Annotated in this window: 47 protein-coding genes and 1 pseudogene (1 of these 48 cut by a window edge); 39 read left to right on the forward strand and 9 right to left on the reverse strand. The window is 45.8% G+C overall.

The features are described from left to right. From ACUYLD_RS18620 to ACUYLD_RS18665, 10 genes are all read left to right on the forward strand, one after another. Positions 1-1,541: the 3' portion of an IucA/IucC family protein gene (locus ACUYLD_RS18620; protein WP_446675700.1), read on the forward strand. Its footprint begins 244 nt before the window's first position; 1,541 of the gene's 1,785 nt are visible here — the last part of the coding sequence; its start codon lies off the left edge, out of view; the stop codon is at positions 1,539-1,541. Beyond that, positions 1,538-2,314 carry an HpcH/HpaI aldolase family protein gene (locus tag ACUYLD_RS18625; RefSeq protein WP_446675701.1) on the forward strand — a complete coding sequence of 259 codons (777 nt, stop codon included), beginning with the start codon at positions 1,538-1,540 and terminating at the stop codon, positions 2,312-2,314. Before ACUYLD_RS18620 ends, ACUYLD_RS18625 begins: the two co-directional genes overlap by 4 nt. Continuing rightward, entirely contained in the window at positions 2,311-3,564 is a 1,254-nt protein-coding gene (locus ACUYLD_RS18630) for a type III PLP-dependent enzyme (protein ID WP_446675702.1), read from the forward strand. The genes ACUYLD_RS18625 and ACUYLD_RS18630 overlap by 4 nt, the downstream gene beginning before the upstream one ends. After that, on the forward strand, positions 3,524-5,446 hold the full coding sequence (locus tag ACUYLD_RS18635; protein WP_446675703.1) for an IucA/IucC family protein: 1,923 nt from the start codon (positions 3,524-3,526) through the stop codon (positions 5,444-5,446). Before ACUYLD_RS18630 ends, ACUYLD_RS18635 begins: the two co-directional genes overlap by 41 nt. A 218-nt stretch (positions 5,447-5,664) precedes the next feature. After that, the gene (locus ACUYLD_RS18640; RefSeq protein WP_069291208.1) at positions 5,665-6,006 is read left to right on the forward strand and encodes an iron-sulfur cluster biosynthesis family protein; all 342 of its coding nucleotides are present in this window, start codon (positions 5,665-5,667) and stop codon (positions 6,004-6,006) included. A gap of 209 nt (positions 6,007-6,215) precedes the next feature. After that, complete coding sequence (locus tag ACUYLD_RS18645; protein WP_061830563.1) at positions 6,216-6,773, forward strand: DUF1273 domain-containing protein; 558 nt, start codon at positions 6,216-6,218, stop codon at positions 6,771-6,773. Between the two features lie 157 nt (positions 6,774-6,930). After that, positions 6,931-8,796 (forward strand): rhamnogalacturonan lyase, encoded by a 1,866-nt coding sequence (locus ACUYLD_RS18650; RefSeq protein WP_061830561.1) that lies wholly within the window; start codon positions 6,931-6,933, stop codon positions 8,794-8,796. A 175-nt stretch (positions 8,797-8,971) separates the two neighbouring features. Then, positions 8,972-9,205 (forward strand): hypothetical protein, encoded by a 234-nt coding sequence (locus tag ACUYLD_RS18655; protein WP_023987187.1) that lies wholly within the window; start codon positions 8,972-8,974, stop codon positions 9,203-9,205. A 111-nt stretch (positions 9,206-9,316) separates the two neighbouring features. Then, positions 9,317-10,186, forward strand: a complete 870-nt coding sequence (locus tag ACUYLD_RS18660; RefSeq protein WP_446675723.1) for a DL-endopeptidase inhibitor IseA family protein — start codon at positions 9,317-9,319, stop codon at positions 10,184-10,186. Positions 10,187-10,276: 90 nt separating this feature from the next. Beyond that, complete coding sequence (locus ACUYLD_RS18665; RefSeq protein WP_023987189.1) at positions 10,277-10,522, forward strand: HPr family phosphocarrier protein; 246 nt, start codon at positions 10,277-10,279, stop codon at positions 10,520-10,522. Between the two features lie 76 nt (positions 10,523-10,598). On the opposite strand, the gene ACUYLD_RS18670 is transcribed toward ACUYLD_RS18665, so the two are convergent. Then, the gene (locus ACUYLD_RS18670; protein WP_029517571.1) at positions 10,599-11,387 is read right to left on the reverse strand and encodes a formate/nitrite transporter family protein; all 789 of its coding nucleotides are present in this window, start codon (positions 11,385-11,387) and stop codon (positions 10,599-10,601) included. Between the two features lie 89 nt (positions 11,388-11,476). Then, positions 11,477-12,259: a Cof-type HAD-IIB family hydrolase gene (locus tag ACUYLD_RS18675; RefSeq protein ID WP_165179406.1), complete on the reverse strand. Its 783-nt coding sequence runs from the start codon at positions 12,257-12,259 to the stop codon at positions 11,477-11,479. A 198-nt stretch (positions 12,260-12,457) separates the two neighbouring features. Between ACUYLD_RS18675 and ACUYLD_RS18680 the strand changes: the two genes are divergently transcribed. From ACUYLD_RS18680 to ACUYLD_RS18765, 18 genes are all read left to right on the forward strand, one after another. Next, on the forward strand, positions 12,458-13,489 hold the full coding sequence (locus tag ACUYLD_RS18680; RefSeq protein ID WP_446675704.1) for a WXG100 family type VII secretion target: 1,032 nt from the start codon (positions 12,458-12,460) through the stop codon (positions 13,487-13,489). A gap of 324 nt (positions 13,490-13,813) precedes the next feature. After that, a complete protein-coding gene (locus ACUYLD_RS18685; RefSeq protein WP_446675705.1) occupies positions 13,814-14,851 on the forward strand; it encodes a restriction endonuclease in 1,038 nt (345 codons plus the stop codon). A 50-nt stretch (positions 14,852-14,901) separates the two neighbouring features. After that, positions 14,902-15,645 (forward strand): hypothetical protein, encoded by a 744-nt coding sequence (locus ACUYLD_RS18690; RefSeq protein WP_446675706.1) that lies wholly within the window; start codon positions 14,902-14,904, stop codon positions 15,643-15,645. 426 nt (positions 15,646-16,071) lie between these two features. Continuing rightward, positions 16,072-16,518: a tellurite resistance TerB family protein gene (locus ACUYLD_RS18695; RefSeq protein ID WP_446675707.1), complete on the forward strand. Its 447-nt coding sequence runs from the start codon at positions 16,072-16,074 to the stop codon at positions 16,516-16,518. Positions 16,519-16,546: 28 nt separating this feature from the next. Beyond that, positions 16,547-17,140, forward strand: coding sequence for a TerD family protein (locus ACUYLD_RS18700; protein WP_061831758.1), 594 nt, complete (start codon positions 16,547-16,549; stop codon positions 17,138-17,140). Positions 17,141-17,186: 46 nt separating this feature from the next. After that, positions 17,187-17,762 (forward strand): TerD family protein, encoded by a 576-nt coding sequence (locus ACUYLD_RS18705; protein WP_025720839.1) that lies wholly within the window; start codon positions 17,187-17,189, stop codon positions 17,760-17,762. A gap of 32 nt (positions 17,763-17,794) precedes the next feature. Beyond that, positions 17,795-18,376: a TerD family protein gene (locus ACUYLD_RS18710; protein WP_023987194.1), complete on the forward strand. Its 582-nt coding sequence runs from the start codon at positions 17,795-17,797 to the stop codon at positions 18,374-18,376. 102 nt (positions 18,377-18,478) lie between these two features. Next, positions 18,479-19,747, forward strand: a complete 1,269-nt coding sequence (locus ACUYLD_RS18715) for a TerD family protein (protein WP_322162514.1) — start codon at positions 18,479-18,481, stop codon at positions 19,745-19,747. 26 nt (positions 19,748-19,773) lie between these two features. Further along, on the forward strand, positions 19,774-20,508 hold the full coding sequence (locus tag ACUYLD_RS18720) for a TerC family protein (RefSeq protein WP_023987196.1): 735 nt from the start codon (positions 19,774-19,776) through the stop codon (positions 20,506-20,508). A 167-nt stretch (positions 20,509-20,675) separates the two neighbouring features. Beyond that, positions 20,676-21,860 carry an HpcH/HpaI aldolase/citrate lyase family protein gene (locus tag ACUYLD_RS18725; protein WP_446675708.1) on the forward strand — a complete coding sequence of 395 codons (1,185 nt, stop codon included), beginning with the start codon at positions 20,676-20,678 and terminating at the stop codon, positions 21,858-21,860. Positions 21,861-21,912: 52 nt separating this feature from the next. Then, positions 21,913-23,259 (forward strand): phosphoribosyltransferase family protein, encoded by a 1,347-nt coding sequence (locus tag ACUYLD_RS18730; RefSeq protein ID WP_069292075.1) that lies wholly within the window; start codon positions 21,913-21,915, stop codon positions 23,257-23,259. Then, entirely contained in the window at positions 23,256-24,407 is a 1,152-nt protein-coding gene (locus ACUYLD_RS18735) for a cysteine protease StiP family protein (RefSeq protein ID WP_446675709.1), read from the forward strand. The genes ACUYLD_RS18730 and ACUYLD_RS18735 overlap by 4 nt, the downstream gene beginning before the upstream one ends. After that, positions 24,404-25,240, forward strand: a complete 837-nt coding sequence (locus ACUYLD_RS18740; protein WP_446675710.1) for an HAD family hydrolase — start codon at positions 24,404-24,406, stop codon at positions 25,238-25,240. Before ACUYLD_RS18735 ends, ACUYLD_RS18740 begins: the two co-directional genes overlap by 4 nt. A 17-nt stretch (positions 25,241-25,257) precedes the next feature. Then, a complete protein-coding gene (locus ACUYLD_RS18745; RefSeq protein WP_446675711.1) occupies positions 25,258-26,289 on the forward strand; it encodes an ATP-grasp domain-containing protein in 1,032 nt (343 codons plus the stop codon). Between the two features lie 58 nt (positions 26,290-26,347). Beyond that, positions 26,348-27,028 carry a hypothetical protein gene (locus tag ACUYLD_RS18750; RefSeq protein WP_446675712.1) on the forward strand — a complete coding sequence of 227 codons (681 nt, stop codon included), beginning with the start codon at positions 26,348-26,350 and terminating at the stop codon, positions 27,026-27,028. 98 nt (positions 27,029-27,126) lie between these two features. Beyond that, positions 27,127-28,227 (forward strand): toxic anion resistance protein, encoded by a 1,101-nt coding sequence (locus tag ACUYLD_RS18755; protein ID WP_039272510.1) that lies wholly within the window; start codon positions 27,127-27,129, stop codon positions 28,225-28,227. A gap of 334 nt (positions 28,228-28,561) precedes the next feature. Next, entirely contained in the window at positions 28,562-29,107 is a 546-nt protein-coding gene (locus ACUYLD_RS18760; protein ID WP_061831749.1) for a hypothetical protein, read from the forward strand. Positions 29,108-29,150: 43 nt separating this feature from the next. Next, positions 29,151-29,828: a vWA domain-containing protein gene (locus tag ACUYLD_RS18765; protein ID WP_061831748.1), complete on the forward strand. Its 678-nt coding sequence runs from the start codon at positions 29,151-29,153 to the stop codon at positions 29,826-29,828. 245 nt (positions 29,829-30,073) lie between these two features. On the opposite strand, the gene ACUYLD_RS18770 is transcribed toward ACUYLD_RS18765, so the two are convergent. From ACUYLD_RS18770 to ACUYLD_RS18785, 4 genes are all read right to left on the reverse strand, one after another. Next, complete coding sequence (locus ACUYLD_RS18770; protein ID WP_446675713.1) at positions 30,074-30,454, reverse strand: DUF3899 domain-containing protein; 381 nt, start codon at positions 30,452-30,454, stop codon at positions 30,074-30,076. Further along, on the reverse strand, positions 30,454-32,097 hold the full coding sequence (locus ACUYLD_RS18775; protein WP_069291216.1) for a peptide ABC transporter substrate-binding protein: 1,644 nt from the start codon (positions 32,095-32,097) through the stop codon (positions 30,454-30,456). The genes ACUYLD_RS18770 and ACUYLD_RS18775 overlap by 1 nt, the downstream gene beginning before the upstream one ends. Before the next feature lie 196 nt (positions 32,098-32,293). After that, positions 32,294-33,244 carry an ABC transporter permease gene (locus ACUYLD_RS18780; RefSeq protein ID WP_446675714.1) on the reverse strand — a complete coding sequence of 317 codons (951 nt, stop codon included), beginning with the start codon at positions 33,242-33,244 and terminating at the stop codon, positions 32,294-32,296. 1 nt (position 33,245) lies between these two features. Continuing rightward, the gene (locus ACUYLD_RS18785; RefSeq protein WP_446675715.1) at positions 33,246-34,172 is read right to left on the reverse strand and encodes an ABC transporter permease; all 927 of its coding nucleotides are present in this window, start codon (positions 34,170-34,172) and stop codon (positions 33,246-33,248) included. A 317-nt stretch (positions 34,173-34,489) separates the two neighbouring features. Here ACUYLD_RS18785 and ACUYLD_RS18790 point away from each other — a divergent pair, with 317 nt between their 5' ends. From ACUYLD_RS18790 to ACUYLD_RS18810, 5 genes are all read left to right on the forward strand, one after another. Next, positions 34,490-35,257 (forward strand): amino acid ABC transporter substrate-binding protein, encoded by a 768-nt coding sequence (locus tag ACUYLD_RS18790; RefSeq protein ID WP_069291219.1) that lies wholly within the window; start codon positions 34,490-34,492, stop codon positions 35,255-35,257. A 40-nt stretch (positions 35,258-35,297) separates the two neighbouring features. Beyond that, positions 35,298-35,957 (forward strand): amino acid ABC transporter permease, encoded by a 660-nt coding sequence (locus ACUYLD_RS18795; RefSeq protein WP_023987212.1) that lies wholly within the window; start codon positions 35,298-35,300, stop codon positions 35,955-35,957. 15 nt (positions 35,958-35,972) lie between these two features. Next, positions 35,973-36,725: an amino acid ABC transporter ATP-binding protein gene (locus ACUYLD_RS18800; protein WP_023987213.1), complete on the forward strand. Its 753-nt coding sequence runs from the start codon at positions 35,973-35,975 to the stop codon at positions 36,723-36,725. Positions 36,726-36,995: 270 nt separating this feature from the next. Continuing rightward, positions 36,996-37,601 (forward strand): VC0807 family protein, encoded by a 606-nt coding sequence (locus ACUYLD_RS18805; RefSeq protein ID WP_446675716.1) that lies wholly within the window; start codon positions 36,996-36,998, stop codon positions 37,599-37,601. Positions 37,602-37,608: 7 nt separating this feature from the next. After that, on the forward strand, positions 37,609-38,214 hold the full coding sequence (locus tag ACUYLD_RS18810; RefSeq protein ID WP_069291221.1) for a TetR/AcrR family transcriptional regulator: 606 nt from the start codon (positions 37,609-37,611) through the stop codon (positions 38,212-38,214). A 155-nt stretch (positions 38,215-38,369) separates the two neighbouring features. Here ACUYLD_RS18810 and ACUYLD_RS18815 read toward each other — a convergent pair whose 3' ends face one another. Then, positions 38,370-38,588, reverse strand: coding sequence for a DUF6809 family protein (locus ACUYLD_RS18815; RefSeq protein WP_322176394.1), 219 nt, complete (start codon positions 38,586-38,588; stop codon positions 38,370-38,372). Positions 38,589-39,029: 441 nt separating this feature from the next. Here ACUYLD_RS18815 and ACUYLD_RS18820 point away from each other — a divergent pair, with 441 nt between their 5' ends. Both ACUYLD_RS18820 and ACUYLD_RS18825 read left to right on the forward strand, forming a co-directional pair. Further along, positions 39,030-39,668: a glycoside hydrolase family 11 protein gene (locus tag ACUYLD_RS18820; RefSeq protein WP_446675717.1), complete on the forward strand. Its 639-nt coding sequence runs from the start codon at positions 39,030-39,032 to the stop codon at positions 39,666-39,668. 279 nt (positions 39,669-39,947) lie between these two features. Further along, a pseudogene (locus ACUYLD_RS18825) lies at positions 39,948-40,385 on the forward strand (SUMF1/EgtB/PvdO family nonheme iron enzyme); the annotation flags it as partial. 125 nt (positions 40,386-40,510) lie between these two features. Here ACUYLD_RS18825 and ACUYLD_RS18830 read toward each other — a convergent pair. Next, on the reverse strand, positions 40,511-41,863 hold the full coding sequence (locus tag ACUYLD_RS18830) for an MATE family efflux transporter (RefSeq protein ID WP_446675718.1): 1,353 nt from the start codon (positions 41,861-41,863) through the stop codon (positions 40,511-40,513). Positions 41,864-42,001: 138 nt separating this feature from the next. Here ACUYLD_RS18830 and ACUYLD_RS18835 point away from each other — a divergent pair, with 138 nt between their 5' ends. From ACUYLD_RS18835 to ACUYLD_RS18845, 3 genes are all read left to right on the forward strand, one after another. Beyond that, complete coding sequence (locus tag ACUYLD_RS18835; protein ID WP_235307428.1) at positions 42,002-42,688, forward strand: TetR/AcrR family transcriptional regulator; 687 nt, start codon at positions 42,002-42,004, stop codon at positions 42,686-42,688. A gap of 577 nt (positions 42,689-43,265) precedes the next feature. Next, positions 43,266-44,027 (forward strand): alpha/beta fold hydrolase, encoded by a 762-nt coding sequence (locus tag ACUYLD_RS18840; protein WP_235307430.1) that lies wholly within the window; start codon positions 43,266-43,268, stop codon positions 44,025-44,027. 117 nt (positions 44,028-44,144) lie between these two features. Continuing rightward, complete coding sequence (locus tag ACUYLD_RS18845) at positions 44,145-44,456, forward strand: dihydrofolate reductase family protein (RefSeq protein WP_081112512.1); 312 nt, start codon at positions 44,145-44,147, stop codon at positions 44,454-44,456. 122 nt (positions 44,457-44,578) lie between these two features. Here ACUYLD_RS18845 and ACUYLD_RS18850 read toward each other — a convergent pair whose 3' ends face one another. Further along, on the reverse strand, positions 44,579-45,895 hold the full coding sequence (locus ACUYLD_RS18850; protein ID WP_446675719.1) for an erythromycin esterase family protein: 1,317 nt from the start codon (positions 45,893-45,895) through the stop codon (positions 44,579-44,581). Positions 45,896-46,434: 539 nt separating this feature from the next. Here ACUYLD_RS18850 and ACUYLD_RS18855 point away from each other — a divergent pair. Next, the gene (locus ACUYLD_RS18855; RefSeq protein ID WP_322162538.1) at positions 46,435-47,586 is read left to right on the forward strand and encodes an epoxide hydrolase family protein; all 1,152 of its coding nucleotides are present in this window, start codon (positions 46,435-46,437) and stop codon (positions 47,584-47,586) included. The last annotated feature ends 1,067 nt before the right edge of the window (positions 47,587-48,653 follow it).

Below are 48,653 nucleotides of genomic sequence, written 5' to 3' on the forward strand. Positions count from 1 at the left end.
GAAGAGAGGGCGTGCCCTGCACCGATCTGGATCTGTTTCTGGAGGAAATGGTACTGAACCTTCTGGAGGGTGCGAATGTGACGGCCTTCATTCAGGAATTGCTGGAGACGATGGCGAAGGACAGTCAGTGCCGGGCTTTGCTGCCTGAGAAGATTCCGGATAAAGACCGACACTATGATGCCCTCGAAAGCCATATGAGCGACGGTCATCTCTACCATCCAAGCTACAAGTCGAGGCTTGGCTTCACCCTAAAAGACAATCTTGCTTACGGTCCAGAGTTTAACTCGGATGTGACCGTATACTGGATTGCCGTGAAAGAAGGACTTGTGCAAACGGCTCTCTCCACAGGCTACACGTCAGAACAGTTGGTGAGACAACATCTCACAGAGGCGGATATCAGCCGATTTGATCGGGTGCTTCAGTCGGAAGACACTGAGGGGAATCGCTATATATTCATTCCTGTTCATCCATGGCAATGGGAACACCAGCTGGAATCGGTGTTTGCCCGACAACGAATGAACAGAGATATCGTTTTTCTCGGCCCTTCGGCATCAGCTTATCGCGCCCAGCAGTCCATTCGTTCCCTGTCGAACCGAATGAATCCAGAAGCGCCTTATCTCAAGCTGGCACTGAGTATTACCAATACGTCCAGTACACGTATTCTCGCACAACACACGACCCAGAACGCACCGCTGATCAGCGACTGGCTGGAAGCACTCATTCGGGAGGATGAGTTGCTGCAACGGGAACAGTTTGCCATTCTGAAAGAAATCATGGGACTCTCGCTCCGGTACGAGAACTTGCCTGCAATTCAGTATGGACGTGCGTATGGCACAATCGGGGCGATCTGGCGTGAAAATGTATCTGTTCACCTGCAAGAAGGCGAGACAGCTTGGCCCTTAAATGCACTTATGCTAGTACAGTCGAACGGGGTACCGTTTATCCAGGGTGCAGTTGAGCGTCATGGCATTCAGAAGTGGAGTGAAGCCCTCGTTCGAAAGGTATCGCTGCCCATTATTCATCTGCTCTATGCACACGGCATTGCGCTGGAATCGCATGCCCAGAATATCATCCTGGTGCTGGAAAATGAACTACCGAAACGGATCATCATCAAGGACCTTCACGATGGTGTTCGCTATGTACCCGAGAAGTTGCTGAACCCAGAACGAGCCCCGAAGCTGCACCCCGAACCGGAGACCCATCACAAGTTCAATCGGTATTCCTTTATCTACGCAAGTGATGTGTCGGAAGTCCGGGACTATACGTATGATGCGTTCTTTTTTATCTGCATGACGGATATTGCGCTGACGCTGGAGAAGTTCGGTCTGACGGAAGAAGCGTTCTGGCAACTGTGCGCGGCTACGATTGTGGACTACCAGCGGGAGCACCCGGAGTATGAGGAGCGGTTCGACTGGTTTGATCTTTTTGCCGAGGATGCGCTGATTGAAGAGATGACCAAGCGCCGCCTGTATGGGGACGGGGAGTTGTATTTCCGTAAGGTCAGCAATCCGTTGAAGTTGGCGAAGGACGTTTTCGGATGAGAACCAACACGCTGAAGGAGAAAATTGAACGTAAACAGCCAGTGTTCGGCCTTTTTGTCTCTATCCCGCATCCGGTCATCATCGAGATGATTGGACATGCGGAGTATGATTTTGTAATTATCGACCTGGAACATGCCGCAACGAATATGGAATCGGTGGAAGAGCTGGTTCGTGCTGCGGAACTGGCAGGGATGACCCCGCTGGTACGCATCTCGAAGGTAGAGCGAGTAGAGATTCTAAAGGTATTGGATTGCGGCGCACAAGGTATCGTCATACCTCATGTAGAACAGCGGGAGCAGGTGGAGGAAGCGGTTCGTCATGCGTATTATCATCCGCTTGGCATGCGGAGTCTGAACAGTGGGCGACCGGGGGTATTCGGCAAGTATCCACTCACTGGGTATATTCAGGAAGCGAATGAACAGGTGATGGTTGTACCGATGATCGAAAGTGTGGAGGGCGTCCGGCAAAGTGCGAGCATTCTATCTCATCCCCAGGTGAGCTGGGTACTAGAGGGGGCGGCAGACCTGTCGCAATCACTTGGCGTACCGTGGCAGACGGAACATCCAGACGTGCAACGTTCGCTAGGTGCATTACATGAAGCCGCGAAGCAGTGCCAGGTACCGTATGCAACGGTGGCCAGAAGCAAGGAAGACATGGCGCTGTGGGCGGAACGGGGGGTATACATATACGTGTTGGGCGATGACCGGAATACGGCTTTTCGGGCGTACGAACAGAAACGGAATGACTATGGAAATGCGGGTGGACTGATATGAAATCAAGCGTATGGAATATGATCCATGAACTGCAAAGAGATAGTGAAGACCCGGTGTGTGCTTATGTCTACGATCTGGCTGGTATTCAGGAGCAGGTCCGTCACATGCTGCACACGCTGCCTGGAGGCATACAGCTGTTCTATGCGATAAAGGCCAATCCGGATTCCCGAATTATTGAGGCTTTGCTGCCCTGGGTTCACGGGTTCGAGGTAGCTTCCATTGGCGAGTTGCTCAAGGTGAGGAGCGTAAGTAGCGAGGTTCCAATCCTGTTTGGCGGTCCGGGGAAAAAAGAGAATGAGTTGAAGCAGGCTATCGAGCATCAGGTGCGTTTTATTCATGTGGAGAGCCTGCTGGAACTGCGGCGTGTCATCGCCATTGCTACAAGGAGAGGAGAGGAAGTTCGCATTCTGCTGCGGATCAATCTGAGAAGTAGCACATTGCCACGGACCCGGATTGTAATGGGCGGTGGTCCGAGTCCATTCGGTATGGATGAGGAGAGCGTGGAGGAAGCAGTCCGGGTCATTCGTGAGGAAGGTGCAGGTTCGGTGCGTTTATGCGGATTTCATTTTCACTCGTTATCGAACAATGTGGACGCAAGACTGCATGCCGAGATGATCGAGCTGTATTTGCAAAAGGCGGAGATGTGGCAGCAGACATATGACCTGCATCTTGAAGTAATTAACGCTGGAGGCGGGTTTGGTGTCACATATGATGGTAGCCCCGGGTTCGACTGGTCCCTGTTCACATCCCTGATTGAGCGAAGTGAAGCTAGAGGACGCCTTGCTTCACGCGGCATACAGTTGTATTTCGAGCCGGGTCGCATGCTTGTCGCTGACCACGGTTATTATGCGGCAGAGGTTACGGATATCAAAACATCGCATGGTCAGCATTTTGCCGTGTTAAGAGGAGGTACACATCATAATCGTCTGCCCGCATCATGGGGACACAACCATCCATTTCACATTATGTCTACGGACCGTTGGGGGCATTCGTTTGCAAGACCAGAGGTACGGGACAACAAAGTTCACGTGGTCGGAGAACTATGCACACCCAAGGATCGTATGCATTCAGATGCGGAAGTAGAGCGGCTACGTGTAGGCGATATTGTTGTGTTCGAGAAGTCGGGAGCCTATTGCTGGACCATCTCGCATCATGATTTTCTGGGTCATCCGCACCCGGCATTCCATTATTTGACGGAGGACGACAACCATGTCAACAGTGATGAAGCGTGCCAGTCTACAAGACGCTGAGCGCCGGATTATGGAGGATCTGATCAATGCATTTCTAGCCGAGCAATTACTTCCGCTGGAAGGGCATTCGTTCATTAAACTCTCTACTTCACCAGAACCGTTCCGCCGAATGTTTCTGGGGGATGGTAATGGAGGTCCTCCGCAGAGCGGACGAGGAATAGCTGACGGACTCGACGGCAATGTCGCAGGCAAGGATAAGCAGGATGAGAATGGAACAGATAGGCATAGTGGACAGCTTATGCTGCATCTGAAAGGGATTTTGTTTCTGGTGGAAGCAGGAAAAAGGCAGGGATATCAATGGGTACAAGGTTCACCTGTCTATGGAGAGACACCGGATGGAGGCTGGAAGCTTCTTGAATCTCCAGCAGTCGTAGGACAGGCTGTGCTTCGGATGACGCTTTCCGATGAAGCATACGCGCATCCCGGGGTTGCGGAATTCTTGGCAGGCGTGGAAATAGCCACCGAGCAATTGGCACTGGGACTCCAGCAGGTGCAGGGGCTGGGAGAACAAGTTCCGTTCAATGCCTACGATTGGTTTATCAAGGGAGAGCAGGTTGCAGCGCTGCGAGATCGTCCATTTCACCCCACCTCTAAGGCCAAGGTGGGATTCACAGAAGCGGATGTGGCCCGGTATGCAGCGGAATTCAGGAAGGAGATCCCGCTGCGATGGGTGGCTGTGCGTTGGGATGCCGTACAACAGGGATGTGGGGAAGGGCTGTCCACACTGGATGTACTGGATGAAGAACAGCGGAGCAGGCTGGAAGCAGAATTGGCCCGGAAAGGCCTGAATCTGCAAGAATACATGCCCATGCCAGTACATCCATGGCAGATGGAGCATATCATCTTGCCGCGTTTTACTGGAGAAATCGCGGACGGCACCATCATTGTACTGGATATCGAATTGGGAGAGGTGCAGGCGACATCGTCCCTGCGCTCGATGGCTCCGATGGAGGAATCCACACAGATGCTCAAGCTTCCGGTCAGTGTGTTGTCTCTCGGGGCCGCCCGCTATCTCCCGGTGGTGAAGCTGCTGAATGGTCTGGCTGGGGAGAAGATGTTACGACAGGCGGTGGCCTGTGATGAATCGCTCACAGGTAAAGTGTGGCTCTGCGAGGAACGGAACTGGTGGGGATACATGCCGGAATCCATGGGATTGTTCGATGATCATCCTCGCCATCTGGCCGCCCAGATTCGCATCTATCCGCCAAAGTTGCTGGAAGAAGGTGTGCAGGTCATTCCCATGGCTGCGCTTGGGGGGACGCTAGAAGGTCGCCATATGTTATCCGACCTGCTGGGTAGAGAATTAACCAGTGAAGAGGTCATGGGATTCTACACCGATCTGACGGCGTTATTCTATGATGTGGTGATGCGGCTGTTCAAGGTAGGCGTTGTACCTGAAATTCACGGTCAGAACTGCTGCGTGGTCCTGCGGGACGGACAGGTGAACGGCCTGTTATTCCGTGACCACGATTCCGTACGTTTGCATCAGCCGTATCTGGACAAACACGGCATTGCGGACCCAGGTTATCATATCCGGCCAGGATACTCGAACAGCTTGTATAATGAGACGATCCGCAAGCTGATCTTCTACGTGCAGTCGCTGGGCACGCAGGTGAACCTGGCTGCAATTATGGAAGCGCTAAGCGAGGTGTATCCTATCCCGGAAGCGAAGTTATGGGATATTACCGAGCAGGCGTGGAAGGAAGCGCTACGGGTGGTGCCGCTTCCCGAAGCTGACCGGGCCGAGCTGTTCCAAGCGGTATTCGAGAGCAGGGAATGGCCGGTGAAGCTCATTGTGCGTCCGCTGCTGGAAGCGGACGGGGTGCCTGGGGCGATGCCATCGGGCAAAGGCACAGGGCATAATCCTTTTTACAAAGGATAGAGTTGTGGCTAGAATGTTAGTTTAGATAGGGTGGGCGATGACGGAGGTGACCCGGTGTAATCGGGTTGCCTTTTTTAGGTAAGAGTTCATTGATAGCAGTGAGTGCAGTCACATAGACACATACAAAAACATGACTATAATGAACACATAGTTAAAATTTAGTCTTTATGGAGCTGACGGCTCCAAACATCTCACTTACAAAGGAGAGAATTCATCTCATGAGCATACATTTAGAATTGGATTCCTTGTCCGTTGAAAGGCTAGAAATGGCCCTTTCAGGACGACCGGGAATGTTCAAGTTGTTTTATGACACCGAGGATTGCGGATGCAATGGCGTACTTGTCATCTTGGTTGTCACTACGCCGAATGCAACTGATAAAGTAGTTCAGTCTGAGCCTTATTCTTTTTGGGTAGATCGCCAGCAGGAGCAGCAGTTCGATAGCAGAATGCGGCTTGAGGCAGACCCTAGTTACCCGTCATTCAAGCTAAGCAGTGATGCTGGTATATTTAGTAGCAACATTAGAATTAAAGATGTCCGCATAAAATCGTCTGAGGAGTGATATGGAATGGAAAAGGATAATAGCGATGGGTAAACCATCCATTCAGAACTAGCACCAAACTCCAAAAGACGAACCTGATCCAGCCCAATTGGAAGAGGTTCGTCTTTTGCGTTATATTCAATTCGTTCCTCCAAAAAACGACGTGTTTAGTGGGCTGCTCTGAAGTGGTACAATAACCTTTATGATAATCGGAGAAGGACGTTGAGAAGATGAAAAACTTGCTCGTTTCGGGCTATCGTGCCCATGAGCTGAATATTTTCAGTCAGAAGCACGAAGGCATTCCATATATTAAAAAGGCGATTGCAGGCAGGCTTATTCCCCTGATTGAAGAAGGGCTGGAATGGGTGATTACCCCCGGTCAATACGGGGTGGATTTGTGGGCTTGTGAGGTCGTTACTGCACTAAAACAGCAATATCCCCACCTGAAATGCTCTATTATGATGGCTTATCAAAATATGGAAGAAAAATGGAAAGATGACAAAAAGGAATATTTTCAGCAGATTTGTGCCGAAGTTGACTATGTGGGAGTAGTCAGCCGCCAGCCTTATCAGGGGATATGGCAACTTAAAGCACGGGATGAACTTCTTTTCCGCAAAACAGACGGTTTATTGCTTGTTTACGATGAGGATGCCGGAGAGGGCAGCCCACGTTTTATGAAGGAACTGGCATTGAAAAAACAACAGGCAGAGGGCTATCAGTATATCAGCATCAGCTCGGAGGATATCCAGAGCATCGCGGATGAAGAAAGATTATTCATGGACCTCTGATTTTTAAAGTATTAGCCCGGATTTTTGAACAAAAAGGACGTACTCGTCCCTTTACATTGATGTAAGCGCTATCATAGAATTTAAACAACAATAACTTATCAGTCACATAAAATAAATTTATTGAAAATACAAACCATGAAAGGAGCTAATGATTCAGATGAACAAAAGGTTTCGGTATGCTGCGTTGCTCTGTCTCGGTGTCATGTTGAGTGGAGTGGTCACCCCGATGGATAGCCAGGTCTCTGCTGCCTCTACGAGGCAAATGGAAAAGCTAAACCGTGGAGCCGTCGCTGTTAAGGTGCCTGAGGGTGTACTGGTGAGCTGGCGCTTGCTGGGCACGGAAGCGGATTCGGTCGGCTTTAATTTGTACAGAGGGACAAGCAAGGTAAACGATGCGCCGATTACATCGAGAACCAACTTTTTGGACAAGGCAGGTACGACCTCATCTTCGTATACCGTTCGTGCCGTGGTCAATGGAGCAGAGCAGGCCGCTTCCCCTGCGGTGAAGGTATGGAACAACAACTATCTGGATGTTCCGATCCAGCAGCCCGCGGGAGGCACGACCCCGGATAATGTGAACTACACGTACCACGCCAATGATGCCAGCGTAGGGGATCTCGATGGAGATGGCGAGTATGAGATTGTGTTAAAATGGGACCCTTCCAATGCCAAGGATAATTCGCAATCCGGTTATACGGGAAATGTATTTTTGGATGGCTACGAGCTGGATGGAACACGCAAATGGCGGATCGACCTGGGACGTAACATACGGGCTGGAGCCCACTACACACAATTTCTCGTCTACGATTTTGATGGAGATGGTAAAGCAGAGATCGTATGTAAAACAGCAGACGGCACGGTAGATGGTGCAGGTGTGAAGATTGGTGACGCTTCGGCTGATCATCGAAACACGAGTGGATATATTTTGAAAGGTCCCGAGTTTCTAACTGTGTTCTCAGGTGATACAGGCAAGGCTCTTAGTACGATCGACTATGTGCCACCGCGCGGAACGGTATCGAACTGGGGAGATAATTATGGTAACCGTGTAGATCGTTTTCTCGCCGGGGTTGCTTATCTGGATGGCGTGAGACCCAGCATTGTGATGGCACGTGGTTATTACACCCGCACCGTTCTGGTCGCATATGATTGGCGGAACGGGAACCTGAGCCGACGCTGGACCTTTGACAGCAACAGCTCCACCAATGCTGGAACGGCTGGACAGGGGAACCACAGTTTGAGCGTGGCGGATGTGGATGGAGATGATAAGGATGAGATCGTGTATGGCTCACTGGTTGTAGACGATAACGGAGCGAAGCTGGCTAACACGGGGATGGGACATGGAGATGCACTTCATGTTGGCGATCTGGACCCCGACCGTTCAGGTTATGAAGTGTTCAAGGTGAACGAGGACAAAAATGCCACCTACGGAGCTGCCATGTACGACCCGCGTAATGGAAATATTTTATGGGGCGTAAATACAGGCAAGGATACTGGAAGAGGCATGTCGGCAGACATTGACCCGCGGACCAAAGGGAACGAGCAGTGGGCACCGGGTATTGGTTTGCGTTCAGCCAAGGGGCAGCTCATTACCAACACGCTACCGTCTTCCATTAATTTTGGTATCTGGTGGGATGGGGATCTCCTCCGTGAACTGCTGGATCATACCTCATCAAGCGCTGGAAAAATAGACAAGTGGAACTATATGAACTCGACTACTTCCAACTTGCTTACGGCAACAGGAACGAGTTCCAATAACGGAACCAAAGGAACGCCGTCCTTGCAGGCCGATCTGTTCGGTGACTGGCGTGAGGAAGTCATTTGGCGCAAAAGTGATAATTCGGCGCTGCGTATCTACACAACACCATACGAGTCAGAACATCGATTCTATACGCTTATGCATGATCCAGTGTATCGCCTGAGTGTTGCCTGGCAGAACGTAGCTTATAATCAGCCGCCGCACACCGGGTTTTATCTGGGAGAAGGGATGTCCAAGCCTCAGCAGCCGAATATATATACTCCTTGATATGTCGTTCGGTAGTGGTCTGAAAGCAGGTAGAATGAACAAAAACAGAGAGGGCTCCAAGCTAATTGGAGCTCTTTTTGTCATGACAGCCCACAAGATAACGTATGATTTCCATAAGAATGGGAACATTAGTTCTTATTAGTGAAACATATGTATGAAAAAGGAGGCGGAATCTGTGAGTTCTTTAACGACTGAAGGTATGATCGAGCTCGTAACTAATGTCGGATTTCCTGCTGCATTAAGTCTAATTCTGTTAAAATACATCCTCGTCACTTTGAGTCGCAGATTGGAGGAGCTGGACCGATCTGTTAAGCAACTGTCGCTATCCTTGGAAGAGATGGAGGCAAAGCAGTTGAAACAGTCAGAACAACCGTCCCCGGCAAATACGGACAAACTTCGTGCAGAATGAACAAAAAAAGGCAAAAAGAAACAATTTAGCAACCCAATCGAGAAGTGAAATTCTTATAATGGAGACGTGTGCAGTTTATGCAGACATATGATTATGGAGGTGTATATGAGTATGAAAATAAATACGAAGCTATCCGCACTATGCATTGCGGCCACACTTATGAGCGTGGCACAGGCCGCCGCAGCCGCGCCCGCTGTGACAGCTCCAGCGGAAGCGACGCAACCGAGCGTGGCCAGTCCGTCCGCATCCGCCCCGGCTCAGGTGCCAGCACCAGCAGCGTCTGCGTCGGCTACGACGCCAGCCCCGGCGCAAGCGCCGTCGGTTCCAGCCGCCTCGACCCCGGCCGCAGCCGCAGGTTCTGCCAAAGCCGCTACACCCGCAGCTCCATCTGCACCAGTACAGCGTCCATCTACATCGGTAGCGCCAGCGGCTGCTCCGTCCGTACCGTCGACTGTGAAGCCGTCTAAGCCGCAACAGCCGTCCACTTCGGCGCCAGCAGCCGCGGCTTCCAGCGTGAAACCGACGCAGCTGGACAAGCTGAATCACGAGAGTGCGGTTCCGCTTGTGCTGGAGGCGCAGTCTCGTTATCAGTATGCGATCAATGGTGGCAGCCCGGTGGGTGAGTCGTTCCAGTTGAACGGTAAAAGCTACCGCTATCTGTCCGAGGATATCGGCACGAAGACCAAGCTGATCAGCTATCTGACGCAGGCCTACACAAAGCAGGCCAGTGAGCAATTTGTCGGTAAGTTTTTCGTTGAAGTTAACGGCAGACTAGCTCAGTTGAACGCAGATGGTGGCAATTTGCTAGAGTTCAACCGGGCTACGGCGAAAATGGTGACCATGACTCCGGTGAAGCGCAGCTATCTGCTGACCGTGCCTTATCCGCCAGAAACCAAGCAGGCGAATGCGAAAATCACCGTGAATTTTGAAAAGGTCGGCAGCTACTGGAAAATCAGCTCCGCGCCGCATGTCATTTTCTAAATTAAGATTTTGCAACAAGCTTCATATGGGGTAAAGTGATGTTAAGGCTTGTTTCGTAAGCCCCAATTCAATGCAGGGGAGTGCTGTGCAATGATGACACCCATCAAGGTAAAAGACGTTAAGGATATTGAAAAAATCAATCAAATCGTTTCGAATTATACCTATGATATCTGGATTCATGGCAAAAGCGGCATGGCAGATGCCAAATCCATTTTAGGCATGTATGTGCTGAAGCTGGATGAACCGCTAACTCTGGTTGTACCTGACAATGTTAATCCCAAGAAGCTGTTCAAGGAGTTGGAGGAATTTATCCATTTTCCTGCTCAAGAAGGATAAGAGGCAAGAAAGCACCTGCTCTATTACTAAAATAACGCAAAGAAGCCGTGGAACCTAAGTCCCACGGCTTCTTTTTTTAGTGTTCTTTCTCGTCCAAAAACGGGAGATTCACCGAATAGTACATAACCCCCATAAGCAGCACGCCGCCAACCAGATTTCCGAGCGTGACCGGAACGAGATTATGGATCACGCCAGCGACAGAAACCGTACCCGGATGATCCAGCACGAGCGCAATGGCGAAAGTACACATATTAGCCACACTATGCTCATATCCCGAAATGAAAAAGCAGAACACAAACAGCATCATGGCAAACATCTTTGCGCCATTTTCCTTCATAAACATTGGAACAAAAAAGGCAAGACATACCAGCCAATTACACAAAATAGCTCGGAAGAATAGCTGCATTGCAGGCGCTTCCATTTTATGCTCAACCACGCTCAGTAGAAAGCTGTTCACGCTGGAGGAATCAAACAGCCCGGTCAAGTAAATAAGGAGCGCAAATACCCCCGCACCCAGCAAATTACCGCCATAGCTGGCAGCCCATAATCGAAGCACCTGCCCCCAGCGCAGCTTTTTACGGAGCGCAGCATAAGTGTAATAGAAGGTGTTACCTGTAAACAAATCCCCGCCGCCGTAAGCGATCAGAATGATGGCCGCTCCGAACGTGAGTGCCGCCATGGGATAAGTGAATGGAGAATGCTCCATGTAAAAAAAGTTGCCCGTCTTGAAGGCTACAATAACGCCGAACCCGATGAACATACTCGCCAGCATGGAACGTGCCAAATACCGGAGTAGGCTCTGCTTGTAAATTTTGTACTTCTTCATGGCTAGCTGTTCGACATTGCGTAAGCCTTCCGTCTCCATATTTAAGGACAACCTCCTATTTTCTCATATGTAAGTCTTTAAACAGACTTTATTTTTTCCGAAACATGTCCAGTCTATCAGCAATCCTGTTAGCTTAACAAACCAAGTTTTTGCAGTCCGTACAAAATACCGTCTTCATCTGCGCGTTTTGTGACCATTTTAGCTGCGGCTTTGGCTTCATCACAGCCGTTGCCCATCGCGACGCTGTTATGTATAGCTGTCAGCATCTCCACATCATTTAAGCCATCGCCAAAGGCGTATTGATTTTCATCGGCAATGCCCAGTCTGGACGTAATTTCGCGGATGCCCTTCGCTTTGGAGCCAGAATGAGGAACAACGTCCACAGAACTCGGATGCCAGCGCACAAAGTCAAACGCCTTGAATACCGCTTCATAGAAAGGCTCTTCTTCTGCTGTACACATCAACAGCGTCTGATAAATATCTCTTCCTTGGAAATAGAGTGGATCGTATCCAACTGAAATCTTGGCCTTAAGCGTTTGGACCGATCTCTCCACAAGCTCATCGTTAGGGATATTGGCCTTCATATCCATATGATCCATATATACGAGAGCATGATTATGTGTGAGAGCCAGATCGGTCATCGCTTGCAACGCTTCTCTGTTCAGCGGATTGGTAGCGACCACTTCCCCGCGAAGCACGACATATTGCCCATTAAAGCTAACGTAGGAATCAATTTCTAACTGCTCGCGGATATCTTTGAACATAAAAGGCGCACGGCCTGTTGCGATGGCCACCTCATGTCCCAGATCTTTCAAAGCAAAGACGGCCTTTTCTGCCGTTAACGGCATTTTCTTGTCATCGTCCAGTAACGTACCGTCGATATCAAAAAAGATAATTTTTTTGTCTGACATGTCCATACACCTGACTTTCAATAATGTATTGTCGAAATGAACTCATATGGATTCATTATATCAAAGGAACTGCTTCTGAATACACAAATACGTATAAATCCTCATGAATGTCCGACCTCTATAGCTTACAATATGAAATAAGGATTACTGTAAAATATAATTTCTATCTCCTATTTTCTTAGATGGGATGTGATCACCATGACAAAAATCCAAGTCACACCGGAGCAGCTGGACAACGTGGCCTCCCAATTTGCCAATGCCCACGGCACACTGTATAACCAGTTAAACGGCCTGGATAGCACAATGAACCGCCTTCACAGCCAGTGGGATGGTATGGAGAGGAATCGTTTTTATAATGACTATCGTACGGCTAAATATACACTTTCTTCGGTATTACATAAGGTTCAATCCATTGAAATTGAGCTGAAAAGCATCGCTTCGAAGTTTAGAAATACGGATGGTGAAAGCACACGTGGCTTCTGGACAGCCCTAGCAGCGGCAATGAACGCTAGCGCAGCGCTGGCAGGCAGTGCAGAGGCTGGAGATCATGGTGGAGAAATTGCCAAGCAGCCAAAAAACATAGACGAATGGGATCAGGCAGACGCGGATAAATATCATCAATATGAGGAACTACTGAAAAACGCCGAGGCCATCGGCGACAAGCAGGTTATGCAGAAAATTCACGATCAGATGAATGTCCTGCAGCTGCAATATGAAGACTCGGTTACCCGTACAGATTACAATACAGGAGAGACCTCTAAGATCACATCAGATTCCCTTGTCGCCGTCACCGAACTGACAGGTAAAGACGGAAGCAAGACGGATATATCTATAGATAAAAAAGGGAATGTTGTGAGTTACGAGCAAAATACGGATAAATACGATTACTGGGTCCAAAAGCATACCCAATCCGCCGGAGAGCACGCTCTAGGTAAAACGGCCCAGACCGTCACCGGATATGGAATAGGTCTTATTTTGTCGCGCGGGGCTGGTGTTAGTGGAGCAGGTTCGGGCATCGGTTCTGGCGCAGCCTCCGGCTGGGGGGAACACGTCGTCGGCATTGGTGGCGGCATGCTCAGTGACAAAGTACTCTTCTCTGTACCCGATGAGGGCGAAACCCGTACCATGATCTACCGAACGAATAAAGAAACGGGACATATTGAAAATATGGTCGTTGTCACCAAAGGTGAGAATGAAATGGAGTATCGCTATTGGGAGGATTATAACTAGGTCTTGAGCTGTGAACGATAATAACGTGAATAGGAGTATCTATAAAAATCTACAGTCTTTTTTTCTGGAACAGGTGAGCGGCAGTTGGAAACTGTCAACTCGCTAGCTGGAGAAGTCGGTAGATTTTTTTGTTTACCAATTTTTTCTGAATTCCGATATATTAATATAGATAGAATACATATCCAAGTTATTCAAAATAAATGAATTTTTCGAAAAGTCGAAAAAGATCTGATATCTAAACGGCTGGAATAGTAGTAGCCGTGTTGTTTTAGGCGATAAAAGAAGTGAGTATGAAATTTTCATCTATGGTGGAGGAGTTGCCGAATGACTATATGGTTATTTAGAGCGGGAAGATCAGGCGAATATGAAAATAAATTTTTAAACGACGAGCGAGTATATTTAACATGGGACCATCTGGAGACTGATTTAAGAAATTTCAAGGAAAAACAACAGCTTTATAATTATTTAATGTCTGAATATGATGTTGAAAAAACTAATCGTGCACGCAATTGGGCTAGTCAAATATGGCCTATTGCTCATGAAATGAAGATTGGAGATTGGGTTGTTCTGCCTAGTAAAATAAAATCTGCTGTACATATTGGAGAGATTACTGGTGAGTATTACTATGACGAGAAACGGGAGAATCCATATAATCATTTTAGAAAAGTAAAATGGTTTGCAACTGATATCCCACGTTCTAATTTTGATCAGGATATTTTATATTCTTTCGGAGCGTTTATGACTGTATGTCGAATTCAAAGAAATGATGCAGAAGAACGTATTAAGGCTATGAGAAAGAACAATTGGAGAACATTAAACAAATATCACAAAGTCAAAGTTGATTTGAAATCTAATATAGCAGGGGATGAGGAATCTTCAATAGATTTGGAAGTTCATGCTGAAGATTCTATCATTAAGTATATTACTCGTAAGATAAAAGGAAACAATTTAACCACAATTGTAAATGCTATTTTAAAAGCAAAGGGGTTTACAACATACCAGAGTCCAGAAGGCCCAGACAAAGGAGTAGATATTCTAGCGTCGCAAGGAGATCTAGGATTCGGTAGTCCAAAAATTTGTGTTCAAGTAAAATCAGAAGAAGATCCTATAAGCCGCCCTATTTTAGATCAACTAGTAGGAACTATGCACAATTTCAAAGCTGATTATGGACTGTTGGTATCGTGGAGTGGATTTAAAAATTCTGTGGATAGAGAGATTCCTAATCAGTTCTTCAAAGTTAGATTATGGGATCAGAAAAAAGTTGTTGAACAATTGCTGGAGAATTATGATCAATTAGATGAAGAGATAAAATCGCTAATCCCATTGAAACGAATTTGGGTTATGGCTGAGATATCTGATTAGGTGAGAGCACGAGTATATCAGATAAACTGCTGATGAAGGGGGGGATAAAAATGATGGATATGTTCATTAAATATTATCAGAAAAATGTTACATTAAATGCTCTCGTATTTAGACATATGAAATTCTTGAATTTGATTACGCGTTGCACTCTTTTATTGTTTGTTTTTTCTTCGATTTTGCTAGCATTAGGTATTATATTAAGCTTGCTTACCTTACATATGGTTTTTAGTTGGATCACTATTGTTTTGTGGGGGGCATGTTTATGCATTATGTGTATGGCTGCCTTCGTGTTTAATAAAAAGGCAAAAGTGATTATAAAGGAACGTTATGGTATTCAAAGCAAAAAAGGGGCTTGGCAGACAGAAGAATTTTTTCAATATCAATTTAAATGTTTTCAGAGTCAACTCGTTTCATTTAACCTGTATCACGTGGGAAAAATAGAATTTCTAATTACCCTGATTGAAAAGGAGATTAGCCGAAGAAAACCTAAAGAATATATTGCTTCAGGTGTATATATTACGTTATTTGTTCCCTTGTGGGTACAATTTTTGGCGGCTATTTACAAAGGGATACATGTAAAGCCTTTAAATTTGGCTGAAGAAGTAATCATTTTTGTGGGCATTGGTATTGGTATTCTTGTTGCTGTACAAGTCTGGGGCAAGTATAAAGAGATGTTTGCAGAAACAATTGAACTGTTTAGAAATAATGAATCCCAATCACTAAGTCAAATCATAAAAATGTCGGAAAGTCTTTTACTTAAATTGAAAAGTGAGGAAAGAGGAACAGAAAAATAGAATCGACCAAGTAGAAGTGCAAATTAATTAGAACTAAACTTATAGATGGATAAACCGTGGATTATGGTCAAAGGCACAGTGCTTCTATTGAAATGGAAGGCTGTGCTTTTTCATTTTCGTACTAAAAATGACTGAATTCCGCTATTTAAGTAACATACAAAGATATATCCCTAAGAAGGAATAGTTTTTAATCTATCAACTCTACCATTTCACAGACTTGCAATTGGGGTACCAAATGATGGATGATAGAAGAGAGAGTTTTATGTAGAATATAGGGCTAAAGATAGAGAGGATACCAATAATAAATAGATCGGATTTACCGTATTTTTGTATATTATTGTAGAAAAAGATCGTAATTCAGGTTATAGTAAAGGAAGAAATTAACTAGGATGCATTTTACTCAAATACGTAATTGTGGAGGTAACCATGAGTACATTTAAAAATTGGCTGAATACAACTAAAAAAGGACTTGGAGACCAAGTTAAAAAATTTAAGAATAAAGATTTTATGGAAGCTGTTGTTGCAGGTTGTGCATTAGTAGCTTTTGCTGACGGTACGATTAGTCCAGAAGAGAAAACAAAAATGGCCGGATACATAAATATCAGTGAAGAATTGAAAGTGTTTGATATGGGTGAGGTCATTAACCGTTTCAATCACTATGTAGCGAACTTTGAATTTTCACCTCAAATCGGTAAACAGGAAGCACTGAAGGCGATTAGTAAATTGAATGGCAAGCCTGAAGTAGGCCGACTCGTCGTTGGCGTATGTAGCGCTATTGGCGCAGCTGATGGTGACTTTGATGCCAATGAGCAGCGAATTGTGGCTGAGATTTGCGGCGCGCTTGGTTTGAATCCGTCTGAATTTAGTCTGTAAATTTTACGGAAGGGAGGTGTGTTAATCAGTGGCTGTAATTAATCTGGTCAAGGGCCAGAAAGTTGATTTGACCAAAGGCAACACAGGACTAACCAAGGTTATAGCAGGATTGGGATGGGACCCTGTACAGTCCAAAGGATTTTTTGGTATCAAGAAGCAACCGAACATTGATTGTGATGCTTCTGCCATTTTGCTGGACGCCAACGGAAAACTGACTCAGTCAGATAACGTAGTGTGTTTCCACAATAAAAAAAGTCCATGCGGCTCTGTCGTGCATTCCGGTGATAATCTGACCGGACAAGGCGACGGTGATGATGAACAAATTGCGATTGACCTGGCACGTATTCCTGCCAATGTCGACAAAGTGCTTGTAGTTGTGAATATATATGATTGCGTAAACCGGAAACAGGATTTCGGCATGATCGAGAAGGCGTATATCCGCATTCTGGATGGTGCTAATTCCAAGGAACTGGTGACGTTTAATTTATCTGATAATTATGAGGGGCTGACCGCACTGGTCTGTGGAGAACTCTATCGTCATAACAACGAATGGAAGTTTGCTGCAATCGGTGAAGGAACCCATGCCGTACATATTGATGTGCTGGCTCAGCGTTATATGTAATTTTAGTTGCTCATACAAAACTTAATGTGAAAAGGGGTTCTTACTCATGGCAATTAACTTATCCAAAGGTCAAAAAATTGATTTGACGAAAACAAATCCAGGTTTGTCCAAAATTATGGTTGGACTCGGTTGGGACACAAACAAATACGATGGCGGTAAAGATTTTGACCTGGACGTATCCGTATTTTTGGCTAATGCGGAAGGTAAAGTAGAATCCGATAAGAACTTTGTCTTTTTTAATAACCCACAAAATGAGAACGGTTCTGTCGTTCATACAGGGGATAACCGCACAGGTGATGGCGACGGAGATGACGAGCAAATTAAAATTGATTTGGGTAGCGTGCCAGCTAACGTTGAAAAGATCGCTTTTACGATTACAATCTATGAAGCACAAGAACGCAGCCAAAACTTTGGACAAGTGTCCCGTGCTTATGCTCGTATCGTAAACGAAGCAAACAATGAAGAATTGGTCCGCTTTGATCTGGGAGAAGATTTCTCGATCGAAACAGGCGTTGTTGTAGGCGAACTGTATCGTCATAGCGGTGAGTGGAAGTTCAATGCCATTGGTAGCGGCTACCAAGATGGTCTTGCAGGATTGACGCGCGATTACGGTTTGGCATAAAAAAATCTATACAACGAAAGCAGGTATGCGGAATGACCATTAGCCTTTCCAAAGGACAACGTATTGATCTGACCAAAACGAATCCCGGCTTGACTCGTGTCGTTGTAGGTCTTGGATGGGATACGAATAAATACAGTGGTGGCGCAGACTTTGACCTGGATGCTTCGGCTTTCCTACTTTATGAAGACGGTAAAGCCAAAGCAGCGGATGATTTTGTATTTTACAACAACCCGACAGGCGGAGCAGGATCGGTTACTCATACGGGCGATAACCGCACAGGTGAGGGCGATGGGGATGACGAGCAAATCATCGTTGATTTCTCGAAGATTCCTGCGAACATCCACCGTATCGGGATCACGGTTACCATTTATGATTACGAGGCACGCGCGCAAAACTTTGGTCAAGTGTCCAATGCTTTTGTACGTGTGGTAGATGCGGCAACAGATCGTGAAGTGCTGCGCTACGATTTGGGAGAAGATTTCTCCACCGAAACGGCCGTCGTATTCTGTGAATTTTACCGTCAGAATGCGGACTGGAAATTCCAGGCTATCGGTAGTGGCTTTGCTGGTGGATTGGGTGCGCTTGCTAAAAACTATGGCTTGGACGCTCAATAATATCCACTTGGGGTGGTGTCCATAGGGCGCTACCCTTTCTTTTTAAGCTATTACATTAGCGTACGCTGACACATGACAAACCGACAGAAAGGTGACACAATCATGGCTGTTATCGTAGTAAAGGGACAGAAAGCGGATTTGACGAAAACAAATCCGGGCCTGACCCATGTCAACGTAGGGATTGGCTGGGAGTCCCCAGCGTCTCTGGAGCTGGATACTTCGGCATTTTTGCTGGGTTCTGGAGGAACAGTATCGGGCGATGAGGACTTAATTTTTTATAATAATCCGACCACGCCCTTTATCACCTATTCAGACGGACAACAGTCCGGTGACAAAAAGCAATTTGCCCTTGATCTGACGCGAATTCCTGCAAATATCGAGAAGATTGCGTTTACGCTGACGATTTATGATGCGGATCAGAAACGGCAAAATTTTGGACAGGTTCAAGGTGGGTTCATTCGTTTTGCTCATCCGGTTAGCGGAGAGGTTTTGCGGTTTAATTTGGACAGTGGATTTACAGTGGAAACGGCGATTGTCATTGGTGAATTGTATCGTCATAACGGGGAATGGAAATTCAACGCGATTGGCGCAGGTTTTTCCGGTGGATTGGATGCGTTGTGCGTTAATTTTGGGATTGAAGTGGAAAATAATCCGTCTCCTCCCACGCCAGTGCCTACACCTCCGTCTCCAGCGCCTCGACCAGCACCAACGCCGCCACCAGTACCACCTGCTCCGAAGCCAGAGCCATCTGCAACACCAGTGAATCTGAATTTGCGGAAAATTGAGCTGAAGAAGAAGGGCGATACCATCAACCTGAAAAAAGGCTCAGGCGGATTGGGTGAAATCCTGATCAATCTGAACTGGAATCAGGTGCAGCAAAGCAAGGGCTTTTTCAATCGCGGTTCCAAGGGTGTCGATCTGGATCTGGGCTGCTTGTATGAGATGAAGAACGGAGATAAAGGCGTTGTGCAGGCGCTCGGGGAAGTTTTCGGTTCTCTAAATCGCTTCCCGTACATTGCTCTGGATGGCGACGACCGTACAGGCTCTGTGAAAACAGGGGAAAATCTTCGCATTAATGGTGCTAAAATTTCTGAAATTAAGCGAATTTTGGTGTTTACCTTCATCTATGAAGGAGTCACGAACTGGTCACAAGCGGACGGGGTAGTCACGCTGTACCAGAAGGATGGGCCGGACATTATCGTTCACATGAATGAACATGACAATCGCAAAGGGATGTGTGCAATTGCCATGATTCAAAATGTAAACGATGAAACGTTCAGCATTGAAAGACTCGTGCAGTTCTATGGCGGTCATCGTGAGTTGGATCGGGCATATAACTGGGGCATGCGCTGGTCGCAGGGTAGCAAATAAATTGAATTATCGGAGGCACTCTTTTCATGTTGAATGATTTGTTTAAAAATATCAGCGAAAACTACGGCCATTTCTTTTCATGGAGTGATGTTGTAGCTACGCTTACTGATCCAGTGAGTTGGGGGATTATAGGAACTCTCATTTTGCTGGAAGGACTTTTATCGGCGGATAACGCCTTGGTTCTCGCAGTTATGGTTAAACACTTACCTAAGGAACAACAGAAGAGAGCCTTATTTTACGGGATTTTGGGTGCGTATATATTCAGGTTCCTGGCTATCGGTTTGGGTACATTCCTGATTAAGTTCACCCTGATTAAGGTACTGGGTGCGGCTTATCTGCTCTATATCGCTTATAAGGGCTTATTCAAGTCCGAAGGTGATGGAGAAGTGAAAAACAAACCTACTTCTTTTTGGAAAACCGTATTAATGGTCGAACTGATGGATATTGCCTTCAGTATTGACAGCGTCATTGCCGCTTTCGGTGTGAGCGAGAAAGTATGGGTTCTGTTCCTGGGTGGTATTCTCGGCGTTCTGATGATGCGTGGTGTTGCTCAAGTGTTCCTCAAGCTCATTGATAAATTTCCGGAACTGGAACAGACAGCCTTTATTATGATCGCCATTATCGGGGGTAAAATGCTGGCTGCTGCTTTTGGCTTTCATATGTCGCAGGTTTTATTCTTCGGCATTTTGATTGCTGTCTTTGTAGGCACAATGGTTATCAGCTCGGCGAAAAGAAAGAAAAAGGCCGACAAAGAGGCTTAATGTACAAAGTATAGCGAAATCCCTCCTGAAACTAAGGGGGGATTTCTTTTATACCCGAAGCACAGGGCTTCAGTCAGGCAAGAAAGAGCAAGAGGAGGGGAAGGGCCCTGAAATATTTTAATGATTTAACCTCTGAGGAAGTAGAAGCGATCTTTTATACTCCACCGTTGGAGTTTCATAACCGTTCTCCCAAAAGTATATTGGCTTATGCGATAGGAGCGGCTTTGTACATGCCAGCGACCCGCTCGGAGGTAGCGGAAGAGATCAAAAATGGAAAACATGAAGGACTAACAACGGTCATTCTGGATCTGGAGGATGCTATAGGGGATCAGCAGGTCGGTCAGGCAGAACAATCGCTGGCACAGCAGCTGCTTCAACTATTGTCCTATGTACGGACGGGGATGATGAGTGAACAGCAATTACCTTTGTTATTTGTGCGTGTGCGCTCTGTGGAGCAGTTGGAACGACTACTGAACGGTTTGGGTGAATCTTTGTCGCTGCTCACGGGCTTTGTCTTACCCAAGTTCTCTTCAGATAATGGACGAGCGTATTTTGCACTCATTGCTGAATATAACCGGAATATGCATACAGGGGCAGGAAGCGAAAGCATGCCTGTGCTGTATGGATTACCGATTCTTGAAAGCTCCAAAATTATTTATCGGGAAACCCGCTGGAATGAGCTACTGTCGATTAAAGAAATTTTGGACGAGTACCAGGAATATGTGCTCAATGTACGAATTGGGGCAACTGATTTCTCCAGCCTGTATGGACTGAGACGCAGCCCGGATATTACGATTTATGAAATTGCCGTCATTCGGGATTGCATCGCAGATATTATTAACTTGTTTGGACGCGTGGGCTCAAATTATGTCATTTCCGGTCCTGTATGGGAATATTTCTCTCACCGAGAACGGGTTTTTAAACCTCAATTAAGAGTGTCTCCTTTCGAAGATGCACTTGGAAAGCCGGGACGACACTTGCGGTTGGACTTCATCTCAGATGCCGTAGATGGATTGATTCGAGAAGTCATGATGGACAAAGAGAATGGGATTATTGGCAAAACGATTATTCATCCCTCCCATATTAAACCGGTACAGGCCATGTATGCGGTGACACATGAAGAGTATATGGATGCACTTGAAATTGTTGAGCGTAACGACGGTAGTCTGGGTGTATTCAAAAGTACCTATGCCAACAAAATGAATGAAATTAAGCCGCATTTGAATTGGGCTCATCGTATTATCAATAGATCAAAAGTATACGGGGTGTTACATGAACAACAACATTTTGTCAGTCTCTTACCCAACCACGAAAACACATCTGCTGCCAATTCTGGAGCAGTTCAGCGTTAAAATTACGGAGACACATAATCCATTCCGCCTTCCTGTGGACAAGCTGTTTGCGATGGCGGCACGGGTCAATAAAAAGCGTTCGTTTTTATTTGTCAGCAAGGTGCTAGGCAAGCATATTCCGGTAAACCCATACACCTCTCTGCTCAGTGGTGCGGCGCTGGCGATTCTACTATATAAGGAGCTTGTCCCACAAGCGGGACAACAGATGGATGAACTGATAGGAGAGGCCGTGAGAGGACTTCTTGACCCGGACTATGCGAAAGAGGCCTACCGAAAGTTGATGGATGAGCGTTTAGCTTTTGCTTTTACAGAGCCGATCAAGTTTGTTGGTTTTGCCGAGACGGCTACAGCACTGGGACACAGCATGTATCGGTTGTTTGACGACGGAGCCTCGTATATTCATACGACGCGCGAGGATATTCCGGGCCTTCGGCCTATTATTCGGTTTGAAGAAGAGCATTCGCACGCTGTTGATCATCGTTGCTATGCACTGGATGAAGATGCTTTTGCGGGAGATGGCCCGATTGTGCTGGTAGATGATGAAATTACGACGGGAAAAACAACGCTTAATATCATACGGGATATTCAGGAGCATTTTCCGCGTAAACAGTATGTGATTGCTTCGTTATTGGATTGGCGAACAGACAGCGATGAGCAGGCTTTCACTGACCTGGAGGCAGAGCTAGGCATTACGATTACGCCTTTAAGCTTGCTCAAAGGAAAGATTGAGGTACAGGGAGTACCGATACTGGATCACGCAGCATATGCCGGACAGGCTGGGCACCCAGAACATGCAGCCACTAGCATGGCAGAGGTTAATAAAGACGCTTCTGGAGTAATTGACCACCGTTTTGAAAAGGATACTTCCGGTTTTGAACGGGTAGTACACAGTTCCATGTCAACAGACGGGTACGCCAATACAGCTCCTTATCTAAAATATACAGGCCGTTTTGGTCTACATTCCGCTGACAATTCAGCATTGGATGCAGAAATCACGCGCACAGCTGAACGACTGAACCAACTTCGTTCTGGGCAACGCACGCTGGTTATGGGCACGGGAGAATTCATGTACATTCCAATGCGGATTGCAGCAGAGCTAGGCCCGGATGTGTATTTTCAATCGACGACACGCAGCCCGGTGTATCCCCACCGTGAAGAAGGGTATGGCGTCGTTTGTGGTGTGACATATCCTTCGCCTGAGGACAGTACGGTACGCAATTTTATTTATAATGTAGACCCCGGCCAGTATGACGAAATATTCGTTTTGATGGAAAGGGAGTCAGACCCAGGGCGGATGAAACCCATGCTGGAGGCTTTGACCCGTCTGGGCTGCGATAAAGTGCATGTTGTTTATTTTAACGGTTTAACTAGACAGGAGAGTAAAGGAGCGCGGATATGAAGCAAGCACTTATGGAGCAAATACAGCAGAAGAACATTCATCCGCCCGAACCGCTGGGCAGTTATCCTGCCTCGGATGTCACTTTTTTATTGAAGGATTTGAGCCGGGTTACGTTGGAAAAAGGGACGGAGGATCGTGAAGAGGCAATTCAGTCGGGAGTCCATTATTCAGAAATGCTGCCAGTGGAATACGAGCCTACAGCAGAGTATATTGCATTGTTTCACGAAACGCTTGCCCAATCTGCCAAAAAGGTTGCATTAGCGGCAGCTTCTGTGGCTGAGATGATTGTGAGAAAAAGAGGCCTGAACACGGCGATTGTTTCTCTGGCTAGAGCAGGGACGCCCATTGGTATCCTGATCAAGCGTTATATTGACTGGAAGTATAGCGTATCCTTGCCGCATTACAGCATTTCTATTATTCGTGGCAAAGGCATTGACCGGAATGCGATTTTATACATTTTACAGCAGCATGGGCTGGGGATTGAACTTCAGTTTGTCGATGGCTGGACGGGGAAAGGGGCGATTCGGCAGGTATTGATTGAGGCCTGTCGTGAGATGAACACGGATTATGGGTTGCGTCTAAATGATGATCTGGCGGTGTTGGCCGATCCGGGCAGATGTTCGGAGACCTTCGGTACACGAGAAGATTATTTGATTCCAAGCGCTTGTCTGAATTCGACTGTATCCGGTTTGATGAGTCGGACGGTATTACGCGACGATCTCATAGGCCCGGACGATTTCCATGGGGCCAAATTTTATGAATCCTGGCGGTCAGTGGATCAGTCCAATACGTTTGTGGATACGATATCCGGGTACTTTCAAGACGTGGCTGAAACGGCCATTGCATATGCAGAACAAATGACATTGAATCCGCCTGCGGTGACATGGCAGGGCTTACGGGATATAGAGGCGATTCAGCAGGCATTTGGTATTCGGGATATCAATCTGGTCAAGCCTGGAGTGGGGGAGACGACTCGTGTACTGCTGCGCAGAGTGCCATGGAAAATTCTGATTGACCGCGAAGATAATCCGAATCTTCAGCATATTATGCTGCTGGCCAAGGACCGTGGAGTGCCTGTAGAGGTATTTGAAGGATTGACTTATTCCTGCTGCGGAATTATCAAGCCGCTCAAGGGGGGACAAGAATGATCTACGCAAGTGATCTGGATCAGACACTGATTTACTCCAAACGTTCGCTTGGCGTACCGCTGGAGTCCCCTGGTCTGTTGCCTGCGGAACAGATAGACGGGGCAACGTCGGCTTTTATTTCTGAACAAGCCCTGCAATGGCTAAAGACACTGCCTGAAGATGTGATGTTTATGCCCGTGACGACTCGGACGATAGAACAGTATAGACGAATCACTGTGTTTCAGACGGAGTTGGTTCCCGCATATGCCGTGACGAGTAATGGTGGAAACATCATCGTCGGAGGCGAGGTGGATCGAGAGTGGAATCGGCGTATTCATGAACAAGTACGCCGTGATGGTGCTCATGCGGAAGAAGCACGTCAGGTGTTCGGACAGGTGCTGCATGAAAACTGGGTGGTAAACGAGCGCTTTTGCGATGAGTTATTCTATGCTTTCATGATTGAACGGGATCGTATGCCGCTGGAACAGGTGCTGGAGAAGGCGCGAATCATGCGTGAAATGGGCTGGGAGGTATCCATTCAAGGTCGTAAGGTGTATCTGGTGCCTGCGGCCGTGAATAAACAGGCAGCCGTGGAGCACATCCGCAATCTCACGAATGGAGGGGCCGTGGTTGCGTCCGGTGACTCTTTGCTAGACCGTTGTCTGCTGGACTATGCCGATTATGCGATTGCTCCGCGTCATGGTGAATTGTATCGGGAACAGCTGCGGGATAAGCTGGAGGTCAATTACCGTTTTACAGAAGTGTCGGGGGTTTATGCAGCGGACGAAATCATGGCGTATGTTCATGCAATACACCGGAGTGTATTCGCAGCTCAAACTTCATTTTCAGAATAGATAGGGGACGTGGCTCTGTGAAGAAGGTTAAGGTGTATTTTAACCGCTGGTTTTCAGTGGCGTATCATTATATGAATGCTATTCGTAACAATGAGGACGGTATTCCGTTCGAGATCTATGCGACACACTCAGATCCGCAGCACATGGCGCTACAGGCCAGTGATATAGCTGAAGTAGAGCCTCGCACCAGTGGTGTGGAGTACGCACGGTTTTGCGCTGATTTTTGTAGGCGGCACGGAATTGATGTCTTTATCCCACGGTGGAATATGCTCGATATTAGCAAGCATCTTTATTTGTTCGATGATATTGGGACAAAAGTGATGGTATGCCAAGATACCGAACTGCTGGAGCAACTGATGGAAAAGGATCTGTTTTATGAATCCATTCGTCAAAAGGACATTGTCACGATTCCCGACTATGCCATTGCCAGCAATGCCGAGCAGTTTAAACAGGCTTATGAGTCGTTAATAGCACTTGGGCATAAGGTATGCTTCAAGCCATGTAATGCAGAAGGCGGGATGGGCTTTCGTATCATCGACAATGAACGTAATCCGCTGGAGGAACTGTTCGGCCATGCGCTGAATCATATTTCGTTCGAGGAAGCACACCGCATATTGTCATCCACAGAATCATTTCCCAATCTGATGGTGATGGAGCTGCTGGAGGGATACGAATACAGTATTGACTGCCTGGCTGACCGGAACGGAAAGCTGCTAGCGGCAGTTCCGCGTAGGAAAGCAGGAGGACGATTACGGCTGCTGGAGCAGCATTCCGAGCTGTTGAAGGTGGCACAGAAGGTCGCTGAGGCGTATCACATTCCGTACAATTATAACATTCAGGTAAAATATAACGGCGAGCATGCCAAGTTGCTAGAGATCAATCCGCGGATGTCCGGAGGACTTCATGTATCATGTTTGTCGGGTATCAATTTTCCTTATCTAGCGGTGAAATCGGCTTTGGGTCATGAGATCGGTTCACTTCATCCGCAATACGACATTTTAGCCAGTCATATCGAGCAGCCAATCACCATACGTAAATCCGTACATTGACACACACAAATATTGTTTTCTACAATATGGTAAGGGTTTACGTCAGGAGGTACAAGCTATGACGTCAAAAATGTGGGGTGCCACGATTGCTGTGGTTAGCTACCTGATTGCGCTTTTACTAAGTTTTTGGTTGCCACTGTTTGTGTGTTTGGCGATTCCGATCATTGGTTTGGGAGGATACAGCGCCATCATGGCTATTCGCCATCCTCGCCCCAATCTGACCGGTTCCGTGATTCCGGTGGTGCAGGAGCAGGTCGCTGAGACACATCAGCATGAAAAGGAAGCTACCGTTCGACCGGAGTCTATGACAGGACAAGTACGTCAATCAGATCAGGTGAGTAGTGAATTTGCTCAGGTGATGGAGTATTTGGAGGTACTGGAGGATATGGTGATCTCCGAGGGACAGAAGGATGCGCTTGATAACGAGATTGTCGAGAAGGCGCTGGCTCTATTTGCACGTTTGCAGCGGGTCATTCCACTTTTGCATGAACTGAACAACAGTGAAGTGAATCATACGGTTCGGAGATTGATTTTGAAGGATTTGAACGGACTGATTAATCCGTTTCTTCGGCTCAGCGGCGATGCGAAGCGGACCAACCGGAGGACGTTATTAAACGGATTACGGGATGTGGACAGCAAAATATCGGTAATTGTGTCCACGGTGGAGCACAAGGATCTGCTGGAATTACAGAGCAAAGCGGAGCTTATTCACCAGCGATATAGCAGTTCCGAATTATAGGCGATTTTTTGAGAAAATAAAAAAAGTAGCAGAATAGCTGCTCTGAATAACAACGATTAGACTTGGGTAACAGTTGTTTTCAGAATAGGAGGTAGCGTATGGCGACCCCATGGGCTGAATTGAAAAAAGAAGATGAACAAAAGGTGACTGAGGAGGCTTCACAGCTGATTCAGAAGGTATCACAAAGCGATGTCATGAGCCTGGATACCTTAATGGATGATATCGGTAAGCTGGGGGTTAAAACGCAGGAACGTGCGGGGCAGACCCTTAAAATGCTGGATCGTCCGGTAAACGACCTCATGTCCGGTGATCGGGCTGAGGTATCCAATATGATCTTAAAGCTACGTGATGAATGCGAAACGCTCCAGCAGAGCAAAAATGTGAGTTTTTTTGGCAAGCTTCTGCGTAAAAGCCCGTTAAAAAACTACATTTACAAGTATCAGTCGGTGAAGACGAACATCGAGAAAATCATTACTGCCTTGAGAGATGGTAAAGATAATCTGGAAGAAAACATCGTCAGCATGAGACAGTTGAAGAAGGCTTCCATTGAAGAAATCTACAATTTACAGACGAAGATTGCCTTTGGTAATCGCTTGAAAGAACTGTTTGAGACTGAGATTGCCAAGCCGGAAAACGAAAACCGTAAGCCTCATCTGGAGCGGGGATTACGCAAGGTGGTTACTCGTACGCAGTCAATGACAGAAATGATTTTATTATACAATCAGGCGATTGCGGCAACGGATATTATTAATGATAACAATGATAAACTGATTGATTCTGTAAATAATGCGATTGATAAAACATCGAATCTGATCACTGTATCGGCTATGATCGCGATGGCGCTGGCGGATCAGGATAAAATCATTTCAGCCGTCGATGCGACCAACCGTACGATTGAAGATCAATTCAAGGAAAATGCGAAGCTTCTCAAAACGACGACCGAGAGAACGACAGATTTGCTTAGCAAGCCTTCTATGTCACTGGAGGCTGTGAATCAGGCGATTGGTGATTTGGTATCTGCTTTGGATCTGTCTGAAAAATCAAACCGTCGGATTATTGAAAGCTGCCATGATTATACAAGCAAAATGACAGCAATCAATGCCAACCTTAGCCAACGTCTGGGGATCGAAGGGAAAGAACCATCCAAACCGCTGAAGGATAGCAATTCCTCTGAGGGTCTAAGCTCGTTTTTGAACTGATGGCAATGTAGAATAATAGACCCAATCTATGAAAAAGACGCCAGGATGACTCCGAAAGGCGTCTTTTTTTGGTTTGGCAGCAGCTAATAAAGGACATGATGAACATACATAGCATTCTCGTGCATAAACTCTTAAAAAGCGAATGACAAAAGGAGAGAGCGTATGATGTCCTTTATTTTGGGTTGTGTGATTGTCTATTTACTCGTGGCTGTCAGCAGCGAAAAAGCAGATTCAATTGTGGAATTAAATGATTCTGTGAAATAAAATTTTTTATTGAAAATCATGCATTTTCTGATAGGATAGAGTTAAATATTGGAATCCCAAAGGAGAATGCATGCTGGAATTTTCATTTGAAATCATCGACGAATCGAAAATCAACATTGTATATCAGTATGGAAGCAGTAGCTTCAATTTTAATTTATTTTTTAACTACGGTGTGTGGACGCTGCATCCTTTTGACGGGATTCTACTGCAGAACAAGGAAATGTGCCGTCTGATCGTTACGGATCTGTTTAAGAACAAAGATTTTCATGTCATGCTGGCGCGCGAAAATATTTTATTATCAACCCTGCGTACCTCTATTGATCTCAATCCCGAAACTCGGGGAGATCGATATCAGGAACAGGAATTTGATGAGCTGTCTGATTTTGCTGAGACACACAGCTTTGAAGAGGTACTGCAAATAGAGCAGGATTCCGTTCGCGAGCGTATAGATTTCTTCCAAAACATCATTCAAAAAATGTATATGGAAGGATTCGGCCCGGAAGACAATGATTTTAACAAGGTACAAGCTATTCTTCGCATTTATAAGGCTGCACATGACCAACTCGGAGAATTGAGCGACTTTCCCCTGAGAGGCGACGAACGACGCAGATGGTAGACTAGACGGGCTAGGGTATACATCATAGAGGAGCGTGGGGAACATGAGCAGTATTTCTTTACTTAAAAAGAATGCGCAACTGGTACTGACTAAAAAGAATCTAACAAATGTAACTGCAAGAGTTGGATTGGTGCTCGATATTTCAGGATCTATGAGAAGTTTGTACAAAAATGGTACTGTTCAAAAGGTGTTGGAACGAATTGTTGCAGTAGCGAGTTCTTTGGATGATGATGGTGTACTGGACGTATGGGTGTATGATCACCGTTTTTCGCGTTTGCCGTCCGTTACCGAAAATGACGTTGACAACTATGTTGAAAAACATATTTTGTCCAATGATTATTTGCCCAAGTTCGGTCGTAATGATGAGCCACCTGTGATGCGCGATGTTATCGCCAAATACACCAAGGAAGAACCCTCTTCTGATCCGGCCTTTGTTATTTTTATTAATGATGGCGGTGTGAAGCGTGGAAAAGGAGATAATATCGACAACGCAGTCATTGATTCGTCAGGAGAGCCGATTTTCTGGCAATTTATCGGTGTGGGTGAATCCGATTTTGGCGTATTAAAGAAGCTGGACAATATAGAAGGCCGTGTGGTAGATAACGCTAACTTCTTCCAAATTCAAGATATCGAATCTATGGAAGACAATGAATTGTACGAACTATTGCTTAACGAGTTCCCATCATGGTTACAGGAAGCGAAGGAAAAGCAGATTTATTAAGGCTACTAAGTGTTGTACTATGAGCCCTTCTCAAAGCTTAATATATAAAAAATGCAAAAAGAGAGAGTTACGCTAGCAAACGCTTTGCGAAACTCTCTCTTTTCTTTACACACCTCTAAAACGTATAGAAGCTCTACGGCGGTTGCCAGCGGAGCGGGCAGAATTGTTCTGAAGAAGCGAAGCGATCGGAAGAACAATCTGCACGCGTAGCGCCCATCAACCGCAAGAAAGCTTCTCATACCACCCTAACTTATCCCCATTAATATCATCGAGCAAAGGATGAGCCCCGCCCCACACCCCGAAGTATATACCTTGAGGTGGCGGAACATGGATGTTTTCCAGGCTGACAGAGATTCATCGGAACGCAAACGTTCATTTTCCTCCTGCAATGCCTTGGATTGACGAATGAACAACTGTCTGATGTCGGCAAATCCCCGCAGGAAGAGGGTTAGAAAACCGCTTTGCAGAACGTGGAAGATTGCACCGATCACCAAGCCCAGCAACCCCAACATGAATAGCAGATTTGCAGTAGCCATGTTTTCACGACCATACAAGAGATGGGGGATGGCGTACAGAAATCCTAAAGTACCGACAATCAGGGCAGTGATCCCGAAACGTAAAATCATTATTTTTCGACCCGTTTCGCAAAGCGCAGGTCTGGGTTCGAACGAGCATCAAATACGATACCTTGAATCTTAGGGCTGATTAATGCAGTGTCCGCAGAGAACTGGATCGGAATAATCGGCAGATCTTCCATCAATACGTCTTCTGCCTGATGAAGCTGTTCAAAGCGTTTTGCCGGATCAAGCTCAAAGGTTGAGGATTCGATCAGTTTGTCATACTCCGGGTTGCTCCAGTTGGTAAAGTTGTTCGAATTTTTGGAAGTATAATGCCCCAATACGCCGAGTGGATCCAGGAAGTTTCCTTCCCAGCCCATACGAGCGATCTGGAAGTTCTTTTGTTTAAAGGTATCAATGTACGTTTTCCATTCTTGATTCTCCAGCGTCACTGCAACGCCCAGGTTCGTTTTCAGCATTTCCTGAATCGCTTCAGCTACTTTTTTATGCTTGTCCGAAGTGTTGTATTTAAAGGTAATCGGTGGCAGCTGGGTCAAACCTTCTTCTTTCAGACCTTCGGCCAGCAATTGCTTCGCTTTCGCAGCGTCAAACTCATAGTATTTTTTCGGTGCTTCATCACGGAAGTCCTTGCCGGATGGCGTTGTTGTTCCGTATGGAACATAACCGTAAGCCGGAGTTTCGCCACCTTTGGTTACGCTGGTAGCCAATGCTTCGCGGTCAATCGCGTAGGCAATGGCCTGTCTGATTTTTTTATTGTCAAACGGCTTTTGTTTTACGTTAAAAGAATAGGTATACACACTGAAAGATGGATGCGACAGGAATTCCTTGTTGCTCTTTTCCTGATCCAGGGTATCTACGGGAAGGCTCAAAATCAGATCCAGATCGCCCGTTTTATACATTTGATAATAAGTTGTGGAGTCTTGAACCATTTTAAAATTAATCGTTGCCATTGTAATGGCATCTTTGTTCCAGAATTGATCGTTTTTCGCCAGCGTAATCTGCTCGTTATGTTTCCATTCCTTGGCTACATACGCACCGTTGCCGACCATTGTGCCCGCTTCTGCTGCCCATTTGTCATTTTTCTCAACAACCGATTGGTTTACTGGCAGATAGGCATGACCCACTGCGATCGTTGGGAAGAAGCTCAGCGGTGATTTCAGCTCAACTACCAGAGTTTTATCATCTTTGGCTGTAACACCCACGTCTTCAATTTTACCTTTGCCTGTGTTGTACGCTTCGGCACCTTTGATGTAGTAGAGGGCAGAAGGATCGTAGGCAGCTGTTTTCGGATTTAGTACCCGTTTCCAGGAGTATTCAAAATCCTTAGCTGTCAGTGGGTCACCATTCGACCATTTTGCACCGTCACGGATCGTAAAGGTGTAGGTTTTACCGTCAGGAGATACGTCTACTTTGCTGGCAGCGCCTTCTACGATTTTACCGGCCTTATCGTATGTATACAGCCCTTCGTACAAGTTATCAATCACAAAGTAGGACGTTGTATCTGATGCGAAAGCAGGGTCTAGCGTATAAGGCTCTCCACCTGCCAGATTGGCAGTAATTTCTTGCGGGATATCTGCTTGAGGCGCGGCGGACGGGTCGTTGCTTGCTGTTTTGTCCGTATTACCAGAGCATCCAGCCAAAGCCGTTACGGCCAAAAGTAAGATGATCGTCATCCAATGCATTTTTTTCATTGTGGTTTTCCTCCATTACTGTGATTAGTTATGCCAAAAATAAGGTACACCGTACCGGGGGTTATTCATCCTCCTTTCCCGCAGGTATGCCGCGTGTGCGCACTTCGATAAAGGAATTGCCGTTTTTCCTGCGGTTAGGCAAGAAGCTGCGGATCATGGTGACACCCCTCCTTGTCCAATTTCGATCTCTACATTGTTAATGTTGTGAGCGCGGGTCAAGTGCATCCTGAAGCCCGTCTCCAAGTGTATTGAACGCCAGCATGGTGAGCGATATCATCAGCCCGGGGAAAAATAGGCGCCACCATTGACCGCTTAAAATAACGCCAAGTGAATCGTTAGCCATCGTCCCCCAGCTGGCCGAAGGAGACTGAATCCCCAGACCGAGAAAGCTCAGGAATGATTCGGCAAAAATAGCCGACGGAATAGTGAACGTCAAATTTACGATAATGATTGCCGCTGCGTTTGGTAGCAAATGTCTGAAGATAATACGTGAATGAGATGTCCCCAAGCTACGGGCTGCTAACACATATTCTTGCTGCTTCAGCTGTAAGATTTGCCCACGCACTACACGGGCCATACCGACCCAGCCAGTAATGGATAATGCAATAATCATTGTGAGCAGTCCCGGCTTCATAATGACGAGCAGCAGAATGATGACCAGCAGATAAGGAATGCTATACAAAATTTCAATAATACGCATGAGAATGCTGTCGATCCTGTCGCCTGTTTTGCCGTGCCCGGCACAATAGCCAGCAACACAGCCGACGAGAATACCAAGTACCAAATCAATGGCGGCAGCGGCAAAGCCGATCATGAGTGAAATTCTAGCTCCGGCCCATGTCCGTGCCCATACGTCCCTCCCCAGATCATCCGTGCCAAACCAATGCTCTTTCGAAGGAGAGAGATTCGTTTTCAAAAGGGATTGATCACTGGGTGCATAGGGAACCATGGAAGGTCCAACAATCGCCAGCACAATAATCATGATAAGTAGGGAAAACCCCAACAGAGCAAGCTTGTTGTTAAAAAGTCTGCGTAGCCGATCCCGCCAGGGTGATTCTTTGGGTCTGGTCAACGTGGGGGTGGGGATCTGGCTACGATCTACAAGACTGAACAGGCTGTCCTTTTCGACAGTAGATGCTGCTTTCATGTTAATCTCCTTTGCTGACTAATTTGATTCGTGGATCGACAAGGCGATAGGATATATCAATTAAAAATAAAGTGACGACCAGAATGGCACTGTAAAAAATGGTCGTCCCCATAATCACTGGATAATCCCGGTTAAAGATACTATCTACGAAGTATTTACCGATGCCGGGAATGGCGAATATTTTTTCAACGACAAAGGTACCTGTAATGACGGAAGCGAATAGCGGTCCGATAAAGGAAAGCACCGGAATCAACGCATTGCGTAATCCGTGACGAAGGACTACTGCCCAAGAGGACAACCCTTTTGCTTTGGCAGTGCGTATGTACTCCTCATGCATGACCTCCAGCATACTCGTTCGCATAAAGCGGGCGATAACAGCAAGCGGTGAAACAGCGAGAGCCAGCGACGGAAGTACCGTATGCTGCCAGGTTCCCCATGAGGCGACCGGAAGCAGATGCCATTGGACGGCAACATACTTGATTAACAGCGGTGCCAATATGAAGCTGGGTACGGAAATACCAACAATCGCGATAAACATCGAGATATAATCCAGTGGTCGATTATGGTGTAGAGCAGCCAGTGTTCCGAGCGAAATACCGGTAATAATCGCGACCACGATGGATTGAATACCCAGCAATGCAGAAGGTGGAAAACCTCGGGCAATGAGCATATTGACGTCCGTCGTTTTCGATTGAATAGACGGGCCCATGTCCAGCACTAGCAGATTTTTGAGATACAACACATACTGCACAGCGAGCGGCTTGTCCAGATTGTACCTGGCACGCATGTTTTGCAATACCGCTTCCGGAATGGTTTTGGAATCGTTCGAGAACGGATCACCCGGAATGATGTGCATGATGATAAACGTTAAAGTGACGATAATCCACAACGTAATGAACATCGTAAAGAGACGTTTTAAAATGTACATGGGGCTTTATTTCTCCTGTCTACCAAGCTGATTTACATACTATGGCTGTTGAAATTTTAAAATAATAAAAGTATATAAGAATACTAGGAAATAATAAGACGGTTTAGGTGACATGTCAAGGTAAGGTTTTACATTATAGAACACAGGTCAAATTTTCGTCACAGGTTTTCCATTTATATAAGGCTAAGATTCCGCTTATTCCTCTCGACGAGTATCCTGCGGTATGTTATGATGATACTCTGATAACGTGTTAACGAACTAAAGCGTTTGCCACCTGTTCTTGGATACGGGGGTCACCATTGTTGGAGGGGAATAAGATGAGAAAAGCAGCCATGTTTACGATGTTGATTGGATTGATGATGATCGTGTTGGCCGGATGTTCCGGCGGTAAGGATGACAGTAAATTGATTATTGGAATTGATGATAAATTCGCCCCGATGGGCTTTAGAGATGAAAATAACGAGCTGACCGGCTTTGATATTGATTATGCGAAAGCGGCCGGGGAACAAATGGGTAAACAGGTGGAATTTCAGCCGATTGACTGGTCTGCCAAAGAATCCGAGCTGAACAGCGGACGTATTGATCTCATTTGGAATGGATACACCATTACGGATGAGCGTAAGGAAAAAGTGCTGTTCACGAAGCCATATCTGAAAAACAGTCAGGTGATTGTCATTCCGGCTACTTCCAGTCTATCCAAGCTGGCTGATCTGACGGGCAAAACGGTCGGACTCCAGACGCTGTCTTCAGCAGCCGATGCATTGGATGCAAATCCGATCAAAAGTAAATTGAAGCCTGTGTCTGAGTATCCGGATAATGTTCTCGCTTTGACAGACCTGAAAACCGGGCGTCTGGATGCGGTTGTTATTGATGAGGTCGTTGCCAAGTATTATATGTCGAAGGAACAAGGGACGTATAAGCTGCTTGATGAATCATTGGCCCCTGAGGAATACGGCATCGGCGTGAAAAAAGGAAATGAAGAGCTGTTGACGCAGCTGCAATCTGCTTTGGATGAGCTGCACAAGAACGGAAAAGCTGCTGAAATTTCGAAAAAGTGGTTTGGTGAAGATAAAGTATTAAATTAATATGTAGTGTATTGAACTAAGGGTTTAGGAGTCGAAGGTCATGAGTATGGAATATATTTTACGAATTATGAAGCCTATGCTTGAAGGGGCACAGATGACGGTTATTTTATTTTTCATCACGCTCATCTTGTCTATTCCATTGGGTTTTATCGTTACGTTGCTGGCCAAAAGCCGGATTAAGCCAATCGCCTGGCTGATGCATACGTACATTTATGTTATACGCGGTACGCCGCTATTGCTGCAATTATTGTTCTTTTGTTTTGGTCTGCCGATGTTGCCTGTCATTGGGGAGTATCTGGTATTGGACCGGACAACGGCTGCGGTACTGGCGTTTGTACTGAATTATGCGGCTTATTTTGCAGAAATTTTTAGAGGCGGGATGTTGTCGATTGATAAAGGGCAATACGAGGCTTCGCAAGTGCTGGGCTTGAGCAAGTCGCAGACGCTGATTAGAGTCATTGTGCCGCAAATGGTACGGATTGCTTTGCCTGCGGTGACCAATGAAGCGACAACACTGGTAAAAGATACGGCACTACTGTATGCAGTAGCGGTACCGGAACTGCTACATTTTGCGAATACGGCTGTAAACCGTGATTTCTCGATTGTACCTTATGTTGTAGCGGCGGTTATTTATTTGTTGTTAGCTTTGGTGCTGACGCTATTCTTCAGGGCGCTGGAAAAACGTTTTAAATTCGAGTAAAAGGAATGTCGGGATATGAATACTAATGCAATAGAAGTAACCGATTTGAAAAAATCGTTCGGCAAGCTCGACGTTCTGAAAAGAGTGAGCTTTAACGTTAAAGCGGGCGAGGTTGTAGCCGTCATTGGTCCTTCAGGTTCAGGAAAAAGTACCATGCTCCGTAGTTTGGTACACCTGGAAGATGTGACGGGCGGGACGATCCGCATTCATGATAAAGCACTGGTGGAAAACGGTCAGTACGCTCCGGCAGGTGACATTAAGGGCATTACTACCGGTATGGGCATGGTGTTCCAGCATTTTAATCTGTTCCCTCACTTGACGGTGCAGGATAATCTGGAGCTGGCTCCGAAGCTGGTGAAGAAGGTGAGCAAGGCTGAGCTACGTCGCCAAAGCGCTGAGTTGCTGGCTAAAGTCGGATTAGCAGATAAAGCAGATGCGTATCCATCCCGACTGTCGGGAGGACAGAAGCAGCGCGTGGCGATTGCCCGGGCAATGATGATGAACCCTGATATTTTACTGTTTGATGAGCCGACCTCGGCCCTTGATCCCGAACTGACGGGTGAGGTGCTGCGAGTTATCAAAAAGCTGGCTGAGGAACATATGACGATGGTCATCGTGACCCACGAGATGAACTTTGCGAGAGATGTGGCGGATCGTGTCATTTTTATGGATAATGGCGAAATTGCAGAATCCGGTACACCAGAGCAGATTTTTGGCAATCCTCAGCTGGAGCGGACGAAGGTGTTTTTGAATCGGGTGGGGGATTAAAAATATAGTTGCTTGTTAGAGTGTGTGTCCGTGAGCAATATGTTTTTAAGCAGGAAGTATGAGGGAAGAATAAAAGCAAGGGAGATGGCAAACGCCATCTCCTTTTTGTAGTTATAGCGTATGCGAACTGTGTAGCCACATTTGGGCAATATGTAGATTGAGGTTCGTATACAGATTATTATTTTTAACCTTTACATACCTACCGAAGGTATGTAGAATGAAAGATACCTACCGAAGGTAGGTTTTGAATGATGAGAGGATGAGTCGATCATGAATAAATCTCGCAACGAAATCCTATTTACGCTAATCATTAATATCGTATTACCTTATTTGGCTTATCGCCTGCTAATTCCGTATACGAGCAGTGTGGTGGCTCTGTCTATCGCTGCTCTTGTACCACTATGCGACTCGCTCTACAATCTTATAAGGACGCGCAAAGCAGATGTGTTCTCTGGCTTTATCTTTCTTGGTCTAATTCTTGGCGTCGTGGCCGTTCTCTTGGGCGGTGACGAACGCTTCATTCTGCTACGGGAGTCTTATGTGACCGGTATTATGGGGTTGGTGTTTCTAGGTTCGCTGCTCTTTGGTCGACCATTAATTTATTATTTTGCCGAAAGATTTACAGGCCATAATCCTCAGATGAACGATAAATGGGAGAAACTTCCGCGCTATCGCTTTAACTTCCGCCTGATAACGGCGGTGTGGGGACTCAGCCTGCTGCTGGAGGCCTTCATCAAAGTAGTGCTGGTATATTCGCTGTCCATACCGACCTTTCTGGTCGTATCGCCGTTCTTCACCTACGGGCTTATTGGTTTGACGATCTGGTGGAATATAGGTTTCATTAAAGGAATAAAAAGACAGACAAACGGGAGATAAAAAGATTATGCAAGATAAAGCGATGAACGACAGTCTAAAAAAGCTGCTTGAGATTGCCGAAAAGATGATTATGGAGAAAGGCTGTCGGGCGACGACACTACAGGATATTGCGGATCGCAGCGGACTGACTAAAGGAGCCATTTACCATTATGTCAAAAGCAAAGATGAATTGTTCGGTATGATTCTGGAGGCGGGAATGGAGAAAACCAATCAGCGCTTTTTTGAATCTGTCGCCCGGACTCCCGCAGGACCAGAAGGAATCAAATCCCCGCTTAACACCTTAACTGAACGGCTTCGTAACATCGGTAGTGGGGACAGTGCTGCCAGCCTGATTTTTATTTATCTACTCAGCCAACAGGATAAGCCCGCCGTGGCTGGCATTCTGAAACGTTATCATGAAGCATCTATCCTCACTGCCAAAACGTGGATCGAAGTCGGACAGCAGAATGGAGCTATCCCTGTTTCAATCGATGCGGACAGGACAGCTCGGATGTTCACCGTGTTCAAGAACGGACTGCAAGTTCAGCATAACATAGTGACCGATGGCGATAAAATCAACGAACTGGAAATTTATGAGTTCTTGATGAATGCGCTGGGCGCAGGAAGAGGCTAGGCACGTCTGAAATTCTCTTAAAGTACTCCATTCGTTCAGCTATCCCTGGATTTTACCTTTAAGTTTATATTCTACTGAGGAGAAATCTAGGGATAACAGCGATCGGAAGAACAATCTGCATGCGTAGCGGGCTCAACACATAACTCCTCCATTATCTATCTATTAGGATCAACAATTTCTTTGTCCTCGCTAAATACTTCAATCATCGTTAATGCCCCCGCCCGGTACCCGTGAATGAATGCTGCTGGTAATTTGCTTTTCAACATCTCCATGAGATCACTAATTTTTTGATTCACTTTTTGAGATTCAGGGTCGGTTGAATTTATCTGTTCACTAGGACGCCATTTCCCATAATAGATATCCTCCAAAATCATTTTTTATCAAACCTCCTATGAAAAGTTAAGTGTTTGTCCTCACGTGAATCGAGATTTCCCATTATGCACTGCTAATCACCCAAGCACATTTTACTGTATGTGATGGATGCATATTGATATTTATGCGTTATTTGCATAAATTTTTTTTTAGTATATAAGCTGAGTTAAAAATGTACATGAGGCGCCACTAGGCTGTCGAGTGGTGCTTCCCATCGGTGTAATACTGGAATTATTCTATAAAATTCAAAGAAAGCTAAACATAATAGAGTTAAAGCTTTAATTTGCTAGGTTTATATGCAAACGCTATTATTCTATAATTTCACTCAGAAAGGAGGTTAAAGTAAAAAAATACGGAATATGGAACGTATAGGTGATATACTGCAAAGAGAATCAACCAACAAGCAAGTGATCGGATAAACACAAAATTTTAGGAGGTAGAGTATGTTTAATTTTAGTAAGAAAATGATGACGGTAGTTCTTGCAGCTTCCATGAGTTTTGGGTTATTTGCAACAACCTCAAGTGCAGCGACAGACTATTGGCAAAATTGGACCGATGGCGGTGGGACGGTCAATGCTGTTAATGGATCAGGCGGTAATTACAGCGTAACATGGAAAGATACCGGGAATTTTGTTGTCGGCAAAGGCTGGACTACTGGATCGCCAAACAGAACGATCAACTACAATGCCGGTGTCTGGGCGCCGTCCGGTAATGGATATTTGGCTCTCTACGGGTGGACGAGAAACTCACTCATCGAATATTACGTCGTTGATAGCTGGGGTACTTATCGACCTACCGGAACGTATAAAGGTACGGTGACCAGTGATGGGGGCACATATGATATCTACACAACAATGCGATACGACGCACCTTCCATTGAAGGCGAAAAAACGACGTTTATTCAGTACTGGAGTGTTCGACAGTCGAAGAGACCGACCGGGGGCAACTCCACAATCACTTTCAGCAACCACGTGAAAGCATGGGCGAGCAAAGGAATGAATCTGGGAAGTAACTGGTCTTACCAGGTGTTGGCGACAGAGGGGTATAAGAGTAGCGGGAGCTCTAACGTAACGGTGTGGTAACCAACTCAACTGCAAGCTGTTCAACGAACAGGCGCGGTTGGGACTGTCTCACGGGATAAGCGGGTTTTGAGAGCTGTCTGATAGATAGGGTTTAAATGAATCGATCATGGAGGACTCACCGAGCCCTAAGTATTGTAGACAGGCCGATGACCGTTCCCCTCCAGTCTATCCGTCAGTGCGGATGCGTTGAAGGCCGTTTCCTGCCAGGCGAACGGCCTTCGACGCTGCTGGAGGCGAGTTGCAGGCCATCACGGCCTACTATTTTTCCTATCAGCTTAAAGGAGATCTATCCATGAGAAAGCTATTAATGCTTATTTTAATAGCAACAATAAGAATGATAACGATAATATAAAATGGACAGTAACGATTAATGAGGGAGCTAACGGTTACCGATTGCCTACAGAAGTGGAGTGGGAATATGCTGCACGCAGAGGTCAGGCGAGCAAGGGCTACACATACAGTGGAAGCAATAATGCCGACGAGGTCGCATGGTATTGGAAAAACGCCGGAGACAAATACTTATCTGGAGACTGGAACTGGCCTATCATCGAGAGCAACAATAATAATACAAAATCGATCGGTACCCGGAAACCCAACGAGTTAGGAATTTACGATATGTCCGGCAACGTCAGCAACAACGAGATATCTTTCCGAGGTAAGTTCGATGCGAATGGCTTTGGTCCCGATCAAGGGTTTCGTATAGCTCGTAGAGAATAGTCGGAATAAGGCACTACAAATGAAGGTTAAACTAACGGGCAGTTTAGGTTAATACAGTTCTACCCCACCGAGAAGACAAGGTCGGGGAGTGTCCTTATCCTGCCTTCTTGCATGTTATATGTTTTCTACTGTACTAAATTATCCAAATCCGGCTGCAATTTGGTCCGCAGAACATACAGCATGGTGGCACCAACAAGGAACGCAACGGCATCCGAAATGACAAGCGACCAGACCACCCCGTGGAATCCGTTCATTCGATTAGCAATATACAACACAGGAATCAGAGTAACTCCTTGAATAACTGACATAATAAACGCGGCGGTTCCTTGCGCTGTTGCTTGAAAGATACCGGTAAACAGCGAGGTCATTCCTGTAATGAATAAGGATAAGAACGTCACATGTAGAATGTAGCTACCCATTTCAATTAATTGTGGGTCACTCGTAAATAAACCAATTAAGTGGTCGGAAATCAGATAGACGATAACACCGAACACGATTGCTAACGTCACAATAGCTTTGATTGTAAATCCAATGGTATGTTTCATGCGTAATTTATTTGCTGTAAAAGAGAAGGCAATCAATGGCACAACTCCCTCGCATAAGCCCATCAGAATAAACTCAGGAAATTGCAATAGGCGTGATGAAATTCCGTAAGCCGCTACGGCCTGATCCCCATAATCGACAAGAAAATGGTTAAAGATGAGCGACATTGCACCCAAGAAGATACTCATAACAAAGACGGGAACTCCGATTTTGAATACATTGCTCAGAATATCCGCGGTAGCTTTAAACCATTTTACGGAGACAGTTAAGAATTGGCTCTTATATCCCATATAGAAGGCGTAGAATGCACTCGCAACCAAGTTAGAGATGACCGTAGCAGACGCAACGCCGATCACGCCCCAATGGAAGACGAAGATGACTAGCGCGTCGAGAATAATATTCACGACAACACTGAGAATCATACCGATCATCGACGTGATTGCTGCACCCTCGGAGCGCACAATATTCTCCAGCGTGAAGAATAATACGACGAATGGTGAACCAATAAGCATAATCGTGACATAGTCCTTCGTGAATCCGAAGGAGCTAGTTGTTGCCCCGAGGCCATGAACGATTGGATCGATCAACGGGAGACCGACCGCCATCACGATAAGACCGAGAACTAAACTGCTGTAAAAGGCGAATGAAGACACATGCTTCACATCGTCATATTTTTTTTCTCCCAGCAAACGGGAGATGAATGTGCCACTACCCATGCCTATCAAGTTGCCTAGTGCCATAATGATCGCGAATAACGGCAAGGTTAGTGCGAGTGCGGTTAACATGGCAGTATTGCCCAGTGTACCAAGGAAATAGGCATTTAAGATGGAATAGATGACATTCATTGACGTACCTAGCATCATCGGTACAGCGAAGTGAGCTACGGCTTTTGCGACCGGTGCTTTTTCAAAGTAATGGAGGTTTTCTGCATCCATGCGAGTCACTACTTTCTTTATTTATTTTGTCCTTCAGTCTAACACTGTTAGGTTGTGCCTTACAGTGTTAGATGATATCATGAACCTATGAACCTGTAAAGCATAAACTTACACTGTTAGGTAAAAGGGCGGATACCGATGAAAAAAAAGCAGCCTCAAATTTCGGAGGATAAGATTTTGGAAGCCTCGTGGGAGCTTCTTGGAGAGGAGGGTATCGAGAAATTCAGTATGAGACGATTGGCCGACCGGCTAGGGATTCAGGCTCCCTCTTTGTACTGGTACTTCAAGAGCAAGCAGAATCTCTATCAGCGCTTGGCCAACCAGGTATCGAAAATGATTCTGGAGGAGTTTCATTCCGAGGGGGACTGGAAGGAGCAGCTGACGGGGCTTGCGGTAACGATGCGGAGTGTGCTCTACCGGTACCCCTGCTCCACGCAGCTCATGATGATGACGCTGCCCCACGAACCGGACATCATCCGGTTCACCAACCGTATGCTGCTCTGCGTGGAGTCGACGCCGCTTGAGCAAGAGCAGAAAATACAAGTGGTTACTACGCTTGTGAACTATGTCTCCTATTTCGTCCTAGACGATTATCAGCATGAGCGTAATGTCTCCGCTATCCTCAAGGACCAGGGAGCGCTTCCGGGTGAGGAGATGATTCACCTTCTGAATTCCATGAGCGAGACAGAAGTGGGACTATTCCGGAGGATGTTCACGAACGGGCTGTTCGAGCTGATGGGGACCGACGGAGCGTTTGAGTTCGGATTGAAGCTGATTCTGTTGGGGGTTGAGCAGGTGATAAAGGAGCAGGAAAGTAGTATGTAAAAACCGCCCATCCGGTTATTGGATGGGCGGTTTCAATTAGGTTACGTTTACCCTAAATTGTTAGTGAATTTATAATCTTCTGTCTGTCTTTTGTCCTTTGTAAACGTGATTTACTTGTATTAATCATCAAGACAGGAAATATGTATCTTCAACTCAATTACTAAGCATAAAATCAAAAGAAGCATTTATAAAGTTGATGTTATTGTCATATAAAATAATGATAGATTAACTAGTACTGGAGTACATTACAGAAAAGAGAACTTTATCACCGATTTTTTTAGCACGTAATAGCGAAGAATTCGCTTTTGATATCCGCCGCTATTCAACTAAAAGGCAGTTATTCAAAGTGACTTCATATCAATGTATGTTTTGCCCGCTCGAGGATTTCGGTGTTTTAAGCCTTGTAAAAACTTCTGATTTACGCAAAGTAGGCTCTCCAAGCCGCAAATCAAGCGGCATTCAATGAGATATTGTTTTTATTTTCGACGTGGATATCTTTTTTAATATAGACTGTATGTTCAATCATGATTAAAATGCTAATCAAGGAAAATATTACCACATTGGGGAGGGTAACAAGGTGGAACTTTTTTACGAAATCGAAGGGAATGGAGTCCCTATAGTCATGATTCACTCGGGAGGTGTCGACTCAAGGGTATGGAGATATATGGTGCCTGAATTGGCAAAATCATTCAAGGTCATTACCTTCGATGGTCGAGGAACCGGCCGCTCGCCTGCTATGCAAGAGCCGACTTCACTTGTGGAGGATTTGCGCAAACTTCTCGAACATCTCGGACTGGATCTTGTCACACTTGTTGGCCATTCCATCGGTGGGCAAGTCGCGACTGATTTTGCGTTATCATATCCTTCTATGGTTGAGCGGCTAGTGGTGATTGCCCCTTCATTAACGGGATTTGCATATTCGCAAGAATTTACCAATTATATAGCATCGGTGAATGCGGCCGCTCCCGATATTTCAAAACTTGTAGAGTTGTCTTTAGCCGGACCGATCTATCGGGCTACGATGGCTAGCCCCCACCGGAGATTTCTGAGTGAAATGCATACTCACTACATGACAAGGGTATTTACCGAGTGGAGGAGCTTTGATGTCCTTTGGCCAGAGCCGCCTTCGATTGAACGTTTAGAGAACATTGCAGCGAGTACGTTATTTATACAAGGAACCATAGAATGGCCGGATATGTATAATATCGCCGAGCACTTCAAGCGTGTACCTGAGATTAGGTTTGCCGAAATCAAAGGAGCTGATCATATGCTTGTCCTTACTCATGCGGAAGAACTAGCAACTAGTATCCGACAGTTTTGTCACAGGAACCATACGTGATTAGATTGGGTATCTCTTGAATCAAAGTATTATAATGGGGTGATAAGAAGTTTTCACTTCTGAAACTGGATTCTTTGATCGAATCATTTTAAAGAAGGAAAACGCAACACCAGATGAATTGGAACGCAACCCTCGTCTCAAGGGGATCTCAAGGAAGAAGTTTTGAACCTCAAAGAGCAACCCGGAAGTAACATCTTGGTGCTTGGAAGCGGCGAGTTAGTTAGGAAGCTGATGAAGCATGATCTCGTCGACGAGTTTCGGATCATGATCTTTCCGTTTATATGGGTGAGTGGAAAGCGTTTGTTTACAGATAACATCAAGACGATGTCTCTTAAGCATGTCTATACCAAGACCTTACATTCGGGAGCAGTTGAATTGACGTACCCTCCATCAAAAGAAGATAACGTTTTTCACCAAGGCTCAGACTGATAAAAACAAAGTCTGAGCCTGCCGCTGTTTTATATTGGAGCCAGTCTTATAATTATAATCCGGAGCCTGATGGTAAACTATACCCAGCTACCCTGCATCCCACAGACGGTTCTTGCGAGCTGTTATTCTGAAAATAAAGCATCCGTTGCAACCGGCTGAAGGATAGGCAGTGGCTGAAGGGAGATGGTCCGGTCGAGATGAACAAACGCATCATAACGATCCGCCATGCTGGAAGGCACGTAATTGCCGAATCGCTCATGAGCAGGCTCATATACAACACCGATGGCACGGTGGCCAATGACCGTATGCAGCATGGAAGATGCATCGGAGAGCATTACCACGCCATTCCGGCCGCCTCCCGCCCGGTGCATGCAATACTCCCAGCTTCCTGGCTGTCCGGGCGGCACGGTCATTTTCTCAACCGGAGCTCCCCAAGCTCTTCCGGCCAGTACCTCGCCCTGATAGGTCCCGAAGCCAACAGCAAACACACGATGTTCTGGATCCTCCCGCAGCAGCTGACCCACATTGACCATGCCATCAGCCATCATATCCGTTGCCCGCGCATCACCGATATGCGTATTATGCTCCCAGACAATAGCCTTTGCCGAGGCGCCGTAATAGGACATGATTCGCTTCAGTGATTCAACCATATGTCTGTCCCGTATATTCCAGGACTGCGGGCCTCCCTGGACCATCGTACGATAATAGGCCTCCGAACTGGAAGTGACGAGCATGTTCACCTCCGCATTCAGCTCTTCCTCACTTCCCGGATACGTCATGCGCCGGCTCTGAATCTGCTTCAGTAGCTCAACCACTTCTTTCTCACAGCTCTCCGAGAGCAATCCTGCCGCAATGCCATAAGCCTGATGGTCCCTGCTATATGGATCAAAACAGGCATATGTCCTGCGGGCCTGTTCCAGCTGGGGAGACTTGGTCTCCTCCAAATAACCGATGATTGCCTCCATCGATTCCCATAACGAGTACATATCGATGCCATAAAATCCAACCTTGGGACAGCCACTGCCGCCCCCTTGATTTACCTCATTGTAATCCTTCAGCCACTCCGCGAAATCACGAATATCCGTATTCGCCCACATCCAGGTCGGCCAGCGAGTAAAATCACCCAGTGCATCGGTTGCCGAAGAATCGGCCCCCTCCATCCCTTTAACATACCGGTTCAATCGATAAGCAGAGGGCCAGTCTCCTTCTACGCCGATAATGTTAAATCCCTTGCTTGCAATTAGCTTCTTCGAAAGCTCGGCCCGAACTCGGTAAAAATCAGATGTCCCATGGCTCGCTTCGCCAAGCAGCACAATATCTGCCTCTCCGATGGCCTTAACTATGCAGTCTAGATTCTCCATTCCGTCCAATGGGATAAATAAGGCATTCAGCTCTTTCAAATATGCATTCTGCTCTGATAGATTATCATTAAAATTCATGAATTTGTTCCCTCCTTTAGACGGTATGAGTGAATTATTTCCGATTTGTCCATTCATTAACCCAAAACATGTCTCCCTTAGTGATAAGCCCGGGTAAGTCTGGTCGGGGCGAAATTTGAATTGATCTAACGGGCAAGATAGCGTGACGAAGTAATCTCGATAAATAAATAGAGGCACAGCTAATTCAGAAGATCGGCTGCCATTTACATTAGTCTAAAAACCATTCAGATAAAATCGGATATGCTTTTTCAGTTACATGGGGAACGCTTAAAAAGAGAGGATCGCGTTGAAACAGAGAAAGACCTGTTTGTATTCTCGGACCAGTTGGAAAATAACCTTGCGCTTCGGAAAGTGTTATGGTGTTGAGAAATTGGAAATCATAACAAAGGGATGAAGTAATTAAGATAATTGTAAAACGTTGAGGATAAGGAAGGTTACTAAAGTCCTCCACGGCGAAAAAAATGCCCGATTTTTAGCATAGTACCACAGCAGTTCAAGGGATATCATTAAGATGTGCGCAAAAAAGGAGGAGAAATATAATGTCCGTTGAACGTTTTCATATTCACATTGCAGATGAAGTCCTTGATGATTTGAAAAGAAGATTACACCACATCCGCTGGCCGGATCAATTGGAAAACTCAGGCTGGGATCGAGGTGTTGATTTAACTTATTTAAAATCCCTTGTTTCGTATTGGCGAGAACAGTATGATTGGCGCGAACAAGAATCTCAGTTAAACCGTTTTTCCCAGTTTCGCTGCAAGATCAATGGAGTTGATGTGCACTTTGTTCATGAGTACGGAAAGGGTCCCAATCCCATGCCCATTATTCTAACCCACGGATGGCCAGATAGTTACCTTAGATATCAGAAGATTATTCCTCTTCTTACAGATCCAGCTAGCTATGGAGGTGATCCTAAGGATTCTTTCGATGTCATTGTCCCTTCATTACCTGGTTTTGCGTTCTCTAGCTCTCCTGACCATCCTGGTGTCAACAATTATCAGGTTTCCGAGATGTGGGCTAAATTAATGACAAAAGAATTAGGATACGATAAGTTTGCTGCAGCAGGTGGGGATATAGGTTCCGGAGTTACGAGATATCTGGCATCGAACCATCCTGAACTTTTATTCGGGATTCACCTAACAGATATTGGTATCATAAGAGATCTACTTACGTCCCATGAGCAGGTAAAACTTTCAGAGGAAGAACTTCAATACAAGAAAAGAGCATTAGAATGGCTTTCTCTAGAGGGAGGGTACATGTCGATACAATCGACACGTCCACAGACTCTTGCGTATGGACTTTCTGATTCACCAGCAGGCTTAGCCGGTTGGATTATTGAAAAATTCCGAGCTTGGAGTGATTGTGGAGGTGACCTCCGTCAAAGATTTAGCGAAGATGAACTCATTACGCATATCATGGTTTATTGGCTTACTAACACAATCGGGTCGTCAACGCAGATGTATTACGAAAATTCACATTCTCTGCCGTCATTAGGCTATATAAAAGTACCAACTGGGGTTGCATTATTCCCAGCAGATATAGTATTACCACCAAAAGACTGGGCAGTACGTAATTTAAATATAACTCGCTGGACTACCATGGCTCGTGGTGGACATTTTACAGCCATGGAAGAGCCAGAGCTTTTAGCCCAAGAAATTCGTACCTTCTACAAGCCTTATAGAGTGGAATAGTGAGTGTTTATGATGGAGCAGATATCTTAGAATAATATTCAAGAGCGAAAAGACTTTTTGAGTATGTGCGAACAACCAATTGATTTCAGCGTTTGTTTGATGAAAAAGCTACGGATAAAATCTTTTATTCGAATGCTATTAAAAGGTATTTCAAATAATTTTAAAATGCGCACTGATACGCTAACGGGTACAATAGTTGAAACAAAAAGGTTGCCGTGGCAGCCTTTTTTATTTTATGTTAGGCCTAGTAGGACCAACTTACCAGTTGAGCCCGATTGGATCAATAAATCTGCCTTAAATGATGTGGGTTAGTATCCATTATTAAAGGCGGATTTACGAAATTCAATATAAGGCTCCTTAACGTTGTAAATCCGTGTTTGCTGGCGATACCTCAATAATGTAAAAAACTACAATTCATTATCGTTCCTAAAAGCATGCTTATAGGAACGATTCTAAATTAGTCTATTTCACGTCCCCAAATGTGTATAAATAATTATTGGAATGTTCAGTATTAATGGTCCCTTTTTTGGAACTGAAAGGGGGATGCATCATATAGTAGATATGGCTTATGTTTGTGTGTCGGCCGGCCAAATACCAAGCTACTTTCGACGCTACTGTTGAACAAGAGCATGAGCCCAAAAAGTCGTCACAAGATATCTAACTGCTATTTATGAAAAGCATTTATCGGATGCAGTAGATATGGTCAAAGATTCACGGTACCTTTAATGAAGAAAAACAAATTCGAAAGTATGAGCAGTACAGTAATAGAACTGATTTTGATAACTTGGTTATTAATTGGTGTAATTTACCTGTAGTAATCAGCAAACTTAAATGATATATTATGTATCCGGCCGTAAGATAGGCTGTGATGTAATAGTTAGATGGACTTCAAAAATTCAAAGGATTACCTACGAGGTATTATTTACCAGTAGCATGAATCGTGGAAGTATGATATATTATTAATCTGGGCGTTGATATGGCCGGAAATAATTGATCTTTGAAAACTGAACAACGAGTGAGTAAAACGATTTTGTTCGCAAAATCAAACAAGAGATATTTTATCTCGT

It is taken from the genome of Paenibacillus sp. SER-28 (genome assembly GCF_052906305.1).

Bases quoted from the DNA above. Each gene is read 5' to 3' on its own strand.
- ACUYLD_RS18625 (WP_446675701.1), top strand. From the start codon at position 1,538: ATGAGAACCAACACGCTGAAGGAGAAAATTGAACGTAAACAGCCAGTG.
- ACUYLD_RS18630 (WP_446675702.1), top strand. From the start codon at position 2,311: ATGAAATCAAGCGTATGGAATATGATCCATGAACTGCAAAGAGATAGT.
- ACUYLD_RS18635 (WP_446675703.1), top strand. From the start codon at position 3,524: ATGTCAACAGTGATGAAGCGTGCCAGTCTACAAGACGCTGAGCGCCGG.
- ACUYLD_RS18640 (WP_069291208.1), top strand. From the start codon at position 5,665: ATGAGCATACATTTAGAATTGGATTCCTTGTCCGTTGAAAGGCTAGAA.
- ACUYLD_RS18645 (WP_061830563.1), top strand. From the start codon at position 6,216: ATGAAAAACTTGCTCGTTTCGGGCTATCGTGCCCATGAGCTGAATATT.
- ACUYLD_RS18650 (WP_061830561.1), top strand. From the start codon at position 6,931: ATGAACAAAAGGTTTCGGTATGCTGCGTTGCTCTGTCTCGGTGTCATG.
- ACUYLD_RS18660 (WP_446675723.1), top strand. From the start codon at position 9,317: ATGAAAATAAATACGAAGCTATCCGCACTATGCATTGCGGCCACACTT.
- ACUYLD_RS18665 (WP_023987189.1), top strand. From the start codon at position 10,277: ATGATGACACCCATCAAGGTAAAAGACGTTAAGGATATTGAAAAAATC.
- ACUYLD_RS18670 (WP_029517571.1), bottom strand. From the start codon at position 11,387: ATGGAGACGGAAGGCTTACGCAATGTCGAACAGCTAGCCATGAAGAAG.
- ACUYLD_RS18675 (WP_165179406.1), bottom strand. From the start codon at position 12,259: ATGTCAGACAAAAAAATTATCTTTTTTGATATCGACGGTACGTTACTG.
- ACUYLD_RS18680 (WP_446675704.1), top strand. From the start codon at position 12,458: ATGACAAAAATCCAAGTCACACCGGAGCAGCTGGACAACGTGGCCTCC.
- ACUYLD_RS18685 (WP_446675705.1), top strand. From the start codon at position 13,814: ATGACTATATGGTTATTTAGAGCGGGAAGATCAGGCGAATATGAAAAT.
- ACUYLD_RS18690 (WP_446675706.1), top strand. From the start codon at position 14,902: ATGATGGATATGTTCATTAAATATTATCAGAAAAATGTTACATTAAAT.
- ACUYLD_RS18695 (WP_446675707.1), top strand. From the start codon at position 16,072: ATGAGTACATTTAAAAATTGGCTGAATACAACTAAAAAAGGACTTGGA.
- ACUYLD_RS18705 (WP_025720839.1), top strand. From the start codon at position 17,187: ATGGCAATTAACTTATCCAAAGGTCAAAAAATTGATTTGACGAAAACA.
- ACUYLD_RS18710 (WP_023987194.1), top strand. From the start codon at position 17,795: ATGACCATTAGCCTTTCCAAAGGACAACGTATTGATCTGACCAAAACG.
- ACUYLD_RS18715 (WP_322162514.1), top strand. From the start codon at position 18,479: ATGGCTGTTATCGTAGTAAAGGGACAGAAAGCGGATTTGACGAAAACA.
- ACUYLD_RS18720 (WP_023987196.1), top strand. From the start codon at position 19,774: ATGTTGAATGATTTGTTTAAAAATATCAGCGAAAACTACGGCCATTTC.
- ACUYLD_RS18730 (WP_069292075.1), top strand. From the start codon at position 21,913: ATGGCGGCACGGGTCAATAAAAAGCGTTCGTTTTTATTTGTCAGCAAG.
- ACUYLD_RS18735 (WP_446675709.1), top strand. From the start codon at position 23,256: ATGAAGCAAGCACTTATGGAGCAAATACAGCAGAAGAACATTCATCCG.
- ACUYLD_RS18740 (WP_446675710.1), top strand. From the start codon at position 24,404: ATGATCTACGCAAGTGATCTGGATCAGACACTGATTTACTCCAAACGT.
- ACUYLD_RS18750 (WP_446675712.1), top strand. From the start codon at position 26,348: ATGACGTCAAAAATGTGGGGTGCCACGATTGCTGTGGTTAGCTACCTG.
- ACUYLD_RS18755 (WP_039272510.1), top strand. From the start codon at position 27,127: ATGGCGACCCCATGGGCTGAATTGAAAAAAGAAGATGAACAAAAGGTG.
- ACUYLD_RS18760 (WP_061831749.1), top strand. From the start codon at position 28,562: ATGCTGGAATTTTCATTTGAAATCATCGACGAATCGAAAATCAACATT.
- ACUYLD_RS18765 (WP_061831748.1), top strand. From the start codon at position 29,151: ATGAGCAGTATTTCTTTACTTAAAAAGAATGCGCAACTGGTACTGACT.
- ACUYLD_RS18770 (WP_446675713.1), bottom strand. From the start codon at position 30,454: ATGATTTTACGTTTCGGGATCACTGCCCTGATTGTCGGTACTTTAGGA.
- ACUYLD_RS18775 (WP_069291216.1), bottom strand. From the start codon at position 32,097: ATGAAAAAAATGCATTGGATGACGATCATCTTACTTTTGGCCGTAACG.
- ACUYLD_RS18780 (WP_446675714.1), bottom strand. From the start codon at position 33,244: ATGAAAGCAGCATCTACTGTCGAAAAGGACAGCCTGTTCAGTCTTGTA.
- ACUYLD_RS18785 (WP_446675715.1), bottom strand. From the start codon at position 34,172: ATGTACATTTTAAAACGTCTCTTTACGATGTTCATTACGTTGTGGATT.
- ACUYLD_RS18790 (WP_069291219.1), top strand. From the start codon at position 34,490: ATGAGAAAAGCAGCCATGTTTACGATGTTGATTGGATTGATGATGATC.
- ACUYLD_RS18795 (WP_023987212.1), top strand. From the start codon at position 35,298: ATGAGTATGGAATATATTTTACGAATTATGAAGCCTATGCTTGAAGGG.
- ACUYLD_RS18800 (WP_023987213.1), top strand. From the start codon at position 35,973: ATGAATACTAATGCAATAGAAGTAACCGATTTGAAAAAATCGTTCGGC.
- ACUYLD_RS18805 (WP_446675716.1), top strand. From the start codon at position 36,996: ATGAATAAATCTCGCAACGAAATCCTATTTACGCTAATCATTAATATC.
- ACUYLD_RS18810 (WP_069291221.1), top strand. From the start codon at position 37,609: ATGCAAGATAAAGCGATGAACGACAGTCTAAAAAAGCTGCTTGAGATT.
- ACUYLD_RS18815 (WP_322176394.1), bottom strand. From the start codon at position 38,588: ATGATTTTGGAGGATATCTATTATGGGAAATGGCGTCCTAGTGAACAG.
- ACUYLD_RS18820 (WP_446675717.1), top strand. From the start codon at position 39,030: ATGTTTAATTTTAGTAAGAAAATGATGACGGTAGTTCTTGCAGCTTCC.
- ACUYLD_RS18830 (WP_446675718.1), bottom strand. From the start codon at position 41,863: ATGGATGCAGAAAACCTCCATTACTTTGAAAAAGCACCGGTCGCAAAA.
- ACUYLD_RS18835 (WP_235307428.1), top strand. From the start codon at position 42,002: ATGAAAAAAAAGCAGCCTCAAATTTCGGAGGATAAGATTTTGGAAGCC.
- ACUYLD_RS18850 (WP_446675719.1), bottom strand. From the start codon at position 45,895: ATGAATTTTAATGATAATCTATCAGAGCAGAATGCATATTTGAAAGAG.
- ACUYLD_RS18855 (WP_322162538.1), top strand. From the start codon at position 46,435: ATGTCCGTTGAACGTTTTCATATTCACATTGCAGATGAAGTCCTTGAT.